Annotated in this window: 52 protein-coding genes (2 of these 52 cut by a window edge); 24 read left to right on the top strand and 28 right to left on the bottom strand. The window is 66.0% G+C overall.

What is annotated here, in order from left to right:
• Window positions 1–796, top strand: partial view of an NAD-dependent epimerase/dehydratase family protein gene (locus BSG17_RS12865; RefSeq protein ID WP_089824672.1) — the 3' portion only. The gene continues 119 nt to the left of window position 1, outside the view; only the last 796 of its 915 coding nucleotides appear in the window; the start codon falls outside the window, past its left edge; the stop codon is at window positions 794–796.
• 3 nt (window positions 797–799) lie between these two features.
• On the opposite strand, the gene BSG17_RS12860 is transcribed toward BSG17_RS12865, so the two are convergent.
• Window positions 800–2,116 carry a TIGR00341 family protein gene (locus BSG17_RS12860; RefSeq protein WP_089824670.1) on the bottom strand — a complete coding sequence of 439 codons (1,317 nt, stop codon included), beginning with the start codon at window positions 2,114–2,116 and terminating at the stop codon, window positions 800–802.
• Between the two features lie 110 nt (window positions 2,117–2,226).
• Here BSG17_RS12860 and BSG17_RS12855 point away from each other — a divergent pair, with 110 nt between their 5' ends.
• From BSG17_RS12855 to BSG17_RS12830, 6 genes are all read left to right on the top strand, one after another.
• Window positions 2,227–3,615, top strand: a complete 1,389-nt coding sequence (locus tag BSG17_RS12855; protein WP_089824668.1) for a DUF389 domain-containing protein — start codon at window positions 2,227–2,229, stop codon at window positions 3,613–3,615.
• Window positions 3,616–4,005: 390 nt separating this feature from the next.
• Window positions 4,006–4,914 (top strand): arginase, encoded by a 909-nt coding sequence (gene rocF / locus BSG17_RS12850; RefSeq protein ID WP_089824666.1) that lies wholly within the window; start codon window positions 4,006–4,008, stop codon window positions 4,912–4,914.
• 75 nt (window positions 4,915–4,989) lie between these two features.
• Window positions 4,990–5,643 (top strand): helix-turn-helix domain-containing protein, encoded by a 654-nt coding sequence (locus tag BSG17_RS12845; RefSeq protein WP_089824664.1) that lies wholly within the window; start codon window positions 4,990–4,992, stop codon window positions 5,641–5,643.
• A 106-nt stretch (window positions 5,644–5,749) separates the two neighbouring features.
• On the top strand, window positions 5,750–6,109 hold the full coding sequence (locus BSG17_RS12840; protein WP_089824662.1) for a group I truncated hemoglobin: 360 nt from the start codon (window positions 5,750–5,752) through the stop codon (window positions 6,107–6,109).
• A gap of 228 nt (window positions 6,110–6,337) precedes the next feature.
• Window positions 6,338–8,011: a hypothetical protein gene (locus BSG17_RS12835; RefSeq protein ID WP_089824661.1), complete on the top strand. Its 1,674-nt coding sequence runs from the start codon at window positions 6,338–6,340 to the stop codon at window positions 8,009–8,011.
• Window positions 8,011–9,588, top strand: a complete 1,578-nt coding sequence (locus tag BSG17_RS12830) for an aryl-sulfate sulfotransferase (protein ID WP_211609124.1) — start codon at window positions 8,011–8,013, stop codon at window positions 9,586–9,588. The genes BSG17_RS12835 and BSG17_RS12830 overlap by 1 nt, the downstream gene beginning before the upstream one ends.
• A gap of 85 nt (window positions 9,589–9,673) precedes the next feature.
• Here BSG17_RS12830 and gyrA read toward each other — a convergent pair whose 3' ends face one another.
• Window positions 9,674–12,190, bottom strand: coding sequence for a DNA gyrase subunit A (gyrA, locus tag BSG17_RS12825; protein WP_089824659.1), 2,517 nt, complete (start codon window positions 12,188–12,190; stop codon window positions 9,674–9,676).
• A gap of 77 nt (window positions 12,191–12,267) precedes the next feature.
• Window positions 12,268–14,202 (bottom strand): DNA topoisomerase (ATP-hydrolyzing) subunit B, encoded by a 1,935-nt coding sequence (gene gyrB / locus BSG17_RS12820; RefSeq protein WP_089824657.1) that lies wholly within the window; start codon window positions 14,200–14,202, stop codon window positions 12,268–12,270.
• 215 nt (window positions 14,203–14,417) lie between these two features.
• Here gyrB and BSG17_RS12815 point away from each other — a divergent pair, with 215 nt between their 5' ends.
• The gene (locus BSG17_RS12815; RefSeq protein WP_089824656.1) at window positions 14,418–16,838 is read left to right on the top strand and encodes a DNA topoisomerase VI subunit B; all 2,421 of its coding nucleotides are present in this window, start codon (window positions 14,418–14,420) and stop codon (window positions 16,836–16,838) included.
• Between the two features lies 1 nt (window position 16,839).
• On the top strand, window positions 16,840–17,934 hold the full coding sequence (locus BSG17_RS12810; RefSeq protein WP_089824655.1) for a DNA topoisomerase IV subunit A: 1,095 nt from the start codon (window positions 16,840–16,842) through the stop codon (window positions 17,932–17,934).
• A 6-nt stretch (window positions 17,935–17,940) separates the two neighbouring features.
• On the opposite strand, the gene BSG17_RS12805 is transcribed toward BSG17_RS12810, so the two are convergent.
• From BSG17_RS12805 to BSG17_RS26010, 6 genes are all read right to left on the bottom strand, one after another.
• A complete protein-coding gene (locus BSG17_RS12805; protein ID WP_089824653.1) occupies window positions 17,941–18,762 on the bottom strand; it encodes a zinc ribbon domain-containing protein in 822 nt (273 codons plus the stop codon).
• Window positions 18,763–18,809: 47 nt separating this feature from the next.
• A complete protein-coding gene (locus tag BSG17_RS12800; RefSeq protein WP_089824651.1) occupies window positions 18,810–19,532 on the bottom strand; it encodes an MBL fold metallo-hydrolase in 723 nt (240 codons plus the stop codon).
• A gap of 49 nt (window positions 19,533–19,581) precedes the next feature.
• Complete coding sequence (locus BSG17_RS12795; RefSeq protein ID WP_089824649.1) at window positions 19,582–19,815, bottom strand: hypothetical protein; 234 nt, start codon at window positions 19,813–19,815, stop codon at window positions 19,582–19,584.
• A gap of 63 nt (window positions 19,816–19,878) precedes the next feature.
• Window positions 19,879–21,648: an ATP-dependent DNA ligase LigA gene (gene ligA / locus BSG17_RS12790; RefSeq protein WP_089824648.1), complete on the bottom strand. Its 1,770-nt coding sequence runs from the start codon at window positions 21,646–21,648 to the stop codon at window positions 19,879–19,881.
• Window positions 21,649–21,702: 54 nt separating this feature from the next.
• Window positions 21,703–22,476, bottom strand: coding sequence for a DICT sensory domain-containing protein (locus BSG17_RS12785; RefSeq protein ID WP_089824645.1), 774 nt, complete (start codon window positions 22,474–22,476; stop codon window positions 21,703–21,705).
• 79 nt (window positions 22,477–22,555) lie between these two features.
• Window positions 22,556–22,726 carry a rubrerythrin-like domain-containing protein gene (locus tag BSG17_RS26010; protein WP_139246603.1) on the bottom strand — a complete coding sequence of 57 codons (171 nt, stop codon included), beginning with the start codon at window positions 22,724–22,726 and terminating at the stop codon, window positions 22,556–22,558.
• Window positions 22,727–22,828: 102 nt separating this feature from the next.
• On the opposite strand from BSG17_RS26010, the gene BSG17_RS12780 reads away from it, so the two are divergent.
• Entirely contained in the window at window positions 22,829–24,367 is a 1,539-nt protein-coding gene (locus tag BSG17_RS12780; protein WP_089824643.1) for a glutamate-cysteine ligase family protein, read from the top strand.
• 35 nt (window positions 24,368–24,402) lie between these two features.
• Here BSG17_RS12780 and psmB read toward each other — a convergent pair whose 3' ends face one another.
• On the bottom strand, window positions 24,403–25,128 hold the full coding sequence (gene psmB, locus BSG17_RS12775; protein ID WP_089824641.1) for an archaeal proteasome endopeptidase complex subunit beta: 726 nt from the start codon (window positions 25,126–25,128) through the stop codon (window positions 24,403–24,405).
• Between the two features lie 140 nt (window positions 25,129–25,268).
• Complete coding sequence (locus tag BSG17_RS27035; protein ID WP_170864797.1) at window positions 25,269–25,442, bottom strand: hypothetical protein; 174 nt, start codon at window positions 25,440–25,442, stop codon at window positions 25,269–25,271.
• A 325-nt stretch (window positions 25,443–25,767) separates the two neighbouring features.
• Here BSG17_RS27035 and BSG17_RS12770 point away from each other — a divergent pair, with 325 nt between their 5' ends.
• The 3 genes from BSG17_RS12770 to BSG17_RS12760 all read left to right on the top strand — a co-directional run bounded on the left by BSG17_RS12770 (window position 25,768) and on the right by BSG17_RS12760 (window position 27,373).
• The gene (locus BSG17_RS12770; protein ID WP_089824638.1) at window positions 25,768–26,136 is read left to right on the top strand and encodes a DUF555 domain-containing protein; all 369 of its coding nucleotides are present in this window, start codon (window positions 25,768–25,770) and stop codon (window positions 26,134–26,136) included.
• 206 nt (window positions 26,137–26,342) lie between these two features.
• The gene (locus BSG17_RS12765; RefSeq protein WP_089824636.1) at window positions 26,343–26,882 is read left to right on the top strand and encodes a CBS domain-containing protein; all 540 of its coding nucleotides are present in this window, start codon (window positions 26,343–26,345) and stop codon (window positions 26,880–26,882) included.
• 71 nt (window positions 26,883–26,953) lie between these two features.
• Window positions 26,954–27,373, top strand: a complete 420-nt coding sequence (locus BSG17_RS12760; RefSeq protein ID WP_089824635.1) for a hypothetical protein — start codon at window positions 26,954–26,956, stop codon at window positions 27,371–27,373.
• On the opposite strand, the gene purM is transcribed toward BSG17_RS12760, so the two are convergent.
• Complete coding sequence (gene purM, locus BSG17_RS12755; RefSeq protein ID WP_089824633.1) at window positions 27,374–28,348, bottom strand: phosphoribosylformylglycinamidine cyclo-ligase; 975 nt, start codon at window positions 28,346–28,348, stop codon at window positions 27,374–27,376.
• A 351-nt stretch (window positions 28,349–28,699) separates the two neighbouring features.
• Here purM and BSG17_RS26005 point away from each other — a divergent pair, with 351 nt between their 5' ends.
• A complete protein-coding gene (locus tag BSG17_RS26005) occupies window positions 28,700–28,939 on the top strand; it encodes a DUF8028 family protein (RefSeq protein ID WP_139246602.1) in 240 nt (79 codons plus the stop codon).
• Between the two features lie 18 nt (window positions 28,940–28,957).
• Here BSG17_RS26005 and BSG17_RS12750 read toward each other — a convergent pair whose 3' ends face one another.
• Window positions 28,958–30,565 carry an acetolactate synthase large subunit gene (locus BSG17_RS12750; RefSeq protein WP_089824632.1) on the bottom strand — a complete coding sequence of 536 codons (1,608 nt, stop codon included), beginning with the start codon at window positions 30,563–30,565 and terminating at the stop codon, window positions 28,958–28,960.
• Window positions 30,562–31,947, bottom strand: coding sequence for an NAD-dependent succinate-semialdehyde dehydrogenase (locus BSG17_RS12745; protein ID WP_089824630.1), 1,386 nt, complete (start codon window positions 31,945–31,947; stop codon window positions 30,562–30,564). Before BSG17_RS12745 ends, BSG17_RS12750 begins: the two co-directional genes overlap by 4 nt.
• A gap of 407 nt (window positions 31,948–32,354) precedes the next feature.
• Here BSG17_RS12745 and BSG17_RS12740 point away from each other — a divergent pair, with 407 nt between their 5' ends.
• The gene (locus BSG17_RS12740; protein ID WP_089824628.1) at window positions 32,355–32,606 is read left to right on the top strand and encodes a hypothetical protein; all 252 of its coding nucleotides are present in this window, start codon (window positions 32,355–32,357) and stop codon (window positions 32,604–32,606) included.
• Window positions 32,607–32,673: 67 nt separating this feature from the next.
• On the opposite strand, the gene BSG17_RS12735 is transcribed toward BSG17_RS12740, so the two are convergent.
• Together BSG17_RS12735 and BSG17_RS12730 are read right to left on the bottom strand one after the other, a co-directional pair.
• Complete coding sequence (locus tag BSG17_RS12735; protein ID WP_089824626.1) at window positions 32,674–33,291, bottom strand: zinc metalloprotease; 618 nt, start codon at window positions 33,289–33,291, stop codon at window positions 32,674–32,676.
• A complete protein-coding gene (locus BSG17_RS12730; RefSeq protein ID WP_089824624.1) occupies window positions 33,288–34,949 on the bottom strand; it encodes a TraB/GumN family protein in 1,662 nt (553 codons plus the stop codon). Before BSG17_RS12730 ends, BSG17_RS12735 begins: the two co-directional genes overlap by 4 nt.
• Before the next feature lie 146 nt (window positions 34,950–35,095).
• On the opposite strand from BSG17_RS12730, the gene BSG17_RS12725 reads away from it, so the two are divergent.
• Window positions 35,096–36,433 carry a glycerate kinase type-2 family protein gene (locus BSG17_RS12725; protein WP_170864800.1) on the top strand — a complete coding sequence of 446 codons (1,338 nt, stop codon included), beginning with the start codon at window positions 35,096–35,098 and terminating at the stop codon, window positions 36,431–36,433.
• Here the strand turns inward: BSG17_RS12725 and BSG17_RS12720 are convergent.
• Window positions 36,430–36,660, bottom strand: coding sequence for a hypothetical protein (locus tag BSG17_RS12720; protein ID WP_089824620.1), 231 nt, complete (start codon window positions 36,658–36,660; stop codon window positions 36,430–36,432). The genes BSG17_RS12725 and BSG17_RS12720 overlap by 4 nt on opposite strands.
• Before the next feature lie 126 nt (window positions 36,661–36,786).
• Between BSG17_RS12720 and BSG17_RS12715 the strand changes: the two genes are divergently transcribed.
• Window positions 36,787–37,410 (top strand): ArsR/SmtB family transcription factor, encoded by a 624-nt coding sequence (locus BSG17_RS12715; protein WP_089824727.1) that lies wholly within the window; start codon window positions 36,787–36,789, stop codon window positions 37,408–37,410.
• A gap of 143 nt (window positions 37,411–37,553) precedes the next feature.
• Window positions 37,554–38,030 carry a bifunctional nuclease family protein gene (locus BSG17_RS12710; protein WP_089824725.1) on the top strand — a complete coding sequence of 159 codons (477 nt, stop codon included), beginning with the start codon at window positions 37,554–37,556 and terminating at the stop codon, window positions 38,028–38,030.
• A 4-nt stretch (window positions 38,031–38,034) separates the two neighbouring features.
• Here BSG17_RS12710 and BSG17_RS12705 read toward each other — a convergent pair whose 3' ends face one another.
• The 4 genes from BSG17_RS12705 to BSG17_RS12690 form a co-directional block, all read right to left on the bottom strand.
• Window positions 38,035–38,484 carry a hypothetical protein gene (locus BSG17_RS12705; RefSeq protein WP_089824618.1) on the bottom strand — a complete coding sequence of 150 codons (450 nt, stop codon included), beginning with the start codon at window positions 38,482–38,484 and terminating at the stop codon, window positions 38,035–38,037.
• A 127-nt stretch (window positions 38,485–38,611) separates the two neighbouring features.
• Entirely contained in the window at window positions 38,612–39,067 is a 456-nt protein-coding gene (locus tag BSG17_RS12700) for an acyl-CoA thioesterase (protein ID WP_089824616.1), read from the bottom strand.
• Window positions 39,068–39,107: 40 nt separating this feature from the next.
• Entirely contained in the window at window positions 39,108–39,635 is a 528-nt protein-coding gene (locus BSG17_RS12695; protein ID WP_089824614.1) for a hypothetical protein, read from the bottom strand.
• A 153-nt stretch (window positions 39,636–39,788) separates the two neighbouring features.
• Window positions 39,789–40,169 (bottom strand): Rid family detoxifying hydrolase, encoded by a 381-nt coding sequence (locus BSG17_RS12690; protein WP_089824612.1) that lies wholly within the window; start codon window positions 40,167–40,169, stop codon window positions 39,789–39,791.
• Window positions 40,170–40,331: 162 nt separating this feature from the next.
• On the opposite strand from BSG17_RS12690, the gene BSG17_RS12685 reads away from it, so the two are divergent.
• Window positions 40,332–41,576, top strand: coding sequence for a serine hydroxymethyltransferase (locus BSG17_RS12685; protein WP_089824610.1), 1,245 nt, complete (start codon window positions 40,332–40,334; stop codon window positions 41,574–41,576).
• Between the two features lie 109 nt (window positions 41,577–41,685).
• Window positions 41,686–42,654, top strand: coding sequence for a hypothetical protein (locus tag BSG17_RS27790; protein WP_089824608.1), 969 nt, complete (start codon window positions 41,686–41,688; stop codon window positions 42,652–42,654).
• A 60-nt stretch (window positions 42,655–42,714) separates the two neighbouring features.
• Here the strand turns inward: BSG17_RS27790 and BSG17_RS12675 are convergent, their stop codons facing one another.
• From BSG17_RS12675 to solA, 4 genes are all read right to left on the bottom strand, one after another.
• A complete protein-coding gene (locus BSG17_RS12675) occupies window positions 42,715–44,421 on the bottom strand; it encodes a BCCT family transporter (protein WP_089824606.1) in 1,707 nt (568 codons plus the stop codon).
• Window positions 44,422–44,657: 236 nt separating this feature from the next.
• Window positions 44,658–45,896 (bottom strand): threonine ammonia-lyase, encoded by a 1,239-nt coding sequence (gene ilvA / locus BSG17_RS12670; RefSeq protein ID WP_089824604.1) that lies wholly within the window; start codon window positions 45,894–45,896, stop codon window positions 44,658–44,660.
• 52 nt (window positions 45,897–45,948) lie between these two features.
• The gene (locus BSG17_RS12665; RefSeq protein ID WP_089824603.1) at window positions 45,949–48,453 is read right to left on the bottom strand and encodes a GcvT family protein; all 2,505 of its coding nucleotides are present in this window, start codon (window positions 48,451–48,453) and stop codon (window positions 45,949–45,951) included.
• 69 nt (window positions 48,454–48,522) lie between these two features.
• A complete protein-coding gene (solA, locus tag BSG17_RS12660; protein WP_089824601.1) occupies window positions 48,523–49,665 on the bottom strand; it encodes an N-methyl-L-tryptophan oxidase in 1,143 nt (380 codons plus the stop codon).
• 232 nt (window positions 49,666–49,897) lie between these two features.
• On the opposite strand from solA, the gene BSG17_RS12655 reads away from it, so the two are divergent.
• Both BSG17_RS12655 and BSG17_RS12650 read left to right on the top strand, forming a co-directional pair.
• Window positions 49,898–51,037 carry an aromatic ring-hydroxylating oxygenase subunit alpha gene (locus BSG17_RS12655; RefSeq protein WP_089824599.1) on the top strand — a complete coding sequence of 380 codons (1,140 nt, stop codon included), beginning with the start codon at window positions 49,898–49,900 and terminating at the stop codon, window positions 51,035–51,037.
• A gap of 5 nt (window positions 51,038–51,042) precedes the next feature.
• On the top strand, window positions 51,043–51,429 hold the full coding sequence (locus BSG17_RS12650; RefSeq protein ID WP_089824597.1) for a hypothetical protein: 387 nt from the start codon (window positions 51,043–51,045) through the stop codon (window positions 51,427–51,429).
• Between the two features lie 80 nt (window positions 51,430–51,509).
• Here BSG17_RS12650 and BSG17_RS12645 read toward each other — a convergent pair whose 3' ends face one another.
• The 3 genes from BSG17_RS12645 to BSG17_RS27030 form a co-directional block, all read right to left on the bottom strand.
• On the bottom strand, window positions 51,510–52,163 hold the full coding sequence (locus tag BSG17_RS12645) for a helix-turn-helix domain-containing protein (RefSeq protein ID WP_089824595.1): 654 nt from the start codon (window positions 52,161–52,163) through the stop codon (window positions 51,510–51,512).
• Window positions 52,164–52,232: 69 nt separating this feature from the next.
• Window positions 52,233–53,324 carry a S1C family serine protease gene (locus BSG17_RS12640; RefSeq protein WP_089824593.1) on the bottom strand — a complete coding sequence of 364 codons (1,092 nt, stop codon included), beginning with the start codon at window positions 53,322–53,324 and terminating at the stop codon, window positions 52,233–52,235.
• Between the two features lie 50 nt (window positions 53,325–53,374).
• Window positions 53,375–53,530 carry a hypothetical protein gene (locus BSG17_RS27030; RefSeq protein WP_170864796.1) on the bottom strand — a complete coding sequence of 52 codons (156 nt, stop codon included), beginning with the start codon at window positions 53,528–53,530 and terminating at the stop codon, window positions 53,375–53,377.
• A 109-nt stretch (window positions 53,531–53,639) separates the two neighbouring features.
• On the opposite strand from BSG17_RS27030, the gene BSG17_RS12635 reads away from it, so the two are divergent.
• Both BSG17_RS12635 and ileS read left to right on the top strand, forming a co-directional pair.
• Window positions 53,640–54,098, top strand: coding sequence for a DUF7992 family protein (locus tag BSG17_RS12635; RefSeq protein ID WP_089824591.1), 459 nt, complete (start codon window positions 53,640–53,642; stop codon window positions 54,096–54,098).
• A gap of 70 nt (window positions 54,099–54,168) precedes the next feature.
• Window positions 54,169–56,075, top strand: partial view of an isoleucine--tRNA ligase gene (ileS, locus tag BSG17_RS12630; RefSeq protein ID WP_089824590.1) — the 5' portion only. The gene runs 1,231 nt beyond the window's last position; the window shows 1,907 of its 3,138 coding nt (coding positions 1–1,907); its start codon is at window positions 54,169–54,171; its stop codon lies beyond the right edge, outside the window.

Raw genomic sequence — 56,075 nt, 5'->3', positions numbered from 1 at the left:
CGAGAACCTCCACGACGACGTCGAGTTCGTCGACACGAGCGTCCTCGACGACGACCTCCCGACCGACGTCGACGTCGTGTTCCACCTCGCGGCGCTCTCCTCCTACAAGATGCACGAGGAGGACCCGACGACCGGCGCCCGCGTCAACGTCGAAGGGTTCGTCAACACGGTCGACCAGGCCCGACAGGACGGTTGTGACACTGTCGTCTACGCGTCGACCTCCTCTATCTACGGCAGTCGGACCGAACCCTCTCCCGAGGACATGCCGGTCGAAGCACGCACCGGGTACGAGGCGTCGAAACTCGCCCGCGAACGCTATGCCGAGTACTTCCACAGCCACTACGACCTCAGTCTCGCCGGGATGCGCTTCTTCTCCGTCTATCAGGGGTTCGCCGGCAACGAGGAGCACAAAGGCGAGTTCGCCAACACCGTCGCGCAGTTCGCCGACCAGATCGCCAACGGCGAGTCCCCGAAACTGTTCGGCGACGGGACGCAGACCCGCGATTTCACCCACGTCGACGACGTCGTCCGTGGGCTCGAACTCGCGGCCGACCACGAACTACACGGCATCTACAACCTCGGCACTGGCGAGAGCTACGACTTCAACACGATGGTCGAGATGATAAACGACGTTCTCGGGACGGACGTCGACCCCGTCTACGTCGAAAACCCGTTCGACGTGTACGTTCACGACACGATGGCCGACATCAGCAAGATCAAGGCCGAGACCGGGTGGGAGCCACAGATCAGCTTCGAGGAAGGCGTCGAACGGGTCTGTGAACCCTACAGAGAGTAGCTCTTACTCCCGTTGCTCCGGCGGTTCCGTCCGCTGGACGTCGGCGAACTCGACTTGGACCTCCACCTGACGCTCCGTCTCCGCGACGATCCGCTGTTTGAGCCTGTCTGCGAGGCCGGGGTAGGGCGCGTCTGCCGGACGACTGAGCACGATCGACACCTGCGGCGTCTCGCCGACGTGTCGCGAGAGCTGCACCTCCGCCTGTACCTGATTCAGTTCGAGTTCGTTGTACTGATCCTCTTCCAGAACGTCTTCGACGGCCGTGTTGACGTCGTTGGTGAACGAGATCTCGGCGGCGACGAGGCCACCGGCCACGGAGAACGTCGCGACGAGCACGACGAGTCCGACGATGGTCGGGGTGTACCGGCGAAGCGTGCTGATCATGTCGTCGGCGGTGTCGTCCTCCCAGTCGATCGGTCGGTAGTCGAAGTACCACAGGACGAGAAAGCCCGCGAGGTTGACGGCGACGGCGTTGACGATGAGCAAGACGAGTGCACCGAGGGCGACGCTCGGGAGCCCCCACGCGAACCCGATACCGACGGCTGCGGCGGCCGGGATGAGCGCCGCGGCGATCATGACCCCGACGAGCGACACCGGCAGTGCCGTCGCCAGCCCGAACGCGCCCGCCGCACCGGCGCAGAACGCGACGGACATCGACAGCAGCCCCGGCGAGATGCGCTTGCTTATCTGTCCGACGGTCGAGACGTCGAGCACCGACGTGACGATCTGGCCGTGCTTCAACGAGATGCCGAAGACGAACGCGCCCACGATGGCGAGGCCGAGGCCGACGAACTGGTCGCGAAAGCCGAGCCAGATCATCCGCCGGTCGTCCAGCGCCATCCCGACGCTGGCGATGAGTGCCGACCCGACCTGCGGGGCGATGACCATCGCGCCGACGACGACCGCAGGCGAGTCCAACAGCAGTCCCGCCGCCGCGACGATGGCGCTGAAGATCGTCATCGCGTAGTAGGTGAACGCGGTCCGGTGCATGTCGAGCGCCTTCGCGCGGATCTCCTCGGGGGCGACCGAGTCGTCCTCTTCGACGCCCGCGACGAACCTGTCTTCGAGTTCCGAGTAGTTCCTCGTCTTCGCCGTCTCGGCGCTGGCAATGACGGTGTACTCGCGGTCGTCGAGTCCAGATTCGCGGAGCTCGTTCATCACGTACTCGACTGCCTGCGTCGGAAGGGGAAACTCGACGAGAGCCCTGTTCTCACGTTCTCTCGCTTCCTTCGTCACGACGTGGTCGATGTTCTCGGATTCGAGAACGTCGAGCGTCGACTCCAGAGAATCTTCAGAGACGAGAAGCTTGATCAACCGCATCGTCTACACTCGACACCGCGGGGATGCTTGGATGTGGCGGCTGGTCGCTGCCCGACCCGGAAAGCGAGACGGCCCGAACGCTGATGCGTCCCGTCAGCGACGTGTGACACGTGCGACTCGTCCAACTGCGAGTGACCGACGCGAATCGCCAGGCGATCCTGGACGCGCTCGATGCGCTCGACGCGGAGTACGTCGTCGTCGACGAGGCGACGGATCTCAACACGACGATCGTCCAGATTCCGGTGCCCGACGGTGCTTCGGACGGGCTGCTGGCGCATCTCGACGACGCCGGGTTGGGCGACGACGCGTACACCGTCGTGACGGACGCGACGAGTCCACGCGAGGTGAACCAACAGTTGGCCGACCGGTTCGTCGAGGGGCCGAAGGGAGACGCCGGTGTCTCTCACCCCGAGATCAGAGAGCGGGCGCTCGATCTCCAGCCCAACCGTCCGACGTACGTCGCGTTGGCCGCACTGAGTGCGGTCGTCGCGACCGCGGGACTGCTGTTGGACTCCGCGATAATCATCGTCGGCGCGATGGTCATCGCTCCCTTCGCCGGGTCGTCGCTCTCGGCGAGCGTCGGTGCCGTCATCGACGACCGGCGGATGCTCGTCCAGAGCGTCAACTCCCAACTGCTCGGACTGATCGTCGGCTTCGTCAGTGCGCTCGCCGTGACGGCCGGACTCAGACAGACCTCCTTCGTCCCCTCCGGCGTCGCCATCGGCCGTATCGAACAGATCGGGCTGTTCCTCACGCCGAACCTCCTCGCGCTGACGATCGCAGTCTGTGCCGGTGCGGCGGGTGCGCTCGCGCTGGCGACCGACCTCCCGGTCTCCATCGCCGGCGTCGCAATCGCGGCCGCCATCGTCCCGTCGGTCGCGACCGCCGCCATCGGCGTCGTGTGGGGCGACGCACTCGTGACGTTCGGGGCGGTCGTCCTGCTCGCGATGAACATCGTGTTCATCAACCTCACTGCGTATCTCGCGCTCGTGGGTCTCGGCTACCGGTCGTCACTCGTCCGTGACAGTTGGACGAACTTCCAGCCCAGCGTCCGAACCGGTGTGTACGCCGTCCTCGTCCTCGTGTTCGCCGTCGTCCTCGCGGCGACGGTGGGGGCGACGGCACAGTACATCGTGTTCGAACACCAGGTAAAAGAGGACGTCGAGGCCGTCGTCGACGGCCCGACTTACGACAGCCTCGAACTCATGAGCGTGCAAGCGGAGTACAACGACATGAACGCCCTCGGCCGCGTCGAGTCGGTGACGGTCACGGTCGCACGGTCGTCCGACGACGACTACCCGCTGCTCGCAGAGGCTATCGAACGCAGCATCAGCGCCAGAAGCGGGCGGGAGGTGACGGTGAACGTTCGGTTCCTCGAGTACCAGACGGAGGAGCGACAGTCGGAGACGAACGCCGACGAACTACGACCGCGTCCGAGCGTCGTTGCCGGCGGGATCGGTGACCGTGTTGTGCCGAGACACGTCCTCGACGTAGCGTAGACGATAGGCGGCACACGCCTGCACCACGAACGGGAGACCCGCGATGCCGACGGTCGTCCCGACGCAGGTGAGAACCGCCGTCCGGACCTCCTTGTGACGATCCCGACCCACCCGAACAGCGCCATCCACGCTCCGAACGCGACGAGCGACGCGGCGACCGCGTCCGGCTCAACTGTCGCAGTTCGTACTCGGTTGGGCCGTCGACCACGTGACCGGTGACGACGACGCCGACCAGCCAGACGACCGCCCGTTGCGGAGTCGACGTCTCGTGTGTGTTAGCTCACACAACGATGTGTGACCTAAGTCGTGACAGAAGTCTACTTTCGGCGGCCGTCCACACCGTTTCGGTCGACCACACGCGCTAAGTGTCGGCCGGTCCGAGAGTCGACCATGACCCGAACTGCCCGCATCATCGGTGCACCGACAGACTACGGCGCGAACCGACGTGGCGTCGACATGGGACCGTCCGCCATCCGCTACGCCGGACTCGCAGCGGAGTTGAGGAGCGCGGGGATCGACGTCGAAGACGCCGGCGACCTCGCCGTCCCGCTGGCAGACGAACGCGACCCGGACGCCGTCGAACCCTCGGAGGGGACGGCGAAGTTCGTCCGCGAGGTCGAGGAGGTGAGCACGCTCCTCTCCGATGCAGTCGCCACGGCGCTCGCAGACGACGTGACGCCGGTCGTCCTCGGCGGCGACCACTCCGTCGCCATCGGATCGGTGGGTGGGTCTGCCCGAGACGCCGACGTCGGCGTCGTCTGGTTCGACGCCCACGGCGACTTCAACACGCCCACCACTTCCCCGTCCGGCAACGTCCACGGGATGCCGCTCGCCGCAGTCCTCGGCGTCGGCGACTTCGAGGGCGTCGAGTGGGCGAACGCCCGCGGACTGAAGCCGGAGAACGTCGCGCTCGTCGGACTGCGCGACCTCGACGACACCGAACGGACGGTCATCCGCGAGTCGGCGGTGACCGCTTACACGATGTCCGACGTCGATGAACGGGGGATCACCGACGTCGTCGACGAGGCTCTCACCGTCGCCGGCGACGACACCGACGGCGTCCACGTCAGCTTCGACCTCGACTGGCTCGATCCCAACGAGGCACCGGGCGTCGGTACGCCCGTCCGCGGCGGCGCGTCCTACCGCGAGGCCCACTCCGCGCTGGAGCAGGTCGCCACGTCCGGTATGCTTCGCTCGCTCGAACTCGTCGAGGTGAACCCTATCCTCGACCAGCACAACGAGACCGCGGAGTTGGCGACGGAACTCGCCGCGAGCGCGCTCGGCAAGCGGATCCTCTGAGACGACCGACGTCGGGAGCTACCGCGGTGCGACGGAGACGTCGACGCTTATACGCCTTGACCCGTAACGGCCCGTATGGAGCGCGGTATCCACGTCCAACTCGAAGTCGGCGGTGTTTCCGGCTGTCCCGTCTCGTCGCTGAGCGAACAGGCCGAACTCGACTCGATCGTCACCAGTCGACAGGCGACCGCCGACGGGAGCTCCGTCGTCGGCGAGTTCACGCTCTCCGACACCGACGCCGCCGACACAGACGAGCACCCCGCCGCCGACGTCGCGGACGTGGTCTTCTCCGACGGCACCGACTCCGTCTACCGTTATACGACCGACGGCGACGACTGCCCCTGTGGGCGACTTCCGAGTCACGGCTGTCCGATTCGGAACGTCTACGCCGACTCGGGGACGGTCGTCGTCTCCTTCATCGCTCCGGACATCGAGACGCTCCAGACGGTCGTCACCGACCTGCGGTCGTGCTGCGAGACGGTCACCGTCCGTCGGTTGACCCGTTCGACGGCCGACGACCGGCAGTCGCTGCTCGTCGTCGACCGCACCGAGTTCACCGACCGGCAGTACGAGGTGCTCCAGACGGCCCACGAGATGGGCTACTTCGCTCAACCGAAGGAGGCAACCTCCGCCGACGTCGCCGACCGTCTCGACATCTCGGTGCCGACGTTCAGCGAACATCTGGCGGTCAGCCAACAGAAACTGCTGGACCAACTGCTCGCCGTGTGAACGCGCGTTCGTGTTAGATATTGTCACACAATGAACCACTTAAATAAACCCATTCATATTAGTGAGAGCTGCTATCCGGCTGTCCGCCCGACGTAGAACTACATCGATGGCTCAGACAGTCTACAACGAGATCGGCGGACAGGCAGCGGTCGAGGCGGTCGTCGACGACTTCTACGACCGCGTGCTCTCGGACGACGACCTCGTCGGCTACTTCGAACCGTACGACATGACCGAGCTGCGGGCGCACCAGATACAGTTCATCAGCGCCGTCGCCGGCGGCCCGGTCGACTACTCCGGTCGGGACATGCGCGAGGCCCACGACCACCTCGACATCGCCGAGGAGGACTTCGACGCGGTCGCGACGTATCTCGAAGAAGCGCTACGGACGAACGGCGTCGGCGAGGAGAACGTCGAAGCCATCATGTCCGAGGTGGCCGCGCTGAAAGCGCCGGTGCTCGGGCAGTAATCGAGACTGACGCGGCGCGAGCTGTTTTCGTCCTGTTGTGACAGTCCCGCCTCGATAGATAACTGTTCGAGTAACTCTCTCGAACCTCAAACATCGTTGATATGAGTCGCGGATGTACTCTTCCCGAATGCCCGCTCCGAGACTGCATCCCGACGTAGACGGTAGCCACGGGTGCCGCCCAACCCGGCCCCGACAGTCGAGCACTCTCCGACCCCGGGGGTGCGGCGGATGAGTACGGGCCGCTTCGGCGATTCCGGACTCTCGCTGCACGCGGTCGACAGCCGGGTCGTCGAAGCCGTTCTCGTCGCGGTGATAACAGTCGCCAATCTCTGGGTCGTCACGACCGCCGTGTTCGGCCGGTGGTTCCCGCCCAACGATGCGAAACACTGGCTGGTCCGAGCGCGCTACTTCGCCGGATGGGCTGTCCCGCCATCGGAGAGTGTGGGTCAGTTTGCGACTCATCCGGTCGCAATCGTGCCGTTGTCGCTTCTGTTGTTGGTGTTCGGGTCGGCCGTGTTAGCCGCGAAGGTGTGGGCGATAACCGCGTTCCTGTGGACAACGTTGACCGTCTACGTCACGGCCCGCGAGCTGTTCTCCGCGCAGGTCGCAGTCCTCGCGTTCGCGTTCGTCAGCCTCGGGCAGTCGCTCTTTTTCGACCTCCTCGCGTTCGGTGGGGTTCCGCAACTCGTCTCGGTCGGGTTCCTGACGCTCAGTGTGGGCGCGCTGGTCCGTGCGCGGCGAACTGGTCGCCGCGCCGACCGGGTGACGTTCGCGCTCCTGTTCCTGCTCGGACTGTTGGCTCATCCTCCGAGTTCGCCGGTCTATCCTGCCACGCTCGGTACCGCCGCAGTCGGCCTCGCCGTCTTGCGTGCACGCTGGCGACCGGTCGTCGAGACGCTCGTCGACGTGACGCTCCCTTCGCTTTTTTTCCTCGGCTATCTCGCGAGTCAGTGGCACATCTTCTCGCTGTACACCGCCACGGCCGGCGGCCACGACTTCGCCGTCTTGCTGCAGAAACTCGGCCGTGACCCCGTGCTCGAAGCGATGGGGCTCGCCCTCGTGGTCCTCGCCCCGCTCGTGGGGTACGCTCTGTACACCAACGAGAGGATAGAGGGCGTGTTCGACCCGCAGACGGACCGCCGAGAGGACTCCGCTCGCCGCGAAGCGACTCTCACCGGAGCGGGTGTCGGCGCGGTGGTTCTCGGGTGGCTCCTCGGCCCGCTGATGATGGCCGCCGTCGTGTCGAATCTCCCGGGTGTGAGTACGGAACTGGCGCGGGTCGCGTTCTATCTCGCGCCGCCGATTGCAATCGGCGCAGCCGTCACCGTCGGGGTTCTCGCGTGGACGGCGGGTCGCTTCGTGACCGACCGTGAGGGGTCGGTCGTTGCTCGACGGACAGCCGCCGTCGTACTTGCGTTGCTTGTCGTCGTCCCGGGGTTCTACTGGTCGACCGGGTACTACGACGGTGCGCGAGACTACTACGAAATCAAGAACGGCGACTCCGTAGGACGCGTCGTCGAGTGGGTCGACCAGCGACAACCGTTCGGCGGAACCGTCGCCGGCCCGTTCTACGTCGTCTCGTGGGTGGAAGGGGTGACCGGCCAGAATGGTCTCACTAGAACACCAGCGGGCGGGTCGTATCGCCCGAACGAACGCCGAGAGTCGGCGGCGTTCCAGACGCTCGAAGACCTCCGCTGGCACGGGGCGACGCCCGAGAACGTCGCCGACGCGAAAGCCATTATCAGGGAGTACGACGTCCGATACGTCGTCGTCCCGAACAACTGGCGACAGACACGGTTCGACTCGCTCGGCACCGTCGTGTTCAGAACCGACGAACTGGTCGTCGTCGAAATCGACCCGACGGTTCGAAACACGGCACCCCCTTCGGGAGGCGATGCATAGTGGCGCGGACTCGCGTCGGGCAGACGGTCGAACGAGCGACGACGGTGAGACGCGTCTTCGGCCGATGGCCGCTCCACTGGCAGTTCGTTGCTCTCACGCTGCTGGGGAACGTCGTCGTCGTCTCACTCGGGTTGGGAGTCGCGGCCGCCAGAGCCGTTGTCTCCGATGACCCAGTCTCGGTCACGGTCGCCGTTCTCGGTTGGGGCGCTGTACTCTGGGTCGTCTCGAGACCGACGGGTGAACCCACCCCGTACGACGAGTGGACGGTGTCCCGTGACGACGCCCCGACTGTCAGGCTCTCGGTCCTCGTCGTCGTCGTCCTCCTCGTCCTCCCCGCCGCCACGAGCGCCCTGACGGCAGGTAGCGGACAGTCGGTCTCCGAATCCGTGCCACCGAGCGAGAACATCACGTTCTACACCGTCCAGGGGAACGAACAGGGCAGCGCGACGGCCGGCGTATTCGCCATCGACACCGAATCGAAGGCGCTCGTCTGGAAGCACACCTCTTATTACACGAAGTACTTCGACGTCGACCCCATCGGCGAGGAAACGATTCTGTTCACCGTCAAGGCGAACGCAAGTCGCTTCGAGGACGGCTACTCGTGGAAAGCGGTGGTGATGAACTGGCGAACGGGTGAGGTCGTCGAGTCGTTTCTCGTCCCCCCCGACACCCACGACGTCGACTACCTCGGTGACGGACGGTACGTCGTCGCCAACAAACTGCAACAGCGACTCCAGTCTTCGTGGCGTGCGGTACTTCGAGAACGGGGGTGGGCCGGACAGAACCGCTCGGTCGTCGGCCACCAGCTCTACATCTACGACGTTGACGCCGACCGAATCGTCTGGTCGTACTACTTCGACGAACACTTCCCACTGACGGCCGGCGACGAGATCGACAACGACTACACGCATCTGAACGACGTCGATTCGGTCCGAAACGGAAGCGCGTTCCTCGTGAGTCCCCGCGAGTTCGACCGCGTCCTCCTGATCAATCGCTCGACGAAGGACGTCGTGTGGACCCTCGGGAGGGAGGACGACTACGACGTCCTCCACGAACAGCACAACCCGGTGTTGCTCTCGGAGGACCCCCCGACGGTCCTCGTCGCCGACAGCGAGAACGACCGCATCGTGGAGTACTCGAAACGGGCCGACGGCTGGCTCAAGACGTGGGAGTACCACGGCGAACTCGCGTGGCCGCGGGACGCCGACCGACTGCCGAACGGGAACACGCTCGTCGCCGACAGCGGCGGCGGCCGCCTGGTCGAGGTCACACCCGACGGGGACGTCGTCTGGGAGCACGACGTCGGCTTCAGCGTCTACGACGTCGAGCGATTACGATACGGAGACGAACCGACGGGTCCGCCGATGCATGCACTCACAGACGCAGGCACTGCTGGCGAACGGGCCTCGGCCGCCGGACTCGGGAGCCAGCTCTCAGACCGCTGGAGGGAGTACTACCAACTCGCCCGATGGGTGATGCCGCAGTGGGTGACGACACTCGATTTCCTCCTGTTGCACGTCTCCGTCGTCGTCGTCCTCGGGTGGCTCCGGTTCGAGTGGCGAGTGAGACGAGCGTAGTCGACGCTCCAGTAGTCTCGGTTCGATCATACGCCGTGAAAACTAAAAACGAGAAGGGGCGCCGGACCGCCGAATCGACGGCGGATTACTCTGCCGGCTGTTCGATTTCGTCGGCGTCTACCTTCTCGTCTTCTTTCTCGCCGATACGTTCGGACGGCACCACGTCGACTGCGGCGACGTGGTCGCCGTCGTCTAAGTCCATCACGATGACGCCCATCGTGTTGCGACCCACAGTAGAAATCTCGTCGACACGGGTGCGCATGATCTGCCCACTCTCGCTCATCGCGACGAGATGGTCGCCGGGGGCGACCGTCTCGATGGCACAGGTCGGCCCGTTGCGTCGGACGGTCTTGATGTCGATGAGTCCCTTCCCGTTGCGGGACTGCGTCCGGTAGTCTCCGATGTTCGTGCGCTTGCCGTAGCCGTTCTTGGTGACCGTCAACAGCCACTTGTGGCGGTCGACTTCGACGGCGGCGAGTCCGGCCACCGTGTCGTCGCCGGTGAGTTGGATGCCGCGGACCCCACGAGCCGTGCGGCCCATCGGACGAACCTCGCTCTCGTCGAACCGGATGCTCATCCCGTCCTCCGTGGCGACGATGAGATCGAGTTCGCCGTTCGTCACTTCGACGTCGACGAGCGCGTCGCCGTCTTCCAGACGAATCGCACGGATCCCCGTCGAGAGGATGTTCGAGAAGTCGTCGACGGCGGTCCGCTTGATGTAGCCGTCGCGCGTGACCATCGTGAAGAACTCCTCTTCGTCCATCTCGTCAGTGTTGACGACGGCCTCGATCTCCTCGCCGTCGTCGAGGTCGATGACGTTCACCGCCGACTTCCCGCGGGCGGTCCGCGACATCTCCGGGATCTCGTAGGCCTTCAGCTGGTAGACCTGTCCGTGGTTCGTAAAGCAGAGCAGGTAGTCGTGGGTGTTCGCGTAGAACACCGACGAGACCCGGTCGCCCTCCTTGAGGTCGGTGCCGATGATCCCCTTTCCGCCCCGGTTCTGGGCGCGGAACGTCGTCGCGGGCATCCGCTTGATGTAGTCGTCCTCGGTGACGACGACGACGACGTCCTCCTGGGGGATGAGCTCCTCGCGGGTGATCGAGCCGGTGTCCTCGATGATGCTCGTCCGCCGCTCGTCGGCGTACTCGTCTCTGATCTCGCGGAGTTCCTCTTTGATGACGCCGAGTAGTTCGCTCTCGTCTTCGAGAATCTCGTTCAGCCGTTCGATCGTCGCCTGTACCTCTTCGTACTCGTCTTCGATGGCTTCGGCCTCCATCGACGTGAGCGACCCCAACTGCATCGCGACGATGTGGTCGACCTGCGCCGCCGAGAAGTCGTACGCCTCCATCAGCGCCTCCTTCGCGTCGTCGCGGCTCTCGGAGTCGCGGATCAGGTCGACGACGTCGTCGACGTTCTTCAGCGCCGTCAGCCGCCCCTCGAGGATGTGTGCGCGGTCCTCGGCTTCCGCGAGGTCGTACTCGCTGCGTCGGCGGACGACTTCCCGACGGTGCTTCAGGTACTCCTGGAGCGTCTCCTTCAGGTCGAGCACCTTCGGCTGGCCGTCGACCAAGGCGAGGTTGATGACCCCGAAGGTGGATTCGAGGTGGTTGTCGAGCAGTTGGTTCTTGACGATGTCGGCGCTCGCACCGCGCTTGAGTTCGACGACGACACGGATCCCGTCGCGGTCGGACTCGTCGCGCAGATCACGGATGCCTTCGATCTTCCCCTCGTTGACGTCGTCGGCGATGCGCTCGATGAGGCGGGCCTTGTTCTCCTGATACGGCAGTTCGGAGACGACGATGCGCTCGTCGTTGCCTTTCTCGTCCCGTTCGACGTCGATCTCGGCGCGAACGCGGATGCGCCCACGACCGGTCTTGTACGCCTGGTGGATGGCGTTGCGGCCGACGATGTTCGCTCCCGTCGGGAAGTCGGGCCCCTTGACGTGGTCCATCAGGTCCTCGATGGTGCAGTCGGGGTTGTCGATGAGGTGGACCGTCGCGTCGATGATTTCACCGAGGTTGTGCGGCGGGATGTTCGTCGACATCCCGACGGCGATGCCGGACGAGCCGTTGACGAGCAGGTTCGGGAACGCCGCAGGGAGCACGTCGGGTTCCGTCAGCCGGTCGTCGTAGTTTGACTTGAAGTCGACGGTGTCCTTGTCGATGTCGGCGAGGAGTTCCTCGGCGATGGGCGACATCCGCGCCTCCGTGTACCGCATGGCGGCCGGTGGGTCGCCGTCGACGGAGCCGAAGTTCCCCTGTCCGTCGACCAGCGGGTAGCGCATCGAGAAGTCCTGCGCCATCCGCGCGAGTGCGTCGTAGATGGCCGAGTCGCCGTGTGGGTGGTAGTCACCCATCGTCTCGCCGACGATGGAGGAGGACTTCCGGTGGGAGGAGCGGGCGGTGACGCCCGCCTCGTTCATCGCATAGAGGATGCGCCGGTGGACCGGTTTGAGACCGTCGCGGACGTCCGGGAGGGCGCGCCCGGCGATGACGCTCATCGCGTAGTCGATGTACGACTGCTCCATCTCGTCTTCGATGCGTGCAGTCGTGACCTGTGCTGCCTGTACGTCGTCTTCGGGGTTCGGAATCTCTGAACTCATCGTGTCTCCGTGCGTCGAGCGTGCGTGCGACCGAAGCAGGTGCTACCGTCGTCGGGACTGAATCGGTGACCCGACATTCAGATGTCGACCCACTCGGCGTCCTTCGCGTGGTCCTTGATGAACTGTTTGCGTGGTTCGACCGCATCGCCCATCAGGACGTTGAACATGCGGTCTGCGGCCGCGGCGTCCTCGATGGTGATCTGCTTGAGGATGCGGTTCTCGGGATCCATCGTCGTCTCCCACAGCTGGTCGGGGTTCATCTCACCCAGTCCCTTGAACCGCTGGACCTGCGTCGGGTTGCCGTCGCACTTCTCCTTGACGATGCGGTCGCGTTCCTCCTCTGTCATCGCGTCGTAGGTCTCTCCGCGGTAACGGACGCGGTACAGCGGCGGCTGGGCAGCGTAGACGTACCCCGCTTCGATGAGCGGCTTCATGTGCCGATAGAGCAGCGTCAGGAGGAGCGTCCGGATGTGCGCGCCGTCGACGTCGGCGTCCGTCATCAGGATGATCTTGTGGTAGCGTGCCTTCTCGATGTCGAACTCCTCACCGATTCCGGCCCCGATGGCCGTGATGAGCGCACGGACCTCGTTGTTCTCCAGGATGCGGTCGAGGCGATGTTTCTCGACGTTGAGGATCTTCCCGCGCAGCGGAAGGATGGCCTGGTTCTTCCGGTCGCGGCCCTGCTTCGCGCTGCCGCCGGCGGAGTCGCCTTCGACGACGAACAGTTCGGCCTCTTCGGGCTTTCGAGTCTGACAGTCGGCGAGTTTCCCCGGCAGCGACGAGGACTCCAGCGCCGACTTCCGGCGGGTGAGTTCCTCGGCCTTCTTGGCGGCCTGCCGTGCCTTCGCGGCCTCGACGGCCTTCATGATGATCGACTGGGCGGTGTCGGGGTTCTCCTCGAAGTAGGTCTTCAACCCCTCGTGAACGACGCTCTCGGTGATGCCGCGGACCTCGGAGTTGCCGAATTTCGTCTTGGTCTGCCCCTCGAACTGCGGGTCGGGGTGCTTCACCGAGATGACGGCGGTGAGTCCCTCGCGGACGTCCTCGCCTTTGAGGTTGTTGTCCAGTTCCGACAACAGCCCGTTGGAGGTGGCGTAGTCGTTGACGACGCGCGTGAGCGCCGTCTTGAACCCGGTCAGGTGGGTGCCGCCCTCGCGGGTGTTGATGTTGTTCGCAAAGGAGTGGATAGAGCCCTGCAGTTCGTCGGTTGCCTGCATCGCGACCTCTACCTGGATGTCGTCCTCCTCGTCAGCGAAGTAGACGACGTCCGTGTGCAGCGGCGTCTTCGTCTCGTTGAGGTACTCGACGAACTCTCTGATGCCGCCGTCGTAGCGGAAGAGTTCGGTAACGTGTTCGCCGTCGTCGTCGGTGTCGCGCTCGTCGGTGAGCGTGATCTCGACGCCGGAGTTGAGGAAGGCGAGCTCGCGGAGGCGGTTCGCGAGCGTCGAGTAGTTGTACTCGGTCTGCTCGAAGATGTCGTCGTCGGGCCAGAAGCGGATCTTCGTCCCCGTCTCCTCGTCGGGGCGCATCTCCCGGACCTCCTCGAAGGCGTCGACCTGGGGTTCGCCGCGTTCGAACCGGTGTCTCCAGACCGACCCGTCGCGTTTGATCTCCACTTCGAGTTCCGTCGAGAGCGCGTTGACGACAGAGACGCCGACGCCGTGGAGTCCCCCCGACACCTGGTAGGACTTGTTGTCGAACTTCCCCCCGGCGTGGAGCACGGTCATGATCACTTCGACCGCTGGGCGGCCGTACTGTTCGTGCATGTCCACGGGGATGCCACGTCCGTCGTCCTCGACGGAGACGGAGTCGTCCTCGTGGATGGTGACGTCGATGTTGTCGCAGTACCCCGCGAGGGCTTCGTCGATAGAGTTGTCGACGACCTCGTAGACGAGATGGTGGAGCCCACGGGCGTCCGTGGACCCGATGTACATCGCCGGACGCTTTCGGACCGCCTCCAGACCCTCGAGGACCTGGATCTGTCCGGCACTGTACTCGTTTTCGTGTGACATAGAACTTGCTTCCACGTAGGATAGTCCCCACCTTAAACCCTCGCACGCGGGCACGCGCGTTGGACAGTATAGTATCCGCCCTAGCCGACCCCGACGTCCACTTGGAGTCGTCGAGATCCGCGTCACGCACTCACAAACACGACGCTGTCATCCACTTTCACTTTCACCGCGCCGACGGAGAGGTTTTATGCGTCCGTCGGGTAACCTTCCAACGAATGACCTCGTTCCAGTCGACACTCGGCGAGGATTCGGAGATCGCCGACGAGCTGGCGCAGAACCAGCGGGAGATCTCTATCGCCGAGTTCTTCGAGAAAAACAAGCATATGCTCGGGTTCGACTCCGGGGCCCGAGGGCTTGTGACCGCCGTGAAAGAGGCGGTGGACAACGCGCTCGACGCCACGGAGGAGGCGGGTCTCGCACCCGACATCTACGTCGAAATCGTCGAGGCCGGCGACTACTACCGTCTCATCGTCGAAGACAACGGTCCGGGCATCACGAAGGCACAGCTCCCGAAGGTGTTCGGGAAGCTCCTCTACGGCTCTCGCTTCCACGCCCGCGAACAGTCGCGCGGCCAGCAGGGTATCGGAATCTCCGCGGCCGTCCTCTACTCGCAGCTCACGAGCGGGAAGGCAGCCAAGATCACGAGTCGCACGCAGGGCTCCGCAGAGGCGCAGTACTTCGAGCTGATCATCGACACCGACACCAACGAGCCCGAGATCAAGGAGGCCCGCGAGACCTCGTGGGACCGCTCACACGGCACCCGTATCGAGTTGGAGATGGAGGCGAACATGCGCGCTCGCCAACAGCTCCACAACTACATCAAACACACCGCCGTCGTCAACCCTCACGCTCGACTCGAACTCCGGGAACCGGGGCTCGACGAACCGCTGAAGTTCGAACGGGCGACCGACCAACTCCCCGCCGAGACCGAAGAGATCCGCCCGCATCCACACGGCGTAGAGTTGGGAACGCTCATCAAGATGCTGCAGGCGACCGAATCGTACTCGGTCTCCGGGTTCCTACAGGAGGAGTTCACGCGGGTGGGCAAGAAGACCGCCGACAAGGTCGTCGACAGCTTCCGCGACCGTCACTTCGGTCGCGAGATGGGCTGGTCCGCTCCCGCAGCGCACGACGACGCCGACCTCGAAGCCGCCATCGTCGACGCCGTCTCCGGGAAGGGTGCCGACGCGACGGACGCCTTCGCCGAGATCGTCGCCGACACGCTTCGCGAGCGCGAGCGGACGACCCACCACGAACTCCGCACGATCGTCGACAACGCCGCCGACGCCGCCGCCGAGGAGTTCGGCAAGACGTTCGGTCGGACCGTCCGCGACAACGCCGTCGAGGCCGCGTGGGCGGTGCTCTCGGGGTACGACGAGGAGCACGACGTCGACCGACTCACCGACGACGTCTACGCGCTCGTCGACGACGCCACGAGCACGCGGAAGGACGACGCGACGGTCCGGGCGCTCGCCGAACGGCTCGCCCGCAAGTTCGGCACCGCAGACGACACCCGTCATCGGGCGACCTACGAACGGTTGCGCGCGTACGTCGACGGCGCCGCCGACGCCACCGTCGAGTACGACGAGGCGACCGTGGGTGACACGGCCCGGGAGAACGTCACTGAGGCGTTCTGGGCGGTGATGCGGACCGTCCCCGACGACGTGCCGAAGGTGAACGACGTCGCCGCCAGTCGCGACGTCTCCTCGGAGCTGTTGGACGCGATGCGCGAGACGGACATCCTCTCGCCGCCGACGAACTGCCTCTCGCCAATCACCGCCGAGCTCGTCGAGGCCGGTCTCCGCAAGGAGTTCGACGCCGACTTCTACGCCGCCGCGACGCGCGACGCGGAGGTCCACGGCGGCGACCCGTTCATCGTCGAGGCCGGCATCGCCTACGGCGGCGAGTTGCGGTCCGAGGGGAGCGTCGACCTGCTTCGCTTCGCCAACCGCGTTCCACTGGTCTACCAGCGCGGGGCGTGTGCGACGACGGACGTCGTCAAACGCATCGGCTGGCGGAACTACGGACTCGACCAACCCGGTGGCAGCGGGATGCCGAACGGCCCGGCTGTCATCATGATCCACGTCGCCTCGACGAACGTCCCGTTCACCAGCGAGTCGAAGGACGCGCTCGCGAACATCCCCGAGATCGAAGACGAGATCGAACTCGCCATCCGCGAGGCCGCCCGCGAGTTGAAGTCCTACCTGAACAAGCGGCGCTCGATGCAGAAGCGCCGGCAGAAGCAGGACGTCCTCGGGAAGATCCTCCCGCAGATGGCCGACAAGGTGTCGGAGGTGACGGGTCGCCCGCGACCCGACATCGACGGCGCGCTGGCACGGATCATGAACAACGTCAGCGTCGAACGCGAGATCGGAGACGGGGAGGTGACGCTCGTCGTCGAGAACTACTCCGACCGGACGGAGCAACCGGACATCACCGACATCGTCTCCGTCGAACCCCAGGGGTTGAACGGCGACGCGACGGTCGTCGACCTCGACGGCGAGTGGTTCGTCAAGTGGTCGCCGTCGGTGTCGGCCGGCGAGACGGCGACGCTGAGCTACGAAGTGACCGACGACGCCGACTTCGACATCAACGTCGACGGCGTCGAGACCGAGAAACTGACGGTGCAAGACTAACATGAGTTCGAAGATTCAAGACGAGAAGGCCCGCGAGCGACTCATCGACCTCGCCGCGGAGTTCTACGACCAGTTCGCCGGCGGGCAGATCCCCGAGATGGAACTGCCCACTCGGACGAAGAGCAACATCGTCTTCGACGAGGAGTCGAACGTGTGGGTCTACGGCGACCGCACCTCGACGCGGTCGGCCAACTCCGTTCGCGGGGCACGCAAACTGCTGAAAGCCGTCTACACCATCGACTTCCTCGCGAAGCAGCTAGAGGAGGGCCGCTCGTCGACCCTCCGTGAGCTGTACTACCTCTCGGAGTCGTGGGACAACGAGGAGGCGCAGTTCTCCGACCAGGACGAGTCGAACCAGCTGGTCGAGGACCTCGAGATCGTCTCGCAGGTCACCCGCGAAGACTTCCACATGCGCCCCGAGGAGTCCGGGGCGACGCTGATGGGACCGCTCGAGCTCCGCGAACAGACCCGACGCGGCGAGCGCGAGATCCACTGCCAGAAAGACGTCGGCGAGGGCGGCTACCAGATCCCGAACAACCCCGACACCATCGAGTTTCTCGACCACGACATCGACTTCGTGCTCTGCGTCGAGACCGGTGGGATGCGCGACCGGCTCGTCGAGAACGGGTTCGACGAGGAGTACAACGTGCTCGTCGTCCACCTGAAGGGCCAGCCCGCGCGGGCGACCCGCCGCATCACGAAGCGACTCCACGACGAACTCGACCTGCCCGTCGTGGTGTTCACCGACGGTGACCCGTGGTCGTACCGCATCTACGGCTCGGTCGCCTACGGTTCGATCAAGTCCGCCCACCTCTCGGAGTATCTCGCGACGCCCGAAGCACAGTACGTCGGCATCCGGCCGCAGGACATCGTCGACTACGACCTGCCGACCGACCCGCTCAGCGACTCCGACGTCAACGCGCTGGAGTCGGAGCTGACCGACCCGCGCTTCCAGTCGGAGTTCTGGACCGAGCAGATCGAGCTTCAGCTCGACATCGGCAAGAAAGCCGAACAGCAGGCGCTCGCTTCTCGAGGGCTGGACTTCGTCACCGACACCTATCTGCCCGAGCGGTTGACGGACATGGGCGTCATCTGACGCCGCTCAGGCGAACTCCCGGTCCCGTTCGCGGTCACCGTCGGCGTCGCGAGCACGCTCCTCGTCGCTCGTACAGCGGCGACAGTAGCGGTTCGTCCCCGACTCGTGCGTCCGAACCGGGAGTCCGGCGAGATATGTCCGCTCGGCGAACGTCCGCTCGACGCCGTCGGACAGGGGGCTGTCACACACCGCACAGGACAGCGAGCGGTCGTTCACCTCCCGTTCGGTGACCGTTCGCTTCCGGCCGAACGTCGTCGGCGACTGGCGGTCGTCCACTCGCCGCGCGGCGAGGGCGCCGACCGACGCGAGCGTCGTCACCAACAATAGGACGGCGAGGAGGACGAACGACCACTGTCTGACCAGCCTCGTGACGAGCGCGAACCCGATGAAGCAGGCGATGACGCCGGCGAGCGTCGGGTAGTCGAGACTGGTCGCCCCACCGGTCGCGTCGTCGACCCGTCGGACCGTACCGTCGGTCCGCAACTCGCAGCGCGGCGCACCCGGTCCGTGACAGTACCACGCGTAGGCGACGTTGCCGACCCCGCCCGTAGAGAGTAGCAGCGCGACGTGGAGGGCTGGTGAGCCGATCCCCCGGTCGACGAGCACGACCCGGTCGTCGAACTCGCGTTCGACCGTCCACCCCGCGACGCGGTAGTGTACGAGCCGTCGGCGAAACTTCCCGTCGTGTCCCCCGGTCGCCCGGCCGAACGGGTCGTCTCTCACCGTGGAGGGGGTGTCGACGGCGGTGCCACAGGCCGGACAGAACGCCGCGCTCGGCGAGAGGGTGTCGCCGCAAGCGCGGCAGAACCGCGAGGCGGAGGGACCCATGCTGTCGAATAGTTTGACAAGCAACAAATAGCTACGGTCGACGGGGTCTACTGGTTCGCCGACCGCTCGTCGAGCACCACAGGGATGCTGCGCTCGGCGACGTCGACGACGAACGCCTCGGCGTCGGTTTCGAGCAGCTCGATCGTGTCGTAGTGGATCGGTAACACCAAGTCGGGGTCCAGCGCCTCTGCGAGGTCGGCGGCTTCGTGGCGGTCCATCACGACGCTGCCGCCGATGTTGGCGAGGAACAGCGACACCTCCAGTTGGCGGAACCCGTCGAGCGCGTCCGAGTCGCCGGGCCAGAAGACTGTGCGTCCGCCGATCGACAGGAGGAACGCACAGCCGAACCCGCGCGGGTGGACGACGTCGCCGTCCTCGTCGGCGTGCGGGCCGTCGGCTTCGTTGTACGCGGGCAACGACCAGAGGTCGACCTGGCCGAGGTCGCCGACGGTGAGATGGTCCTCCTCGCCGACGCGGACGACGTCGTACGGCAGCTCGTCGACCGGCGTCACGTCGCGGTCGATGCTGGTCGCGTCGACGCCCTCGAAGACGACGACCGTGGCGTCGTCCTTGGCGACGCTCGCGATGCCGTCGGTGTCGTAGTGGTGGTTGTGCGTGACACAGACGAGATCGCCGTCGCGGGCGTGGTAGTCGTCGAGGACGCCGTAGCGGCCAGGGTCGAGGTAGGCGACGAAACCGTCGGCCGTCTCGATGCGGACGGTCGCGTAGCCGAGCCACGTGACGGAGAGTCCGTCGTGTTTGATCGTCATACTGTCTCTGTTCGGGCGACGGGCTATAATCTCACGGTCGGCGTCGGGGTTACTGGACGCCGCCGACGCCATCGACGGCTACTACCAGGAGCGCGACGAGCGCGAAGAGCACCAGTAGCATCCCGAGCTTCGTGAACGATGGCGGTGCCTTGGACGTCCTGACGGCGGTGTCGGTACAGAGCGACGTGGTCCGCGTCACCGTCCGAGACGAGCGAGACGTGACTCCGCCGTCACTGGGTTTGCTGCGGACGGCGGTAGTTGCGTAGCGGTCTGTCCCTGGCATGGTCCCGACGTATCGGAGTGATTGGGAAAAGGCTTCTGTGGGGCTGTTCACACACCTCGGGCGTCACTGCCGTTCGGCCAGTCGCTCCACCCGCGCCAGCGAGTCGGCCGTCTCGGGGGTCTTGTCCTCGCGGATCTCGACGAACCGCGGGAACCGCAGCGCGTACCCCGACGCGTACGTCGGCGACCGCTGGATCTCCTCGTACCCCACCTCGAAGACGGTCGTCGGCCGCAGGTCGACCTCGGTCCCGTTCTCGGCGACGACGTGGGGTTCGAGCAGGTCGGTGAGTTCGGCGAGTCGCTCGTCGGTGATCCCCGTCGCGACCTTCCCGATCGTCCGGAACTCGGGTTTCTCGTCGCCACTGCCGTCGCCACTGCTCTCGTCGACCCGTGCGGACAGGAGGAACGTCCCGAGGAACTCCGCCCGGCGACCCTCGCCCCACTCTGCGCCGGTGACCACGAGGTCGAGCGTCTCCACGTCGGGCTTACGCTTCAGCCAGTTCTTCCCGCGCTTCCCCGGCGAGTAGGCCGCCTCGGGGTTCTTGAGCATTATCCCCTCGTGGCCCGCCTCGAGCGCGTCGGCCTCGTACGCCTCGATCTCGTCGGCGTCGTCCGAGCGCAGGAGTTCGGAGACGGCGTCGATGTGGCCGAGGACGTCCCGGAGTCGGTCGTGGCGGTCGGTCACCGGGTCGGTGAGCAGGTCGTCACCGGCGGCGTGCAGACAGTCGAACGCGTGGAGTTCGACGGTCACCTCCTCGCGCATCCGGTCGACGTCGTGTTTCCGCCGGAACCGCCGGAGGATCTCCTGGAACGGGAGCGGCGATCCGTCGTCGTCGACGGCGACCACCTCGCCGTCGAGGATCACCGGCACGTCGACCTCGCGTTCGACGAACTCGACGACCTCCGGGAGCGCGTCGGTGACGTCCTCCATGTTCCGCGAGAACAGCGACACCTCTCTGCCGTCGTAGTGGATCTGCACCCGCGCTCCGTCGAACTTCGTCTCGACGGCGACCGTCTCCCACTCGTCTAAGGCGTCGGTGACGGTCCCTGCCTGTGCGAGCATCGCCTGAACGGGTCTGCCGACGGTGAGGTCGATGGCGTCGAGACCCGTCGTCCCTTCGTCGCGGGCGACGACGGCGACGCGGCCGTAGTCGTTCGACACCTGCAGCGCGCGTTCGACCGCCTCGATGGCAGCGTCCCGTCGTTCGCGTGCGGCGGTCGTCTCCGCCTCGGCGGTCGCGTCGTCGCGGACCGCCGCGGCGTCCGCCGAGTCGACGAGGAACGCCTCGGCGACGGCGTCGCGGACGGTTCCCTCACCGACGCCGATGCGCATCTCCGAGAGGACGAGCCGGGCGAGGTAGCGCGCCTCGTCCGGCGAACAGCGGTTGAACAGGCCGAACAGCGTGTCGAGCTTTCGGTCCTGGCTTCCGGAGCCGGCGGCCGCGGCGAGCGCCCGTAGCTCCTCGTCGACGGTCGCGACAGTCAGGTCGGTCTGCCCGCCACCGCCGAACGCGGCGAGTCCCTGCTGGCCGCCGAAGTCGAAACTGGCTGCGACCGCGCCGATCTCGCCCGTCTCGGCGAGTCGGTCCTCGACGTCGTTGGCGGAGACGTTCCGGCCCGCCGCACGGGCGATCGCGACGTAGCAGAGGCTCGGCCCGACGTCGAGCGTCGTCGACTCCCACGCCGGGAACACCCGCCCCTGAACGAACCGGACGACGACCGGGAGGTCCTCGCCCGCGGCCTCGAACAGCTCGCGGACGAGCGTCGTCGTCTCGAGGTCGGCGGGTTCGGCTTCGATGGCGGCTGCACGGGCGGCGAAGTCGGCGAACTCCATCACGCCGAGATTGTCACTCGTCGCTCAAAAGGCCGCCGAAGCGGTCGCGCCCGCTCAGAACCGCCGTTCGAGATACCGGTCGACACGACGGACTCGCTCGGGGTCGTACGTCCACGTTCCCCGCCAGACGTTCGGACCGGTCTCCAGCGCTACCAGTGCGGCGTGTCTCTCACTCGCGCGTTCCGGAACGAAGACGACACACCACGACTGCCGATAGTCGGCACTGGTTCCCGTGTGAACGGTGAGATCGAGCGACGTCGGTGGGCCCCAGCCAGCCGTGCCGTAGACGTGGACGTCGACGGTCGACGCCGCGAGTCGCTCGTAGATGGCGCGTGTCCCTCGCTCGTCGGCGAGTCGCGAGAGTCGCTGGAACGTCGACCTGAGGCGGCCGTCTCCGACGGTGAGTGCGAGTCGCTCGACGTAGCGTGAGATGACGATGAGGAGGAGCTTCTCCTTGTTGGAGGCAGGGTAGCCACGCAGTTCGAACTCGACGCCGTCGAGCGCGGTCAACACGTCCGGGACACCGCTGTCGTCGACACCGCTGGTCCCCGTGATGTACCGGTCGGAGTTCACGAGCAACAGCGCGTTCATCACCTCCGAGAGTGGCGACGTCGCCACTACTCGCTTCCCGTCCAGGACGACGACGACGTCGTCGGCCTCGTCCGACAGGTCGAGTTCGGAGACGGTTACCGACTGCTCGGCGAACGCCGACTCGAGGAGCGACTGGACCGCCTTCGGTTCGCGGCGGTTCACGACGACCAGCGACCGGTTCGGGTCCTCGACTTCGTCGAAGAACGCCTGCAGAGAGGACAGCGTCGAGTCGGACATATCCGAGAGATGTCGATGACGGAGATAGTTCTTTCGTGCGACGACAGCAGGTCGTAAAAATGATCATCGATGACCGTTCTCACTGTCCGCGCGTGACGCTGAGGTTCTGCATCTCGCCGCCGCAACGTTCACACATCGGGGGGTGGTGGGCGGCCTCCGTCCGCGCGCCGCACTCGAGACACTCGTAGGTCGACAGCGGTTCCAGACTGGTCTCCGTCGGTTCGGATGGTGGGGCAGAGTTCTTCGCCATACGTGTGGTATGGTGTCACGAGACACTAACTCTTTCTCTGGTCTGTCCCCGCCGCTGTGACCGAGCCAACGGCTTGAAGAACAGTCGTCGCACAGTAGGGGTATGAGCAAGGACCTCGCGGGGGCCGTTCGGGACGTTCTCGCCATCGACGTCGAGGCGTTCCGGGCGGAAGCCGAGGCCGACGCCGAAGTCGTCAAGGACGAACTCAGAGACGGGACGTTCGACAACCACCAGTCTATCGTCGGCTTCGAGTACGAGTTCTACGCCGTCGACGACGGTCGGTGGTCGGGCGACGAGGATCTGGCGTGTTCGCTGATGCGCGTTCCACGACGACTGCTCGAACTCATCGGGTTCGAGAAGGAACTGGGCCTCCACAACGCCGAGATGAGTACGAGCCCGCAACCGTTCAACCCCCACGGACTGCGGGCACAGGAGTCGGAGGTCCTCGCACGACTGAGCGCCGCCCTCGACTGCACGCGGTCGGAAGGGATGCGTCTCGTCAGCGACGCGCTGTGGACGATCCCGCCCGCCGGCGAGACGGCCCGCGAGTACCTCGGCGGGAGCGTCGACGACGACGGCGTCGACATCGCGACCAACATGAGCGACGCCGTCCGGTATCACGCGATGGCGAACGGGCCGGACGCACCCGAGACGTTCGCCGTCGAGGCACCGAACGTCTCGTACGAGGCGCCGACGGTGATGCCCGAGAGCCTCATCACCTCGATCCAACCTCACTACCAGATGTCGCACGCGGCCGACTTGCCGACGTACTTCAACTACGCCACCCGCGTCGCCGGTCCGCTGCTCGCACTCGGCGTCAACTCGCCGTTCTTCCCGCCCGATCTCTACGACGAGGACGTCGACGCCGAGACGGTGATCGCCGAGGCGTGGGACGAACACCGGATCCGCGTGTTCGAGTCGGTGTTGAACACGGCGACACAGAGCGACAAGGTCGCGTTTCCGGAGGACCTCGAGAGCGTCGACCAGGCGGTCGACCGCGTCCTCGAAGACGAGACGTTCGTCCCGATGCCCGTCTCCCGCGACGGCGACCGCTTCGACGACAAGTTCGCGACGCTCCGGATGAAACACGGCACCTACTGGCGGTGGGTTCGCCCGGTGTTCGGCGGCGCGACGCGCTCGTCGGCGAACGCCCGCGTCGAGTTCCGTCCGATCCCCGCCCAGCCGACGGTCAGAGACTCCATCGCGTTCCAGGCGGCGTTCGCGGGGCTGATGGAGAGTCTCCCCCAGCGTCGGCACCCCGTCGCCGACATGGACTGGACGGTCGCCAGAGAGAACTTCTACGCCGCCATGCGCGACGGTCTCGACAGCGGTCAACGGTGGGTGACCAACGACGGCCAGGAGACGACTAACCCGGTCGAGGTCTACGACGACCTACTGGCTCACGCCGCCGACGGCCTGAAGTCCGCGGGCTGTAGCGCCGCCGAAGCCGAACGGTACATCGCGCCGCTGCAGGCGCGCGTCGAGGCGGCGCGCACGCCGGCGAGCTGGAAACGCGAACGAGTGGAGTCACGGCTCGCCGACGGCGACGACCTCGAAGCAGCGATCACGGGGATGCAGCAGGCGTACATCCGAAAGCAGGCGGAGACGCTGCTCGACGGAAGCTTCGCCGACTGGGTGTAGAAAACAGTGCGGTAACGAGTGCTTTTTTCGGACGTTCAGAGGACTTCCGCGAAGTCCTTGTGACGGGTGACGTCGACGCCGTCTTCGGTGACGACGGCGACGTTGATCCCGTTGCCGGAGGCGAGGTCACGCTCGACGGCGCTCTGGATCGCCTTCGCGGCGACGGTCTTTGCCTCCTCGACGGAGAGCTCCTCGTCGTAGTGCTGCTCGAGCACACCGAGGGCGTACTGACTGCCGGAACCGGTGACGGTGTAGTCCTCTTCGCTCATCCCGCCGAGTGCGTCCATGCTGTAGACGTGCGGTCCTTCGTCGTCGACGCCGCCCAGGATGGGCTGGACGACGAAGAACGCACCCGAACGTAGGAAGTTCGCGAGCAGCGTCGCGAGCGCGCGCATGCTCATGTCCTTGTCGCGACGGGTCTCGTAGAGGCTCGTCTCCGCGCGCAGCGAGCGGATGAGCGACTGGGCAGCCGAGACCGATCCGGCGATGGTGAGCGCGGCCGTCGGGTGGATCTGCTCGACCTTCTGGACGTCCTTCGAGGAGACCATGTAGCCCATGCTGGCGCGCATGTCGGTCGCGAGGACGACGCCCTCGCTGGTCTTGAGGCCGACCGTGGTCGTTCCCGTCTTCATTTCTTCGTCGGGCGACGACTCCGCGCGGCGCTCGGTCTCCGGGAACTCGCCGAGTTCCGGGCCGAACACGTTGGAGTGGTCGCCGTTCAGCGCGTCGAGATTGCTGGAGAAGTCGCCTGGCGTACGCATTAGCCCCCACTTGGCCCGGCGCGCTGATAAATGCCACCCTTCCCTCCCGGCTTGCCCCTGCCGGCACCGCTCGGACGAGCGGTTCGTCGGCGTGATCACTGGCGGAACCGAACTGCACAGAACGGGTGGGGGCGGGGAGGTTAGCGAGCGTCCACGTTCTCGTAGGCGGTACCGAGTCGGGCGACGACCCGACCGAGCGGGAGCTCCACTCCCACGCGGCGGGCGAGGACCGCGACGGGGAACAGGAGGATTCCCAGTGCGACGGTGAACTGGTACAGTGCGAACAGGGTCAACCGCGACGCCGTTTCGATCATCGACCTACCCGTGGGGGCGACGTCGGCCTATATAAGCTTTCCCGCCCGGCGGGCGAGTCTACCCCGGTCCAGTCTTGCGATTCAACCGAAGTTGTAGCAGACGAAACTGAACTGGGACTTCGAGAGAGATTCGGAAAATTACTCGGTCGCTGACGGCAGCGATTCTCGTAAGTTATGAGAATAATCGGCTGGTGATGCGCGCATCGGACGCTCGGTTTCGGCATCGAGACGCCGTCTGTGGCGTGGTTCCGTCACCCAAGGGTGAGCCTCCCGCGGTGGCGCGCGAACCACAAAGCACGAAACCCTCCACCCCATCTCTGGGGGTATGAGTAACTATCTCGTCGCGATGGAGGCGGCGTGGCTCGTCCGCGACGTCGACGATATCGACGACGCTATCGGTGTCGCCGTCAGCGAGGCCGGCAAGCGATTAAACCAGAAGAACAAGGAGTACGTCGAGGTGGAGGTCGGCGTCACTGGCTGTCCGGCCTGCGGCGAACCGTTCGACTCGGCGTTCATCGCCGCCGACACGGCGCTCGTCGGACTGCTGATGGAGATCGAGATCTTCAACGCCGAGAACGAGGAACACGCCTCCCGCATCGCCAAGAGCGAAGTCGGCGGTGCGCTCCGCGACGTCCCGCTGTCGGTCATCGAGATCGTCGAGACCGAGGGCGACGAGGACGACGAACGGGACTGAGAGCGACTCTCGTCGCAGCTCGGCGCGTCTCCACGTGAGAACTGGCCTCGTGGCTCGCCGAGGATCGTTGGGTCTCCGGCCGGCTTCAGTACTCTCTCCGAGTGGCACGCTCCGAGACGGTTGTAGTTCTCGCAGTGCGAACGCCAGTCACACCGAGAGTCGTCTGCGTCGAAAGTTTTTCTAATAACCCTGGGTTATGAGTTGGTATGGAACTCCCCACGCCGCAAGACCTCAGAGAGCGACGGACGTCGCTCGAACTGACGCAGAGTCAACTGGCCGAGATGGCCGGCGTCTCGCAGCCGCTGATCGCCCGCATCGAGGGCGGTGACGTCGATCCGCGCCTGTCGACGCTCCGACGCATCGTCAACGCGCTCGACGAGGCGGAGGGGAGTGTCGTCCGCGCCGACGACATCATGCACGAGACCATCGTCAGCGTCGCGCCCGACGAGGCGGTCCGAGAGGCCGAACAGCAGATGGACGACGCCGCGTACTCGCAGCTCCCGGTCATCCAGGCGGGGATCCCGGTCGGGTCGATCAGTCACAGCGACATCATCCGCGCGGGCGACGACGTCGGCACCCTCCCGGTCAGCGAAATCATGAGCGAGTCGTTCCCGTCGGTGTCGCCCGACGCGACCGTCGACGAGGTGCGGAACCTGCTCGACCACTACAAGGCCGTGATGGTGACGCAGGCCGGCGAAGCGGTCGGCATCATCACTGAGGCCGACATCGCTCGACAGCTCTCCTGACTCCTCTCTCTCTCTCGCTCGTTTTTGCGCCGAGCGAAAGGCGGATATCGTGCGGCTGTTAACGACTGACAATGAGCCGCCTGCCGTCTACTACTCGGTCTGCGATCACGCTCCTCGCGTCGGCGCTGGTCGCCACGGGGTCTCTGTCTCCGTGGCTCGCGTCGAACAGCTGGTTGGTGGCCCTCCCCGGCCTCCAGACGGGACTCGACACCTGGGGTGCGCTGTTGCTCCCCGCCGTTCTCGTCGTCGGTGCCCTCCACGGGTTCGCTTCGCGGGTCGTCTCCGAGACCGCGACCCTCGTCGTCGGCGTGCTGTCGCTCGTCGCGGTGGCCGTCTACTGGCAGAACGCGGCCGTCGGCGGATACGTCCCTGCCGTCGGCTGGTATCTCACCGCCGTCGGCGGACTCCTCCTCGTCGGCGTCGGAGTCGAACGCTTCTGGTCGCGGTTCGGCTACCGTCTCTCCGGTACCGACGATCCGCGGTCGGTCTGACTACAGCTCCAGTCCGCGGACCGACACGCCTTCGCCCTCCTCGACGTGGCCGACGACGCGCCCGTCCGTCGCGTCGGCGAGCGCCTCGGCGTCGTCGGGGGCGAGCGCCGCCACGAAACCAGTCCCCATGTTGAACGTCCGGTGCATCTCCTCGTCGGAGACGTTGCCCTCCGACTGGATGAACTCGAAGACCGACTGCGGCTCGAAGGCGTCGTCGATCTCGTAGCGGTAGTCACCCATCCGTTCGAGGTTCGTCCACCCACCGCCGGTGACGTGAGCGGCGGCGTGGACGTCGTGTTCGCGCATCGGATCGAGCAGATGCGTATAGATCTTCGTCGGCTCCAGGAGCGCCTCGCCGACGGTGTCGTAGTCGTCGAACGGATACTCGTCGGTGTACTCGTGGTTCCGGGTGGCCGCCGTGCGGGCGAGCGTCAGCCCGTTCGAGTGAATGCCGGAGGAGCGGAAGCCGACGAGCGCGTCGCCGGGTTCGGCCTCAGCGGGGAAGATGGCGTCTTTCGCGGCCAGTCCGGCGACGGTGCCCGCGAGGTCGAGCCCCTTCACGACCTCGGGCATCACCGCTGTCTCGCCGCCGACGAGTTCGATGTCGGCCTCCGCGGCACCGGCGGCGAGTCCCGTCCCGACCTGCTCGGCGAACGTCTCGTCGGGCGTGTCGACGGCGAGATAGTCGACGAACGCGACCGGGCGGACCCCCGCCGCCACGAGGTCGTTGACGTTCATCGCGATGCAGTCGATCCCGACCGTCGAGTAGTCGCCGAGCGCCTCGGCGACGAGCAGCTTCGTTCCGACGCCGTCGGTCGCGAGCGCGAGATAGCGGTCGCCGATGTCCAACAGCCCCGCGTAGTCGCCTTCGCTCTCGCCGACCGCACCGACGAGCGCCGCCGTGGCCGCCTCGCTGGCCTCGATGTCGACTCCCGACTCCGCGTACGTGAGTTCCTCTTCGGCGTCCTCGTTCATGTGCGAACCCGCGTAATCGGGGGAGAAAAGCCCACCGTTCGCCGACCCGTCCGGTTGGGTGGATACTAACTCGCGGCCAATGGTGTGAATGGTAGTGTCTAACATGGGCCTAACGACCCGTAGTCACCCACTACCAACCCCCTAAACGCCCGGTTTCGCGGTTCGTGACGGCTTAGCAACATCCTTGCAGCGTGACTCTCCGTCGAACGAAAGCGATAAGGCGAGATCGACATATACGGCCTCTCGACCGCTCTCAGTCGGTAGTAGGGTGTCACAGAGGAAGGTGAACTCGGGTGAACGGTCTCTTCGTTATATGAGTCTATCAGGCTTATCAGAATGTAGGTGCTCCAGATGTCAGGCGCGTCAACTACAGCCAACGACCACTCCTCGCTCGATACGGGGTCTACTGCCCTCCAGATGGCGCTGGGTCCGATCAGGTTCGTCGGGTTCTGGGCCGCAATCGCCCTCCCGTTCCTGTACGTGCCCCTCCTGTTCGACGGCATCGACGGCAGCCGAGCGATCGTCTTCCTCGGCCTGCTCGTCGCGAACGTCGTTGCACTCCGCGTCGGGCACGACTATCGTCAAGCGTAGCGTACCCGCTCTCTACGACTACTCCTTCGGAGTACCGCCGCTCGCCGCCTCCCCGTCGAGCGGAACTTCGACGAGCGTCAACTCGTCGGACGGCACCGCCGACGCCAGCACCGACGACAGTTCCTCCCACGTCTCGACGCGGTGAGCCGCCATGCCGAAACTCTCCGCGAACCCGACGAACTCCGGGTTCGACAGCCGGGTCCCGAACGACTCGCCGGTGTGGGACTCCTGTTTCTCCGAGATGAGCCCGTAGTCGTCGTCGACGAACAGCAGGACGGTGAAGCCGAGTCCGAGTCGCGCCGCAGTCTCCAGTTCTGCGGCGTTCATCAGGAAGCCGCCGTCACCCGTCGCGACGACGACGTTCGAGTCGACGGCGAGGTCGGCGGCGACGCCACCGGGGACGGCGATACCCATGCTCGCCAGGCCGTTAGACATGATGCAGGTGTTCGGTTCGTAGACGGGGAATCCCCTGGCGATCGCCATCTTGTGGCTGCCGACGTCCGAGAGCAGCACGTCCTCGTCGGCCATCGCCTCTCGGAGATACGGGAGTACGCCGGCGACCGTCGTCGGGTCGTCCGCGTCGGGCTTCGTCAACGCGTGGTCCAGCACCGTCTCGTGGACGTCGGCACACCACGTCTCTTTCGTCCGGTCGACCGACTCGGTGAGTCGTTCCAGACCACGGGAGAGGTCGGCGACGATCTCCACCTCGGGGTTGTAGTGTTCGTACACCTCCGCGGGTTCGTGGTCGAGATGTAGCACCGTCGTCTCCTTGTTCGGGTTCCACCCTTCGGGGTCGTGTTCGGCGATGTCGTAGCCCACCGCGAGCACGCAGTCGGCGCGTTCGACGACGTCCGCGGCCTCGCCGTCGGGCCCGGAGTCGAGCGTCATCAGCGACTGTGCCCGTCTGTCGGAGATGGCTCCCTTCCCCATGTAGGTCGCGACGACCGGCAGTCCGGTCGACTCGACGAACTCGCGGAGACACGCCGAGGCGTCCGCTCGTACGGCTCCGTTACCGGCGAGCACGACGGGTCTGTCGGCGTCGGTGAGGTGGCGGGCCGCTCGCTCTACCGACTGGTGGTCGGGGTCTGATCGGCGGACGGGGTCGCGCACCGGGAGCGGTTCGTCGTCGACCGCTTCGGCGGCGACGTCTTCGGGGATCTCCAGATGCGTCGCACCGGGTTTCTCGTACTCGGCGAGTTTGAACGCCTTGCGGACCGACTCGTTGATGACGGCCACGTCGTCGAGCTGGGTGTTCCACTTCACCACCGACTCGAAGACGTCGACCACGTCGAGCGCCTGGTGGCTCTCCTTGTGGAGTCGCTCGCGGCTCCCCTGGCCGGTGACGGCGACGAGCGGCGACTTGTCGAGGTGAGCGTCGGCGACGCCCGTCAGCAGGTTCGTCGCACCCGGCCCGAGCGTCGACAGACAGACGCCCGCATCGCCCGTCAGCCGTCCGTGGACGTCGGCCATGAACGCCGCCCCCTGCTCGTGGCGGACGGGGACGAACTCGATCGACGAGTCCCGGAGCGCGAACAGCACGTCCTCCAACTCCTCGCCGGGGAGGCCGAACACGTGGTCGACGCCCTCGGCCTCCAGACAGGTGACGAGGAGCTCTGCGCCGTTCATTCGACCTCACCGCTCAGGCCGTGTTGGACCCAGACGGTCTTCCGGTTGACGAACTCGCGGATCCCCTCTGCTGCCAGCTCGCGTCCGTAGCCGGAGTTCTTGACGCCGCCGAACGGCACGCGCGGGTCGGACTTGACGACCTCGTTGACGAAACAACAGCCCGCCTCGAACCCGCGGGCGAACCGCTCGCCGCGTTCGAGGTCGCCCGTCCAGACGCTCGCGCCGAGGCCGAAGGAGCTGTCGTTGGCGAGTCGCAGCGCCTCCTCCTCGTCGTCGACCTCGAAGACGGCCGCCGCCGGACCGAACGTCTCCTCGGTCGCTGCCGGGGAGTCTTCGGGGACGTCGACGAGGACGGTCGGCGGGTAGAACGCCCCCTCGCGGTCCAGCGGTTCACCGCCGAGTCGACAGTCCGCCCCGGCGTCGACAGTGTCCTGTACCTGTTCGTGGAGCTCCTCAAGCAGGTCCTCGCGGGCCTGTGGGCCGACCTCCGTCTCCTCGTCGCCGGGGTCGCCGACGGTCCACGACTCCATCTCCTCGACGAACCGCTCGACGAACTCGTCGTAGACGTCCGTGTGAACGATGAACCGCTTGGCGGCGATACAGGACTGTCCGGAGTTCTGGAGTCGTCCCTGTGCGGCCTTCTCGACGGTCTCCTCCAGATGCGCGTCGTCGAGGACGACGAACGGGTCGCTACCGCCGAGTTCGAGGACGGTCTTCTTCAGGTTCCCGCCGGCGCGCTCCGCGACGGCACGCCCCGCGGGTTCGCTGCCGGTGAGCGTCACGGCCTTCACGCGTTCGTCGTCGATGACGTCGTTCATCTCGTCGGAGTCGGCCAGAAGCGACGTGAACGCCCCCTCCGGGAACCCGGCCTCGCGGAACACCTCTTCGATCGCCTTCGCACAGCCCGGCACGTTCGAGGCGTGTTTGAGCAGGCCGACGTTGCCGGCACAGAGGTTGGGTGCGGCGAAGCGGAACACCTGCCAGAAGGGGAAGTTCCACGGCATTACCGCCAGCACCGGCCCCAGTGGCTCGTAGCTCACGAACGCGTGGGCGTCGGACTCCGCGCCGAGGACCTCGTCCTGGAGGTGCTCCTCGGCCGTCTCGGCGTAGTACTCGCAGACCCACGCACACTTCTCGATCTCCGAACGGGCCTGCTCGATCGGTTTGCCCATCTCCTCGGTCATCAGGGAGGCGTACTGCTCTTCGTTCTCGCGAAGCACGTCGGCGGCGTTCTCCATCAGCGTCCGCCGGTGTGCGAAGGAGGTCTCGCGCCACTCCGCGAACGTCTCGGTGGCGTGGTCGAGCGCGTCGTCGATCTCGCTCTCGGTGTGCTCCTCGTACGAGTCGATCCGCTCGCCGGTCGCCGGATTGATGGACTCCATCTCGGTACCGTTGTCGCGCCCATCGCACAAAGGCGTACTCGCCGTTCTCGGACGCAGTTCCGGACGAAGCAACGAGGCGGCCCTTCATCGCACTACTCTGGTTCACTCGGATTTTCACAACAACATTGATATAGTAATCTATGGTACTCTAGTTGCCTGCATTGGATGCGGGCGACTGCCGGGATGCCACACTCGGGGACGGGCCTGCTCGAAACGCCTCCCCCGAGTTCGCGTTCGAGAGGACGTCGAACGGCCTCCACTCCGCGCGTCGCGGCGGAGTGGAGGCCGGCCGACATGCCCGTAGACATGTTCGAAGAGAACTATCCATTTGTATCGACAATTCAATCTCTGTAATATTCTGTTATAGTGACAACTCTTATTCGGATGGAGAACCGTTGTAGTCTCTCATGGGAGAAGGGAATATCTATCGAGGCAGTGACGGCCGTTACTACGGCGACGTAGACATCTGGGAGCGGTTCGAGTCGGGGGCGTGGACGCCCTGTGTCTGGGACACGGAGTCCGGAGTCGAGTGGGTAGAGACGGAGGACGAGGAGCTGTTGAGTCTCGTCCCGCTCTCGGAGCGCCCCTCGTCGGACCCGTCCGTCGAGCAGATCTGTGGTGGGCTCCGCGTCGTCTCCGGCCGGCCGGAGAACAGATAGCGACCGTCGCTCTCGGCGTCGGACGAGCACTCGACAGTTCTTCGGAAGAGAACAGCAGCGAGGAGCGTCAGAACCCGATCTGTCGCACGAAGACGACGAAGAACGCGAGCGCCGCGCTGACGACGAAGCTCACGAACCACACCACCTTGCTCCAGCCGACGACCGTCTTCCCGTCGAGGCCGCCGAACGGGATGAGGTTGAACGCGGCCAAGAAGAGGTTGATGGCGAGCCCCTTCGCGCCGATCTCGGTGATCAGGTCGGAACCGGCCGAGACACCGAACACGAGCAGCGGGACGGAGACGCCCGCCAACAGGAGGTTCATCACCGGGCCGGCGAAGGCGATGAGACCGTGTTCCCGCTCGGTCAGGTAACCGCGGTGGTGGACCGCACCGGGGGCGGCGAACAGGAAGCCGACGACGGCGCTCATGACGGCGACGAACAGCATGCTGTAGTCCGCGCGGAACTCCGCGACCTGGTCGAAGCGGACCGCGACCACCTTGTGGGCCAGTTCGTGCAGGAGGAAGCCGACGCCAGCAGTCAGGAGACTGACGACGAGGGGGTAGACGACACCCGACTGGAGAAAGCCCGTCGCGCCGCGTTCGAAGAAGATGGCGAAGGCGAGACCCAGCGCCAGCCACGCGACGACGAGGTCGCCCATCTCGCGGGCGCTGAAACTCAGGTTCACGTCAGCCCCCCCACGATGAGGTCGAAGCTCCGCGTCGCACCCTGGACCATCAGGCGCGTGACCCCGTCGACACCCCCGAGTTCGGCTCCGAACAGCGGCAGGATGTACGTCGCAAAGAGGATGCTGGCGACGAGACTGCCGATGTTGGTCATCGCGACGACCATGATGAGTTTGAAAAGCGGGACGTCGAACATATCACTGACGATGTCGCGGATGGGTCGCTGTTCGTCGGCGAGCAGTTCGTTCAGTGTCGCGATGTCGGTGACGTTGACGTTCGTGTGTCGCAGTTCCATGTAGCCGGTGAACCACCCCGGCGCGAGCAGGGGGTTGACCGACGTCATCCAGGCGACGCCGCCGCCGACGGCGGCCGACGACCAGCGCGCCCCGGCCAGTTTGGCGAGGCCGGCCGCGAAGACGCCGTTGACGACGAACCAGGCGGCGAACAGTCGCAGGAGGAACTCGTTTCGGACCCCCGCCATCGCCAGGAGGACGAAGAAGGCGAGGAAGCCGACGGACATGGCCGCCCCGAACAGTTTGAACCACGGGACACCGCTGCTCTCGGCCTCGCCGACGAGCGACTCCATCGGCGGGAGCGTTTCGGGGTTCGCGAGGTAGCGTTCGATCCCCTCGCGGTGACCCGCGCCGACGACGGCGACGACGTTTCGACCCTGCGACCGCAGCGCGACGAGCTGGTGGGCGATGTAGGCGTCGCGCTCGTCGATGAGCGCCTCGGCCCCACCGGGGCTGAACTCGCGGAACTCCTCCATCATCACGGTGACGACGTCTTTATCGGTCAGTTCGGACATGTCGAGCTCCTCGTAGTCGTCTTCGACGTCGAGCCCCGTCACGGCGAAGACGCTCCCGGCGACGACGCCGACCAGCGCGCCGACGAACAGGCCGAGCGCCATGCTGCCGACCGCCTGTGCCACGAACCCGCCGACGAGACCGCTGCCGACGCCGAGCGTCGCACTCACCATCGCGACGGTGATGCCGCCGCCGACGGCGAGCAGGAGGCTGTCGTCACCGTCGAGGAACAGGTCGCCGACGAAACTCAGCGCGAGACCGACACCGGCGCCGAGGACGACCCCGCCGGCGACCCGCGCGAGCAGCGCGTCGGTGACGCCGAACGCCCCGCCGAACAGGCCGATGACGGGGCCGACGACGATTCCGACCAGCAGGCCGAACATCAGCCCCACGACGCGGCTGTCGGTGACGCCGAAGGCGAGTCCGCCGACCATCCGCAGCTTCTCGACGAACCCCATCCGTCGCCAGAAACGCTGGATGGTCGTCTGGATGTCCCGGTCGACGAGCGCGACGTCGAGCCCGTACTCCTCGGCGGTCTCGACGGCGGCCAGCATGTCGGCCCCGGGTTGGATGTCGAACTTCTCGCCCATCCGCGCCTGCACGTAGGAGAGCATCCAGTAAGCGATGAACTGGAAGACGGTGTTGCCTCGCAGTAGATCGCCCGCGTCGAGGTCGTCGGGCGTCTCGCCCTGCAACTGGCGGTATCGCCCCTCGTCGAGTTCGACGGCGACGACGTCGGGACGCTCCGCCTCGATGGTCTCTTCGACCTCGCGGACGCTGTCCGCCGAGACGTGCGCCGTCCCGACCACGCGCACGTTCCCCTCTTGGGGGGCAGACTCCGCACGGTTACTCATTGACGAGTCGCTACATTCCCCCGGGGTTTACCGTTGTCGGACTGGCGAACCGACGATCGGATGCGACGCTGTCGACGTCCCGTCGCAATCTCCTCCGCAGCGGGTGCGTTTTTCCCGGTCGACCGTGACCCACCGGTATGACCGAGATCGAGGACGCCGACGCGCTCGCCGAGACGTCGGCCCACGAGACCGCGCTCGCCTGCATCGAGGCGGGCGTCGACGCCGCCCACCCCGAACAGGTCGTCCACGACTCCGTCTCGCTCGACGGCGGCACGTTCACGATTCAGGACGCCACGTACGACCTCGCCGACTATGACCGCGTCCTCGTCGTCGGCGGCGGTAAGGCCGGCGGCGGCGTCACGACGGCGCTCGAGGCGGTGCTCGGCGACCGAATCACCGACGGCGTCGTCGTCACGCGCGACCCCGAGGAGACGGAGTACGTCGACGTCGTCGTCGGGTCGCACCCTGTCCCGGACGAGGCGGGCGTCGAGGGTGCGCGACGCATCCTCGATCTTCTGACCGACGCCGACGAGCGGACGCTCGTGTTAGGCGTCGTCACCGGCGGCGCGAGCGCGTTGCTCGCCGCGCCCGCGGAGGGCATCTCGCTGGACGACCTCCAGCGGACGACGACCGACCTCCTGGAGTCCGGTGCAGAGATCGATGAGATCAACGCCGTCAGGAAACATCTCTCGGCGGTCAAGGGCGGCCAGTTGGCCCGCGCGGCGTCGCCGGCGACGGTGGTCGGACTCGTGCTCAGCGACGTCGTCGGCAACGACCTCGGCGTCATCGCCAGCGGTCCGACCGCTCCCGACGACTCGACGTTCGCGGAGGCGCTGGCCGTGCTCGAAAGGTACGGAATCGACGCGCCCGAGTCGGTCCGCGAGCGACTCGAAGCGGGCGTCGCCGGCGACGTCGCGGAGACGCCCCGTGCCGACGACCCGGTGTTCGAGCGCGTGACGAACCACGTGCTCGCCGACGGGTTCACCGCGCTCGATGCGGCCCGCTCGGTGGCACGAGAGCGGGGCTACGAGACCTGCATCCTCTCCTCGCGGATTCGCGGCGAGGCCCGCGAGGCGGCCAAGAGCCACGTCGCCGTCGGTGAGGAGGCGGTGACGACCGGCAACCCCGTCCCGACGCCCGCCGTCGTGCTCGCCGGTGGCGAAACCACCGTCACCGTCCGCGGCGACGGTCGCGGCGGACCGAACCAGGAGTTCGCGCTCGCGGCGGCGCTGGAACTCGGCGGTTCGCGGACGGTGCTCGGGGCGGTCGACACCGACGGCCGCGACGGCGGCGTCGACGTCGCCGGCGCGCTCGTCGACGGCGAGACGGTCTCGGACCCCGAAGCGGCGCGCGAGGCGCTCGCCGACAACGACGCCTTCCCGTATCTCGAGGAGCGAGACGCCGTCGTCCGGACGGGGCCGACGGGGACGAACGTCAACGACCTGCGAGTGTTGGTCGTCGACGACGAGGGGTCGGAGCGCTAGTCGTCCGCGAGTGTGACGTCGTCGCCGAAGCGGGGGTTCGCGAGTCGCTTCGTCGCCACGATCTCTCGGAGGACGACCGGCGGGATCGAGACGAGCGCGACCGACGCGAGCAGTCCGCCGCCGAGGGGGACGGCAGGGTCCCTGACCGCACTGAGCGCGACGAGCAGTCCCGAGCAGGCGTAGGTCGCGGCGACGAGCAGTTCGCCGCGTCCGAGTTCGTCGAACACGGGCGTATCACCGACCTGTCGGTGAAAAACCTCTCGAACTCGGACGCCTCGGCGGGGGCGTAGATATGTCGACCGGAAGTCACGTCGAGCAACAGGTTTGTCTCCCCCTGCGCTGTATGGGTGCGTATGGCGAAGCTGTTGCCCTCCAGTCCCGACACTTCGGCGGTCGAAGCGTCCGAACCGCGGGTGATCGGCGTCGACAGCGAGGACGCCGACGAGATGCTGTCGGCGCTCTCCTCGTCGACGGCGCGAAAGCTCCTCTCGGCGCTCCACGAGGACCCCGACTCGCCGTCCTCGCTCGCCGATCGACTCGACACCTCGCTGCAGAACGTCCAGTACCACCTCGGCAAGCTCGAAGCCGCGGACCTCGTCACCGTCGCCGACACCGTCTACTCCGAGAAGGGACGCGAGATGAAGGTGTACGCCCCCTCGAATCGCCCGCTCGTCGTCTTCGCGGGGCGCGAGGAGGACTCGACCGGTCTCAAGGCGGCGCTGAAACGCCTGCTCGGCGGACTCGGTATTCTCGGATTCGGCAGTCTGATCGCCCAGTACCTGCTCACCGACGGTCCGTGGTTCGGACTGGCGTCGACCGGCAGCGGCGACGCGGCGACCACGGAGAGCGTCCAGGTGGCCGCTGACACCGCTGCGACGACGTCGGCGGCGACCACGCTCCCGCCGGGAGTGGTCTTCTTCCTCGGCGGGGCGCTGGTGCTCTGCCTGGCGTTCGCCGTCTGGTACGTCCGCCGGTGAGGTGGGACGATGCCTCGACCGTATGAATGATCCGCCAGTGATCCGTCGGGGTTCGACGCGCGTCGACTCCCGTGATCGCTTCGATCGAGGTCGTGGCGGTCGTCGGGGCTAGCTATTCATACCCGCGAAACGAACACGGTAGCATGGACCACACTGCCGAAGTGGAGGGCATCGCCGTCGGAATCGGTCCGGACGGGGCGAACGTTCCGGCGGTGGTGCTGTCGGCACGCGGCGAGTACCTCCCCATCTTTGTCACCGGCGACCAGGCACAGGCGATCCAACTCGGCCTCTCCGGCGAGCCGTTCGAGCGACCCCTCACGCACGACCTCCTCGTCGAGATGGTGACCGAGTTCGGCGGCGCGATCGACGGCGTCAGAATCGACGACCTCGCGGACAACACGTTCTACGCGAAGATCGACGCCGAGCGGTACGAGAGCGGCCAGGCACGACAATTCGTCTTCGACGCCCGCCCGAGCGACGCCGTCGCGCTCGCCGTCCGCGTCGACTGTCCGATCGAGGTCTCCGACGAGATCCTCGACAGCGCGGGCCGCCCGCCGTCGGCGGTCGACCTCGGCGGTGGCGGGAGAGCGGACGAAGAGCCGGACGAGTGGGACGTCTGACGGTTCAGTCGTCGTCGAACCCGGCGGCGAGATACTCTTCTGCGGTCAGGATGCGTTCTTCCGGCGTCGTCTCCAACCCGAGTTCGCGATCGAGTCGGGAGAGTCCGGTCGCGACGGCGACGCTGAGCGCCGCCGCGCCGACGGCGAGCGTCGCACCCGAGACGAGGGTGAGTCCCTCGACGACCGGTAGTCCGTAACTCGCGAGCACGACGCCCGCGCCGACGACCGCGACGCCGAGCAGTCGTCCCAACAGCCGACGGGCGGCCTCGTAGGAGAGAAAACAGGCGCTGACGAACGTGACGCCACTGCTGAGGATACCGACGTTGAGATACACCGTCGAGACGGCGTCGAGACTCGGATACTGGCTCACACCGACAACGGCGGCGAGGAGCAGTCCTGCGACGCCTGCACCGATTCCAACGTACTGTCGAAGCTGTCGCGACTCGTGGCTCATACAGTCTGTACGTGACGCGGTAACGGCTACCGATACAAGACGATAGCGGTCGAAGAATCGTCTCTTGTGGCCGACTATCGGGGTTCTGAACCTGTTCGACGCTGACCTGACCGTGACGTTCTCGGACTCAGTTCCCGTTGTAGAGCTCTTCGGCGTCCATCTGGGCCTCCCGCTGGAGCTCCGCACCTTCGTCGGTGCTGACGGTGAGCTCCGGCACGGGCGTCGGTTCGAGTTCGTCGTCGATGGCGACGTAGACGAAGTGCGACTCGGTCGTTAGTTCGCGGTCGCCGGTCTGGGGGTCCTCCCGATAGGCTTTGATCCGGACGCGGACGCTCGTGCGCCCCGTCTCGTAGGCGTAGGCCTGGATGAGTGCGGACTTCCCGCGGGGGATCGACTGGACGAAGTTCACCTCTTCCATCCGCGCGGTGACGCAGGTCATCTCCGCACACCGCATCGCCGAGAGCGCGCCGACGACGTCCATCCACTTCAGCACGTTCCCCCCGTGGGCGACGTCGTAGTTGTTGGTGTGGTTCGGCTGGACGAGATGCCGGTTCTCGATGTAGGTGTCCATCAGATCGCTCATTGGACGACGGTTCTCCGTCGCCGGGGATGAGCGTGTTGGGTTACGGCGAGAGGTCGAACTCCTCGCGCGAGTCGGGGCTCCGGTGCTCCCCGTCGGTCCCTCGGTCCGCCGTCGGGGCGACGGCGTCGGCGACGTGGACCGTCACCTCCACCAGCGTCTCCTTGCGGAACGAGGAGGCCGGACTGTCGTCGACGTCGGCGGCGTCGACGACGTACTGGCGCAGTTCGCGTGCGGTGAGTTGCTCCGCCTCCTGCGCCTGCAGGCCGAGCACTCGCCCGATCCGGCGGAGCCGGTCGACGCGAAGCGTGGTCGCTGCTCCCCCTGCGACCGACTCGGGCGCAGTCTCCGGTTCGACGGCGTCGACGAGTCGCGACCGGACCGTCGCCGACGTCTCGAACCCGAGGAGGAGTCGCGCCCGTCTGTAGATCGCCGGAGGAAGCGTCACGTCCGGCGACGACCGTTCGAGTCGGCAGACGGGGCAGAGAGTCGGCTCCCGACCGTCGCCGCCGCCCGACAGCGGGCCGTCCGTCTCGACGCAGTCGAGTCGACACCGTTGACAACGAACCATCAGCGGCGTCTACGCACGGGACACACTTGTCGGTGTAGGTGCAGAGCGCAAGGTGGTTTTCAACGTCCCGTCGTCAGGGTGTCGCTGGGACGTCGCCTGTGCGTCGGAGTGTCGCCGTCGGCCGGGCGGCGGAGTCGTCTGTCCGCCGCCGAGTCAGTCGAGTGCGGCGACGACTTCGATCTCGACGGCCGCCCCCTTCGGAACCTCGCCGACCTCGACCGCGCTCCGTGCCGGCGGCGACTCCGAGAAGAACTCGGCGTAGGTGTCGTTCATCTCCTCGAAGTCGTCGATGTCGTCGAGGAAGACAGACACCTTCAGTACGTCCGTCATCGCTGCACCCTCGGCGGCGAGGATGGCCTCGACGTTCTCGAGACAGCGCTCGGTCTGGACCGCCACCGACTCGTCGTCGAGCAGTTCGCCTTCCGGCGTCAACGGCAACTGTCCGGCGGTGAACAGCAGCGAGTCGGTCGTGGTCGCCTGACTGTACGCGCCGACTGCGGCGGGTGCGTCGTCGGTCTCGACGATTCCTGGCATACTCCGAACGTGTACACGGCCACAGGTAAGCGTGCGTCTGTATCAGTCAACCCGTCTTTGAACGCCAACGGTCGCCGTCAGCACCCTCCTCGGTCACCCGTCAAAAACACCCTCAGTGAAACACCCGGAACGGTATCCGACCCGGTCGCAATCCGTCAACATATGGCACGGGAACTACGGCAGACCGACCCGAAGGTGAGCGAAGCGATCGACCACGAACGCGAACGACAGGAGTCGGCGCTCGGGATGATCGCCTCGGAGAACCACGTCTCGGAGGCGGTGCTCGAAGCGCAGGGCTCGGTTCTCACGAACAAGTACGCCGAAGGCTACCCCGGCGCGCGCTACTACGGCGGCTGTCAGCACGTCGACGAGGTCGAGAACCTCGCCATCGAGCGCGCCGAGGAACTGTGGGGCGCAGAGCACGTCAACGTCCAGCCGCACTCCGGCACGCAGGCGAACATGGGCGTCTACTTCTCAGTACTCGAACCCGGCGACAAGATCCTCTCGCTGTCGCTCTCGCACGGCGGCCACCTCAGCCACGGCCACGCGGTCAACTTCTCGGGGCAACTGTACGACGTCGAACAGTACGAGGTCGACCCCGAGACGGGCTACGTCGACTACGATGAGTTGGCTCGGCACGCCCACGAGTTCGATCCGGACCTCGTCGTCAGCGGGTCGTCGGCGTACCCGCGGGAGTTCGACTTCGAGCGCTTCGAGTCGATCGCCGACGAGGTCGACGCTTACCACCTCTCCGACATCGCCCACATCACGGGACTCGTCGCCGCGGGCGTCCACGCCAACCCGGTTCCACACGCCGACTTCGTCACCGGCAGCACGCACAAGACCATCCGCGCCGGTCGCGGCGGCATCATCATGTGCACCGAGGAGCACGCCGACGACGTCGACAGCGCGGTGTTCCCCGGATCGCAGGGTGGACCGCTGATGCACAACGTCGCGGGCAAGGCCGTCGGCTTCGGCGAGGCGCTCGAACCGGAGTTCGAAGAGTACGCCCGGCAGGTCGTCGACAACGCCAAGACGCTCGCGTCGGTGCTGCAGGACCACGGCCTCTCGCTCGTCTCCGGCGGCACCGACAAACATCTCCTCCTCGTCGATCTCCGGGAGTCGCATCCGGAGCTCACGGGGAAGGAGGCCGAGGCGGCGCTCGACGACGTCGGCCTCGTGATCAACAAGAACACGGTGCCCGGCGAGACGCGCTCGCCGATGGTGACGAGCGGCATCCGCATCGGGACGCCCGCGGTCACGACTCGCGGGTTCGGCGAGGAGGAGATGGAGGCTGTCGGCGAAGTCGTCGCGAACGTGCTCGACGACCCCACCGACGACGAGGTGAAGCGGGAGGCGAGTTGGCGCGTCGAACGACTATGCGACGAGTTCCCCGTCTACGAGTAGCGTCGCCGCCGAGTCGTCGGTCCTGGCTTCGGCCCTCTCCGGAACGATAGGTACAGCCGCTCTTTCAGTCATCCCGACACTTTTCTCTCCGGACGGTGCTCTCTCGGGTATGCACCGTCGCACCCTCCTCGCCTCCGGTGCCGTCCTCACGCTCTCCGGACTCGCCGGCTGTCTCGGCTTCGGCGCCGAGACCGCCGTAGGAACCCTCCCGACCGCCTCGCTCCGGATGGAACCGGTCTCCGACGCCACCATCGCGACGCGGCGGACCTACGGACGCGGCGTCGACGAGGAGAGCCCCGAGTACGACCTCGTGCGCGCCGCCGTCGACGACGGGCCGACGAGAGTCGACGACACTGAACCGCCGTTCCCCGCAGACCGCCCGTTCGTCTTCGAGGACGGGGTGTACGAACTCTCGGTCGACGTCGTCGACTCGCGACCGGCGACGACGTTCTTCGTCGTCTTGGACCCGGCCGAGGGAGACGTCGCGGACGAGGAGTCGGTCGCGTACGCGGACCTCCCGGAGGTGGATAGAGCGGTGTTCGAGCGGCGCGGCTGGGACGACCCCGGCTTTCTCGGCTTCGGCACGTCGGTCCGCTACCTCGACGCGCACGTCCCCGACTCCGCGCTCGTCCCCGACCCGGCGTACTCGGTCGTCGTCTGGGACGCGGAGACGCGCGGCGAGTTCTCGGTCGACGGCTCCCGCGAGACGCCGCTGCGGACCTACGAGTACACGGCCTCGGTCGTCGCCGACTCCGCGGCGACGCTCGGACGCGAGCTCCGCGAACGGTACGAGTTCACGCTGTCGGGACTCTCGGCGGCCGAACGGGAGATCGTCGCCGAGGCGGTCGACGGAGACGACGGCTATGTCGTCCCCGCCGACCACCCGCTCCCCGACGCGATGCGTCGGTTGGGATCGCGCTTCCGGTCGCGAGACGACGTCGAGTACGCCGGAAGCGAGACCGGAGACGACCCTCCGAGCGTCGACGGGACGTATCTCGTCCGGTACGACGAGGAGGTGTACTGGACGCGGATCCACGTCACACGGCCGTCGACGGCGACCGAGGCGTCGCCGAGTTGAGGCGTCGGAAGAAGCGAGAAGAGCGGAGAGATGAGTTCACTCGGCCGCCGCCGCAGCGGTTCAGTCGTCTTCCGAGACGGTTCCGCCGCCGCTCTTGCGGCCGCCGACGAGCATGTCGTCGCCACGGACGTCCGCGCCCTCTTGGACGAGCACCCGGCCGTGGACGCTGCTGAACTCCTTTATCATCCCGTAGATGCCGACGAGACCGACGACGGCGACCGGCCCCCCGGTGATGATGGCGGCCTGCTGGAGCGCGTTCGTCCCGCCGATGACGATGAGGACGGCCGCGACGAGACCCTGTAGAACACCCCAGACGAGGCGGTTGATCTCGGAAGGGTCCTCCTTCCCGCCCGTGGTCAGCATCGCGATGCCGAGCGTCGAGGAGTCGGCGGAGGTGACGAAGAAGGTGATCACGAGCATGAAGAACAGCCCCGAGAGGAGCGCGCCGAACGGTTCGAGCGCGCCGAAAAGCGGGTAGCCCGAGACGGCCTCGTTGCCGCCGTAGCGGGTGAGCGCCCCGAGGATGTCGGCCTGCCCGAGCTGCTGGAGTCGCATCGACATCCCGCCGATCACCATGAACCACGGCACCGTCGCCAGCGTCGTCGCGATGACGCCGACGAACGTCACCTCGCGGATGGTCCGGCCCTTCGAGATCTTCGCGAGGAAGATGCCCGAGAACGGTGCCCACGAAAACCACCACGCCCAGTAGAAGACGGTCCACGAACCGACGAACTCGCCGCCGCCGTCGGCTCCGGTGAACAGGCTCATCTGGATGAAGTTACCGAGATACTCGCCGATGGCCTGCGTACCGATGTTGAGCACGAACGAACCGAGTCCGTTCAGCAATCCGATGGCGAACGTGGCGACACCCAACAACAGGAAGACGATGACGTTCAGTTGTGAGAGTCGCTTGATACCCTTCTCGACGCCGCTCACCACCGAGAGGGTAAAGACGGTCGTGACGCCGACGATGACGACGATGACGCCGATGTCGCCGAGCGGCATCCCGAAGATGTCGAGCGGGAGCGCCGACGCCTCCTGGTTCGGCGACGTCACCGACCCGAACTGATAGTCCATCCCCATCAGCAACTGTTGGCCGATGAACCCCAGCGAGGTCGCGATCCCGCCCATCGTCCCGAAGACGGCGACGAGGTCGACCACCTTCGCCGCGTAGCTGTCGTCGAGGTTCTCGACGCCGATGAGCGGGGCGATGACCGTCGAGAACTTGAACGGCGCGCCCTTCTTGTGGGCGAAGTAGCCGATCGGGACGCCGACGATGAGGTACCCTGCCCATGCCGAGATGCCCCAGTGGAAGAAGGTGTACTGTAGCGAGCCGATCATGTTCGCCGTGTCGCCCGCGTTCTCACCCGTCAACGGTGTGCCGTACCCGTAGTGGAAGATCGACTCTGCGGGGCCCCAGAAGACGATACCGGCGGCGATACCCGCCGAGAAGAACATCGCGAAGTACGTCGCGAAACTGTGCTTCGGCTCTGCGTCCTCGGGCCCGAGTTTGATCTTCCCCCACGGCCCGAAGATGAGGAACGTGGTGAACCCGACGAAGATCAACATCGCCGAGAGATAGAACCACGAAAAGTTCGTCCATAACCAGTTGTTGATACCACTCATGAGGGAGCCGGCCTGCTCTGGGCCGACGATGGCGACGTAGATCAGGAACCCGACGGCCGTCAGGATGCCGAACCCGAACACGAGCGGGTCGATCTCGTCGACGAACTCGCCAACCTTCCCTCGTTTTTGCTCTTGACTCATTGTTGGTTCTGCTGTTTCGTCCTGTCGTTGATTGTACTGCGTCAGTTCACCACGAACGGAGGCCACCGTCGGTCGACTCCGCCGCGAGATACGTGGTATGATAATTCATGCCACGACTACTCCATGGTGTCTCCTAATGCCGGATAAAAATGCAGGTTTACTCGACTAACCTGCTTAAGTGGGGTCAAAGGATGGAGGGAGAAAAAAGACCGCCTCGGACCGCACGGAGACTACGCTCAGGCGTTGATGTGGCGGACCTCGTAGTCGTGACCGCGGATGGTCCGGATGATGCGACGGGCGTGTTCGGCCCCGCTCGTCTCGATCTGGAAGACGAGATAGGCCTCGCCGACGTCGAGCTCCGGCGCGGAGCGTTCGTGGCGGATGGTCTGGATGTTCGCCCCGTGGTCGGCGATGACGCCCGACACCTCCTCCATCTTGCCGGGTTGGTCGTCGATGCGGACGCGCAGGCGGAGCAGCTGTTCGCGTTCGGTCAGCGCGTGGACGAGCACCGTCTTCAGCATCGTCATGTCGAGGTTGCCGCCGCAGAGCAGCGGCATCACTGTCTCGCCGCGGACGTCGAGTTCGTCGCTCATGACGGCGGCGACGGAGGCCGCGCCCGCGCCCTCGACGACCTGCTTCGCGCGTTCGAGCAGATAGAGGACGGCTCGAGCGATCTCGCCGTCGGTGACCGTCACCACCTCGTCGACGTGCTCCTCGATGAGCGAGAGCGTGAGCTCGGAGATGCCGCCGGTGGCGATGCCGTCGGCGATGGTGTCGACCGAGTCGAGCGTCTGTGGAATCCCCTTGTCGAGGCTGTCGGGGACGGTCGACGCGCCGACCGCCTGCACGCCGACGATGCGCGTGTCGGGCGAGAGCTCCGAGAACGCCGTCGCGATGCCGGAGATGAGACCGCCGCCGCCGATGGGGACGACGACGGTGTCGACGTCCGGCAGGTCCTCGTACATCTCGACGCCGAGCGTTCCCTGGCCGGCGACGATGGCGGGGTCGTCGTAGGCGTGGACGAACTCGGCGTCGCTCTCGCTCACGAGTTCCTTCGCGAACGACATCGCCTCCTGGAAGTTGCTCCCGACGAGCTCCACCTCCGCTCCGTAGCCACGGGTCGCGTCGACCTTCGTCTGCGGGGCGGTCTTCGGCATGACGATGGTGGAGTCGACGCCGAGTTTCGTCGATGCGAGCGCGACGCCCTGCGCGTGGTTGCCGGCGCTGGCGGCGACGGTCCGTTCGACGTCGTCGGCCTCGACGCACTGTCGGATCTTGTTGTACGCCCCGCGCGTCTTGAACGACCCCGTCCACTGGAGATGCTCCATCTTCAGATGGACCTCGCCGCCCGTCACCTCGTCGAGGGACGTGCTCCGCTCGACGGGCGTCCGCTTCACCACGCTCGGGTCGTCGAGTCGTTCGGCTGCCTGTTCGATGTCTGCGAAGTCGACTGTCGCGAGGTGGTTCTGGCTCATCGTTGATGTTGAATTCGGAGTGGGGTCGGAAGAACGCTTCTGCTTGCTTTGGTTAGCGCAATATTCGCTCGCGGTCGGGGTCGAACAGCGGCTCGTCCCGGACCGTCGCCTCGTAGGTGCGGTTCTCGTACTCGATCTCGACGGACTGCCCCGGTTCGGCGTAGTCGACCGGCAGGTAGCTGTAGGCGATGCCGGCGTCGATGCTGTAGCCGTAGTCGGCGCGCGTCGTGTAGCCGATCACCTCGTCGTCGGCGACGACCGGCCGGCCGGTGTCGACGACATCGCCCGGTTCGTCGAGCGTGATGGGGACGATCTTCTGGTCGATCCCCGCCTCTTTCGCTTCGACGAGCGCCTCCTTGCCGACGAAGTCGGTGTCGAGGTCGACGGCGAAGCCGATGCCCGCCTCGTAGGGGTTGTACTCGGGGGTGATGTCCGTCCCCCACAGTCGGAATCCCTTCTCCAGACTCATCGAGTTGAGCGTCGCATCGCCCATCGCGACGACGTCGTACTCCTCGCCGGCCTCCCACACTTGGTCCCAGAGCTCTGCGCCGTACTCCATCGGCGCGTACAGTTCCCAGCCGAGTTCGCCGACGTAGGACACCCGGAGCATGATGACCGGGATGCTCCCGAGATGCGTCTCCTGGACGCTGAAGAAGGAGAACTCGTCGTGAGAGAGGTCGGTCTCGACGAGGTCCTCAAGGGTCTTGCGGGCGCTCGGCCCCCAGACGCCGAGGCCGCACAGCCCCGAGGTCCGGTCGGTGACGTCGACGTCGTCGGGTGCGTGTTCGCTGATCCAGCGCCCCTGCTCGCTGCCGGACCGACCGCCGCCGGTCAGGATGAGGAACCGGTCTTCCGCCAACCGAGAGACGGTCAGGTCCGCGAGCAGGCCACCCGCCTCGTTGAGCATCGGTGTGTAGCGCACGCGACCCGGTGAGACGTCGACGTCGTTCGCGAGCAACCCTTGCAGGAACTCGGCGGCGCCGTCGCCGGTCACCTCGATGGGAGTGAAGGAGGTCAGGTCGTACATCCCGACTCGGTCGCGGACGGCCTGGTGTTCCGCGCCGTGTGCCTTCGACCAGTTCTGCGAGAGCCACTCGGGCCGGTCGGGGACGTCGTACTCCTCGACGAGTGACTCGTTGGCTGCGTACCACTGGGCGGACTCCCAGCCGTCGCTGTCGTAGAACTCCGCGCCCAGCTCTTCCTGTCGCGGGTGGTACGGACTCCGCCGCAGTCCGCGCTTTCCCTCCGGCTGTTCGCGCGGGTGGATCAACTGATAGACCTCCTGGTACTGCTGTGCCGCGCGGTCACGGACGTACTCGTGGGAGCCGGCGTGGTCCTGGAACCGCGAGATGTGTGCGTCGGTGACGTCGACGAGGTCGCCGTCGAGGCGGGGGACGCCGTTCTCCATCCACTCGGCGACGACGTTGCCGACGCCGCCGGACTGGGTCACCCAGACGGCGAGCGCCCACCACAGGCCGTCGATGTCCTCGGTCTCGCCGAGGACCGGCATCCCGTCGGTGGTGAAACAGAACATCCCGTTCATCTCCGTCTCCCAGTCGCAGTCACCGAGCGCGGGGACGAGCTCTTTCGCACAGTCGTACGCCGACCGGTCGTGGTCCGGGTGGGTGTTCTCGTAGAAGTGTTCCTCCGTGAACTCCCGGAGCGACGGATATTCGAGACCGAGATCGTCCAGTTTGTCGGGACCGTAGATGTCCTCGGGTTCGACGAGCAGCGGTTCGTGGTTGTACGAGCCGACGCCGTAGGACTCGCCGTGTTGTCGGAAGTACAGCGACGCGTCCTGATGACGGAGGAGCGGTTGCTCGATCTCCTGGTCTGCGCCGGCGAGTTCGTCGAGCTCGTCGGAGACGAGATACTGGTGGGCGCACGGCATCAGCGGGATGTCGACGTCGACCATGTCACCGAACAGCGGCCCCCAGATGTTGGTCGCTACGAGCACCTCATCGGCGTCGATGCGACCCTTCTCGGTGTCGACGGCGCGGATTCGGCCGTCCTCGACGTCGAGGTCGGTCACCTTCGTGTTGCCGTAGAACTCCACACCCTTCTCGCGGGCGCGCTCTGCCATCGCCGCGGACGCGCCGACGGCGTCGGCCTTCCCGTCCGAGGGGACGTAGTACCCGCCGTGGACGACGTCGGCGTTCACCTGTGGGATCTCCGCTTCGACCTCCTCCGGTGAGAGGAGTTCGCCGTCTTCGACGCCGAACGACCGCCCCCACTCGCGTTTTCGCTTGAGGAAGTCCCAGCGTTCCTCGGTGTAGGCGATCTCGATGCCGCCGCAGCTGCGGAAGCTGTCCAGCTCTGTGTAGAGGTCACGCGTGTACGACGCCATCTTCGACATCAGTTTGTCGCCGGCGGTCTGGAACACCAGGCCGGGGGCGTGCGACGTCGATCCGCCCGTCTCGAACAGCGGTCCCTGTTCGACGACGACGACGTCCTCTCGACCGAGTTGGCTCAGATGGTACGCCGCACTGCAACCGACACAACCGGCGCCGACGATGACCGTCTCTGCCGACGACGGGAGTGTGTCACTACCACTCATGGTAGTACAACAATCCCGGAGAATCGAGCAAAAGCCTCCGGGTGCGTTAGCTGTGGTGTTTTTATACCCTCAGTCGAACCGGCTCAGCCGGAACATCTCGATGGGGTGGTCGGTGTCGCCGTCGGCGGCGAGGTCGGCGAGGATCTCGCCGACGACGCTGGCGAACTTGAACCCGTGTCCCGAGAACCCCGCGCCGACTGTCACCTGCGGATGTTCCGGCAACGTGTCGAGGATGAAGTGTTCGTCCGGCGAGTTGGTGAACATACAGGTGGCGAGTCGCATCGTCGACCCCGTCCCCTCGGGGAAGTACTTCTCGGAGAACTCCCGGAGCAGTCGTTCGTCCTCGGCGTTGGGTTCGCGGTCCCAGTCGTCGGGGTCGACGTCCTCGTCGCGGTGGTGATACTTGCCGAGTTTCATCCCCGGGACGTCGTAGACGGGGAGCCCGTAGAACCGCCCCTCCGGGACGCTGAGGTTCCAGACGGGGAACTCGTCGGGCTGGTAGAGCCGTGGCGTCTCGGGTTGGAACCACGCGAGCACCTGTCGCTCCGGCGTCGCCAGCCCCTCCAGCGCGTCGGCGAACTTGTAGTTCCACGCACCCGCGGCGAGCACGAGTCGGTCGGCCTCGTGGCTTCCCTCGGCGGTCTCCACGCGGACGCCACCGTCGGCCGTCTCCTCCCAGCCCTGCACGCGCTGGCGGGCACGGATCTCCGCCCCCTCGGCCATCGCCGCCTCCGCGTGGCCGACGATGGCCTGCTCGGGGACGACGAAGCCGCCGTCCGGCTGGTAGACGCCTTTGTAGTCGTCCGGCAGATTGTAACCGGGGAACCGCTCGTTCAACTCCGCGCCCGTGAGTACCTCGTGCGGGATGTCGTACTGTTCGCAGGACTCCTTCGACCCCTGGAAGACGATGTTGTCCTCCGGGCCGGCGTCGATAGAGCCGGTTCGGTGGATGACGTCCCGTCCCGTCTCCTCGGCGAGGTCGTCCCAGAGCTCGTACGCGCGTTCGATGAGCGGGATGTACGATGGATGCTCGTAGTACGCGCGTCGGATGATACGCGTGATCCCGTGCGACGACCCCTGCGTGTGCGGGATGTCGAACCGTTCGAGGCCGAGCACGTCCAGTCCGCGCCGCGCGAGGTGGTACGTCGTCGCACTCCCCATGCCGCCGACGCCGACGACGATGACGTCGTGGCGCTCGTCGCTCACACTCATAGTCGCCGAGGGGTTGGGAACCCCCCCACATTACAGTTGGGACGCATTATCACGGAGATTCAAGTGGGGGTCGCTTCTGCGGCCCGATTGTGGCGGCGTCGCTCCCGGTTCGAGACGTCGTTCGGAACCTCGTGCAGTCGAACTCGTCCGCTCTCCGAAACTCGACCCCCCACTTCAACGGTCTAACTATCTGCGATGAACGTTTACCCATGAGTCTGTGTAGCATTATCGTATGACGCGGTGGAACAACGGAACGGATCAGGTCAGCGCAGTCAGTCCAGACATCACCGAGGAGACGAACGCACTCCCGGCGAACTACTTCACCGACCCGGAGGTCTGGGAGATGGAGAAAGAGAAGGTATTCTCGAAGTACTGGGTGTACGCGGGACACGCGAACTGTATCAAAGAGCCCGGCGAGTTCTTCACCCGGACCGTCGGCGACAAGCAGATCATTCTCGTCCGCGACCACGACGACGAGGTGCGGGCGTTCTTCAACGTCTGTGCCCACCGCGGGTCGAAGATGGTCGAGGACACGCCGATGACCGACCCCGGCAACGCCTCGCGCATCCAGTGTCCGTACCACCTCTGGACGTACGACCTCGACGGCGACCTCCGGAGCACCCCCAAGAGTTTCGAGGAGGCGAGTCTAAACCCGGATCTCGAAGACGAGGACGTGCCCGGCGTCGACTCGGAGGAGAACGCCCTGATGGAGGTTAACCTCGACAGCATCGGCCCGCTGCTGTTCGTCAACTTCAAAGACGATCCGAAGCCGCTGGCCGAACAGGCCGGGAAGATGAAGGAGGAGCTCGACCAGTTGCCACTCGGCGAGTACGAGCACGCCCGCCGCATCGTCTCGGAGGTCGAGTGCAACTGGAAGGTGTTCGGCGGCAACTACTCGGAGTGTGACCACTGTCAGGCTAACCACCAGGACTGGATCAAGGGCATCTCGCTCGACAAGTCCGAACTCGAAGTCCAGGACTACCACTGGGTGCTCCACTACACCCACGAGGCGGACATCGAGTCGGACATGTCGCTGCACGACGAGCACGAGGCGCGCTTCTACTACTTCTGGCCGAACTTCACGGTCAACATGTACGGCACGGCCGACGGCTACGGCACGTACATCATCGACCCAATCGACGAGAACCGGTTCAACCTCATCGCCGACTACTTCTTCGCCGACCCCGACCTGAGCGAGGAAGAAGAGGAGTTCATCCGGACGAGTCGACAGCTCCAGGAGGAGGACTTCGAGCTCGTCGAGCGACAGTTCGCCGGGCTGAAGATGGGCGCGCTCTCGCAGGCGCAGCTCGGCCCGAACGAACACACCGTTCACAAGCTCCACCGACTGGCGCAGGAAGCGTACAACGCCTGAGACCGATGAGCCAAGCACACGACGAGAACGAGCAGAGCGAGACGCCGTTCGTCGTCACCTGCCCCGACTGCGAAGTGTCGAAGTCGGTCGACCGACCGAACGGAGCGATCGAGTTCGCCCGCCGCCACCACAGTCTCACGGGACACGAAGTCGAGTGGGAGCGCGCCGACCTCGACCCCGACGACGTGGGCGACGTCCCGACCGACGGCGACCTCAAGGAAGTGATGTGGCAGTTGGACGAACAGTACGACGACGGCATCCCGACCGGTATCGTCACTGCCGTCCGAAGTAAACAGGGCGTCTCGATGTACGAAACGTTCGACGAGGTCGAGGAGTTGCGGATGTCTGGCGGGCTGTACGAACCACGGGACGACCACCTGCGCCCGGTGTAGCGCCGGGACGACCACTGCATCCGGCCGAGCGTCGAGACGATCGTCTGCGCCCGACCGAGTCGCCGAACCGAGTTCCTCTCTCACTCGTCGAGGACGCTCACCTCGATGAGTCGGCTGATCCCTCGCCGGAGGCGGCCGCCGACGGCCGTCGGCGAGATGTCGAGTTCGTCGGCCAACTCCTCCAGCGACGTTTCGCGTGGTTCCTCGAAGTACCCCTCTCGGTGGGCGGTCACCAGTGCGATGCGCTGGGCCTCGGTCAGGTTGGGTTGAATGCCGAGATCGTGGTCGTCCTGACGGAACAGTTGGACCAACTCGAACGACATCCCTTCCTCCTCGCAGAACTCCCAGAGCGAGGCGACGGCCTCGCGGTCGGGGAGACGGAGTCGGACCCGCCACGCGCCGTGCGTGCTCTCGGCCTCGAGCATCAATCCGCCGAGTTTCGCCACGATGGGGGACAGGAGTATCGTGTCGTCCGTGTGCCGGAGGCGGTAGATGCGCGTGTCCTTCGAGTCTGCGACGCGCATCGCCTCGGCGACGGTCGGGTCGGCCTCGATCGTCCGGTCGAAGTCGTCGAACCCGCGGTCGTCACACTCGACGTGGAAGAAGAAGAGGTCCGTCTCGGGGTCCGTCCCGGAGTGCGGAACCACTCTGATAGTGACGTACGAACACTCTCTGATAGTCGGTACCAACGCGAGGTCGGCGTGCTGGATATCCGCGATCGCAATCAAACTCATAACTATGCTTTCGGTGTTTAATCAGCGCCGTGGTGTGACAACCAACGACTGGGGGGGTGTTAGTTCTTGTCACGACTCCCGCTCCGTCGTCGGCCGCGACCCGAGCGTCACCTCCACCTGCCGACGTTTCCCACTCCGGAGGACCGTCAGCATCACGGTGTCGCCCGGACTGGTCTCTAAGGCGAGATACGTGCCCAAGTCCGCCTGCGTCCGGATCGTCGTCCCGTCGACGCCGACGACGACGTCGCCACCGACGGGCACCTCTGTCCCCTCAACGACCGTCCGTCCGTCGCTTCCACGGAGCACGCCCGCCGCCGGTCCGTCCGGAATCACCCTGACGACGACGACGCCGCGGGCACGGCCGAGGTCGTTGGCCTCCGCGACGAGCGGCGACACCTCCTGCAACTGGACGCCGACGAACGGGTGGTCGTACCTCCCGTCCTCGACGAGTGCCGGCACCACGCGACGTGCGAGCGCCGCCGAGATGGCGAAGCCGATGTTGTCGCCGCCGCCGGAGTTGATGATCCCCGCCACCTCGCCGTCGAGCGTGACGAGCGGGCCACCGCTGTTGCCCGGGTTGACGGCGGCGTCCGTCTGGACCGCATCGGGGATGGTGAACCCGGCGGCGCTCGGAAGTGCGCGGTCCTGCCCGCTGACGATGCCGGCGGAGACGGAGCCGCCGAGGTCGAACGGGGCGCCGACCGCGACCACCCGGGTGCCGACGGGCGGTTCCGACTCGACCAACGACAGCGGCGTCGCGTAGTCCGGACGGTTGGGGACGCGCAGTACCGCGAGATCGCTGTAGACGTCGGTCCCGACGACGTCGGCGACGGCCCACTCCCCTTCGCGGAACCGTACCCGTACCTCCGAACTCCCGCGGACGACGTGCTCGTTCGTGACGAGATGCCGATCGTCGTAGACGAACCCCGACCCTTGTCCGGCGCGACCGTCGGTCCCGTAGACGCGGACGAGGACGACGGAGGCGACGACCGACCGGTAGGCACGGGTGTACGGTTCGTCGCCGACGGTCGCCTGCGAGGTCGCGTCGTCTCCCGTCGGCGACGCTGTCGGCGCTCGACTCCGCGGTGAAGAACAGCCGGCGGAGGCGCCGAGAGCGACGCTCCCGAGTCCCGCGAGGAACCGACGTCGACTCGCCTTCATGCGTCGTGTGTAGGCGTCACACACGTAAACATCGTGCGTCGTCGAGTCTGTCACTTCGGCTCGGCGGGATCTAGTTTCACCGCGTGGGCTCGAAGTGCCTCGGCGAGCGCCGCGTCGGAGACGCCGCTCTCTCGTGCGCTCTCGACGACCTCGTCGAGCGCCTGCTCGAAGAGTTCGACGGAGCTGATGTCGCGATTCGTTATCATCAACCGTAGTTTCCGGTCGAAGCGTAATAGTGGTGGGGTCGGGGCCCCTGTGCTCGCTGTCGGCCGCTTCCCGACGGGACTTTACTCCTGGCTGTCGTCTGATCGGGATATGTCCCTCGACGTCGAGACGCCCGCCCCGCCGGAGTTAGAAGAGATCGACCCCAACCAGTACGAGGACGCCGAGATCCTCGGCGACACCGACTACCGTCGCGACGAGCTGGACGCCTTCCTCCGGGAGGGTGCGTGGGACGAGGCGTTCGACGAGTGGGCCGCCCACACCGACGTGACGGCCGAGGAGTGGCAGATCGTCCTCGATCTCGATCTGCTCCCGCAGTTCGACTTCTTCTGGGACGACTTCGCCGACAGAGTCGGCTACCACGCACCGGGACTTCCCCAGGATTGGAAGGAGCGCCAACTGCATCCCAAGCTCACGAGTTGGGGGCAGGTCTCCTCGATCAACGCCGGGCTGACCGAACTGGGACAGGTCGTCTCGGAGACGCTGAAGGAGGAGTACATCGACTGGGAGGCGGAGTACGAAGCGCCCGACGACCTCCCGGATTTCGACTGACGGGAGGCGACTCGACACCCGTGCGTGCAACACCACCGTTTTGATATACGCACGGGCAGTTTCCCCCTCTATGGAGGATATCAGCGACCAGTACACTCCCGAGGACGTCGAGGCCTCGGCGGAGTCGTACTGGGACGAACACGACGCCTACGAGGCGACGAAGGAGGCACACGCCGAGGACCCCGCCTTCTTCTTCGTCGACGGGCCGCCGTACACCTCGGGGCAGATGCATCTGGGGACGGCGTGGAACAAGACGCTGAAGGACGCGGTCGTCCGGTACAAGCGGATGACCGGCCATCGGGTGACCGACCGCCCCGGCTACGACATGCACGGCCTCCCCATCGAGGTGAAAGTCGAGGAGGAACTCGGCTTCGACTCGAAGAAGGACATCGAGGAGTTCGGCGTCGAGAAGTTCATCGAGGAGTGTAAGACGTTCGCCGAGCGCAACCGCGAGAACATGGACGAGGACTTCCAGTCCATCGGCGCCTGGATGGACTGGGACAACCCCTACAAGACGATGTCGCCGGAGTACATGGAGGCGACGTGGTGGGCGTTCAAGAACGTCCACGAGAACGGCCTCGTCAAGCAGGGAAAACGCGCCATCAACCAGTGCCCGCGGTGTGAGACGGCCATCGCCGACAACGAGGTCGAGTACCACGAGATCGAGTCCCCCAGTATCTACGTGAAGTTCCCCCTGGAGGACCAGGAGGGGAACCTCGTCATCTGGACGACGACGCCGTGGACCATCCCGGCCAACACGTTCGTCGCCGTCGCCGAGGAGATGACCTACCAGAAGGTCCGGGCGACGAAAGGCGGCGACAGCGAGGTGCTCTACGTCGCCGAACCGTGCGTCGAGGACGTCCTGAAGAAGGGCCGCTACGAGGACTACGAGGTGCTCGACGAGTTCGCCGGCAGCGAGATGGTCGGCTGGGAGTACGACCACCCGCTGGCCGAAGAAGTACCGGAGCACGCCGCCTTCGAGGGGGCCGGACAGGTCTACATCGGCGACTACGTCGAAGCCGACCGGACTGGGCTCGTTCACTCCGCTCCCGGTCACGGGCAGGAGGACTTCGAGCGCGGACGGGAGCTCGGACTCGACGTCTTCTCGCCCGTCGCCGGCAACGGCGACTTCACCGCCGAAGCCGGGAAGTACGAGGGGACGTTCGTCCGTGACGCCAACGACGACATCGTCGCCGACCTCGAGACGAAGGGACTGCTCCTCCACAGCGGCACGCATCACCACCGCTACGGGCAGTGTTGGCGCTGTGATACGGACATCATCTTCCTCGCGACCGATCAGTGGTTCATCACGATCACGGACGTCAAAGACGACCTGCTGGACAACATCGAGGACAGCGAGTGGCACCCGCAGTGGGCCCGCGACAACCGCTTCCGCAACTTCGTCGAGGATGCACCCGACTGGAACGTCTCTCGACAGCGCTACTGGGGGATTCCCCTTCCGATCTGGAAGCCGCAGGGCGAGTCCACACCGGACCCCGAGGACCTCGTCGTCGTCGGTACGCGCGAGGAACTCGCCGAGCGCGTCGATCAGGACGTCGACCCCGAGGAGATGGACCTCCACCGACCCGCGGTCGACCCGCTGACCATCACCGAGGACGGCGTCACTTACGAGCGCGTTCCGGACGTCTTCGACGTGTGGATCGACTCCTCGGTCGCCTCGTGGGGGACGCTCGACTACCCGAGCCAGACCGAGCAGTTCGACGAACTGTGGCCCGCCGACCTCATCATCGAGGCCCACGACCAGACCCGCGGGTGGTTCTGGTCGCAGCTCGGGATGGGAACTGCCGCGGTCGGGGAAGTCCCGTACAAGGAGGTCATCATGCACGGGTTCGCCAACGACAAGGACGGCCGGAAGATGTCCAAGTCCGTCGGTAACATCGTCACGCCCGAGGAGGCCATCGAGCGTGCGGGTCGCGACCCGCTTCGGGCGTACCTCCTGAGCCACGACCAGCAGGG

Source organism: Halogranum amylolyticum, assembly GCF_900110465.1.
Lineage (GTDB): Archaea > Halobacteriota > Halobacteria > Halobacteriales > Haloferacaceae > Halogranum > Halogranum amylolyticum.
The sequence above is the reverse complement of the archived record's forward strand: the minus strand, read 5'-3'. Positions and strand labels throughout refer to the sequence as shown.

What these genes read in the sequence shown, in the direction of transcription:
- ilvA (WP_089824604.1), bottom strand. Translation starts at nt 45,896, where the DNA reads ATGAGCCAGAACCACCTCGCGACAGTCGACTTCGCAGACATCGAACAG.
- gyrB (WP_089824657.1), bottom strand. Translation starts at nt 14,202, where the DNA reads ATGTCACACGAAAACGAGTACAGTGCCGGACAGATCCAGGTCCTCGAG.
- BSG17_RS12640 (WP_089824593.1), bottom strand. Translation starts at nt 53,324, where the DNA reads ATGAAGGCGAGTCGACGTCGGTTCCTCGCGGGACTCGGGAGCGTCGCT.
- BSG17_RS12715 (WP_089824727.1), top strand. Translation starts at nt 36,787, where the DNA reads ATGGCGAAGCTGTTGCCCTCCAGTCCCGACACTTCGGCGGTCGAAGCG.
- BSG17_RS26005 (WP_139246602.1), top strand. Translation starts at nt 28,700, where the DNA reads ATGTCAGGCGCGTCAACTACAGCCAACGACCACTCCTCGCTCGATACG.
- solA (WP_089824601.1), bottom strand. Translation starts at nt 49,665, where the DNA reads ATGAGTGTGAGCGACGAGCGCCACGACGTCATCGTCGTCGGCGTCGGC.
- BSG17_RS12665 (WP_089824603.1), bottom strand. Translation starts at nt 48,453, where the DNA reads ATGAGTGGTAGTGACACACTCCCGTCGTCGGCAGAGACGGTCATCGTC.
- BSG17_RS27035 (WP_170864797.1), bottom strand. Translation starts at nt 25,442, where the DNA reads ATGATCGAAACGGCGTCGCGGTTGACCCTGTTCGCACTGTACCAGTTC.
- BSG17_RS26010 (WP_139246603.1), bottom strand. Translation starts at nt 22,726, where the DNA reads ATGGCGAAGAACTCTGCCCCACCATCCGAACCGACGGAGACCAGTCTG.
- purM (WP_089824633.1), bottom strand. Translation starts at nt 28,348, where the DNA reads ATGAACGAGGACGCCGAAGAGGAACTCACGTACGCGGAGTCGGGAGTC.
- ligA (WP_089824648.1), bottom strand. Translation starts at nt 21,648, where the DNA reads ATGGAGTTCGCCGACTTCGCCGCCCGTGCAGCCGCCATCGAAGCCGAA.
- BSG17_RS12675 (WP_089824606.1), bottom strand. Translation starts at nt 44,421, where the DNA reads ATGAGTCAAGAGCAAAAACGAGGGAAGGTTGGCGAGTTCGTCGACGAG.
- BSG17_RS12740 (WP_089824628.1), top strand. Translation starts at nt 32,355, where the DNA reads ATGGGAGAAGGGAATATCTATCGAGGCAGTGACGGCCGTTACTACGGC.
- BSG17_RS12690 (WP_089824612.1), bottom strand. Translation starts at nt 40,169, where the DNA reads ATGCCAGGAATCGTCGAGACCGACGACGCACCCGCCGCAGTCGGCGCG.
- rocF (WP_089824666.1), top strand. Translation starts at nt 4,006, where the DNA reads ATGACCCGAACTGCCCGCATCATCGGTGCACCGACAGACTACGGCGCG.
- BSG17_RS12750 (WP_089824632.1), bottom strand. Translation starts at nt 30,565, where the DNA reads ATGAACGGCGCAGAGCTCCTCGTCACCTGTCTGGAGGCCGAGGGCGTC.
- BSG17_RS12860 (WP_089824670.1), bottom strand. Translation starts at nt 2,116, where the DNA reads ATGCGGTTGATCAAGCTTCTCGTCTCTGAAGATTCTCTGGAGTCGACG.
- BSG17_RS12765 (WP_089824636.1), top strand. Translation starts at nt 26,343, where the DNA reads ATGGAACTCCCCACGCCGCAAGACCTCAGAGAGCGACGGACGTCGCTC.
- BSG17_RS27030 (WP_170864796.1), bottom strand. Translation starts at nt 53,530, where the DNA reads ATGATAACGAATCGCGACATCAGCTCCGTCGAACTCTTCGAGCAGGCG.
- BSG17_RS27790 (WP_089824608.1), top strand. Translation starts at nt 41,686, where the DNA reads ATGCACCGTCGCACCCTCCTCGCCTCCGGTGCCGTCCTCACGCTCTCC.
- BSG17_RS12685 (WP_089824610.1), top strand. Translation starts at nt 40,332, where the DNA reads ATGGCACGGGAACTACGGCAGACCGACCCGAAGGTGAGCGAAGCGATC.
- BSG17_RS12805 (WP_089824653.1), bottom strand. Translation starts at nt 18,762, where the DNA reads ATGGGTCCCTCCGCCTCGCGGTTCTGCCGCGCTTGCGGCGACACCCTC.
- gyrA (WP_089824659.1), bottom strand. Translation starts at nt 12,190, where the DNA reads ATGAGTTCAGAGATTCCGAACCCCGAAGACGACGTACAGGCAGCACAG.
- BSG17_RS12800 (WP_089824651.1), bottom strand. Translation starts at nt 19,532, where the DNA reads ATGACGATCAAACACGACGGACTCTCCGTCACGTGGCTCGGCTACGCG.
- BSG17_RS12650 (WP_089824597.1), top strand. Translation starts at nt 51,043, where the DNA reads ATGAGCCAAGCACACGACGAGAACGAGCAGAGCGAGACGCCGTTCGTC.
- BSG17_RS12785 (WP_089824645.1), bottom strand. Translation starts at nt 22,476, where the DNA reads ATGTCCGACTCGACGCTGTCCTCTCTGCAGGCGTTCTTCGACGAAGTC.
- BSG17_RS12835 (WP_089824661.1), top strand. Translation starts at nt 6,338, where the DNA reads ATGAGTACGGGCCGCTTCGGCGATTCCGGACTCTCGCTGCACGCGGTC.
- BSG17_RS12795 (WP_089824649.1), bottom strand. Translation starts at nt 19,815, where the DNA reads ATGCCAGGGACAGACCGCTACGCAACTACCGCCGTCCGCAGCAAACCC.
- BSG17_RS12780 (WP_089824643.1), top strand. Translation starts at nt 22,829, where the DNA reads ATGAGCAAGGACCTCGCGGGGGCCGTTCGGGACGTTCTCGCCATCGAC.
- BSG17_RS12635 (WP_089824591.1), top strand. Translation starts at nt 53,640, where the DNA reads ATGTCCCTCGACGTCGAGACGCCCGCCCCGCCGGAGTTAGAAGAGATC.
- BSG17_RS12695 (WP_089824614.1), bottom strand. Translation starts at nt 39,635, where the DNA reads ATGGTTCGTTGTCAACGGTGTCGACTCGACTGCGTCGAGACGGACGGC.
- BSG17_RS12700 (WP_089824616.1), bottom strand. Translation starts at nt 39,067, where the DNA reads ATGAGCGATCTGATGGACACCTACATCGAGAACCGGCATCTCGTCCAG.
- BSG17_RS12770 (WP_089824638.1), top strand. Translation starts at nt 25,768, where the DNA reads ATGAGTAACTATCTCGTCGCGATGGAGGCGGCGTGGCTCGTCCGCGAC.
- BSG17_RS12810 (WP_089824655.1), top strand. Translation starts at nt 16,840, where the DNA reads ATGAGTTCGAAGATTCAAGACGAGAAGGCCCGCGAGCGACTCATCGAC.
- BSG17_RS12760 (WP_089824635.1), top strand. Translation starts at nt 26,954, where the DNA reads ATGAGCCGCCTGCCGTCTACTACTCGGTCTGCGATCACGCTCCTCGCG.
- psmB (WP_089824641.1), bottom strand. Translation starts at nt 25,128, where the DNA reads ATGCGTACGCCAGGCGACTTCTCCAGCAATCTCGACGCGCTGAACGGC.
- BSG17_RS12745 (WP_089824630.1), bottom strand. Translation starts at nt 31,947, where the DNA reads ATGGAGTCCATCAATCCGGCGACCGGCGAGCGGATCGACTCGTACGAG.
- BSG17_RS12815 (WP_089824656.1), top strand. Translation starts at nt 14,418, where the DNA reads ATGACCTCGTTCCAGTCGACACTCGGCGAGGATTCGGAGATCGCCGAC.
- BSG17_RS12705 (WP_089824618.1), bottom strand. Translation starts at nt 38,484, where the DNA reads ATGAGCCACGAGTCGCGACAGCTTCGACAGTACGTTGGAATCGGTGCA.
- BSG17_RS12655 (WP_089824599.1), top strand. Translation starts at nt 49,898, where the DNA reads ATGACGCGGTGGAACAACGGAACGGATCAGGTCAGCGCAGTCAGTCCA.
- BSG17_RS12710 (WP_089824725.1), top strand. Translation starts at nt 37,554, where the DNA reads ATGGACCACACTGCCGAAGTGGAGGGCATCGCCGTCGGAATCGGTCCG.
- BSG17_RS12730 (WP_089824624.1), bottom strand. Translation starts at nt 34,949, where the DNA reads ATGAGTAACCGTGCGGAGTCTGCCCCCCAAGAGGGGAACGTGCGCGTG.
- BSG17_RS12845 (WP_089824664.1), top strand. Translation starts at nt 4,990, where the DNA reads ATGGAGCGCGGTATCCACGTCCAACTCGAAGTCGGCGGTGTTTCCGGC.
- BSG17_RS12645 (WP_089824595.1), bottom strand. Translation starts at nt 52,163, where the DNA reads ATGAGTTTGATTGCGATCGCGGATATCCAGCACGCCGACCTCGCGTTG.
- BSG17_RS12840 (WP_089824662.1), top strand. Translation starts at nt 5,750, where the DNA reads ATGGCTCAGACAGTCTACAACGAGATCGGCGGACAGGCAGCGGTCGAG.